The following is a 49,349-nucleotide window of genomic DNA, read 5'->3' on the forward strand; positions in this document are numbered from 1 at the left end:
CCGGCAGGGTGACGTGGTCAGCTCGGCAGTGACCTGGCAGGCCCGGGGTGCAGACAAGACGTGTACGCCTGTCCTCCCCTAACGTCCACCAGTGAAGGGTCAGACCAGGCGGCGGTCGGAGGCCCAGCGGGAAAGCTCGGTCGTTCTCGTCGCCTGCGAGGCGCGAGTGGACCGTTCGTAGCTGCCCTCGTCGAGACGGGTGGGGTGGCACAAGCGGACCGCTCCCGACGGCTGACAGCGCGAACAGCCCCTTCGCAACAGGCACGGCAGCGCGAGCGAACTGTTCGGCCGCTCTCAGACCAGGCGACGGTCGGAGGCCCAGCGGGAGAGCTCGGTCGTTCTCGTCGCCTGCGGGGCGCGAATGGACCCGTTCGCGACCGGCCCCCGTCGAGGCGGGCAGGGGTTGCACAAGCGGACGCTCGCGACGGCTGGCACCGCGAACAGCCCCTTCGCAACAGGCACGGCAGCGCGAGCGAACTGTTCGCCCGCTCTCAGACCAGGCGGCGGTCGGAGGCCCAGCGGGAAAGCTCGTAGCGGTTCGAGAGCTGGGTCTTCCGCAGCACGCTCGACACGTGCGTCTCGACGGTCTTCACCGAGATGAACAGCTCCGACGCGATCTCCTTGTACGCGTACCCGCGCGCCAGCAAGCGCAGGACGTCGCGCTCGCGGGGGGTCAGGAGGTCCAGCTCGGGGTCGTTGATCGGGGCCGAGCCCGGGCGGTCGGCGAACGCGTCCAGGACGAAGCCCGCCAGGCGCGGGGAAAACACCGCGTCGCCGTCCGAGACGCGGACCACCGCGCGGACCAGCTCCTTCGACGAGATCGTCTTCGTGACGTACCCGCGGGCGCCCGCGCGGATGACCACGATGACGTCCTCCGCCGCGTCGGACACCGACAGCGCCAGGAACACCACGTCCGGCAGCTCCGGGCGGACGCGGCGCAGCACCTCGGCGCCGCCGCCGTCGGGCATGTGGACGTCGAGCAGCACCACCTGGGGCTTCGTGCGGGCGATGCCTGCCACCGCCTCGGCCACCGAACCGGCCTCGCCGACGACGCGGACTTCGTCCGTGATCGAGTCGAGCTCGGTGCGGACGCCCGCGCGGAACAGCGCGTGGTCGTCGACCAGGAACACCTTCACCGGTTCACGCTGGCTGTCAGTCACGAGTTCGAGCATAGCCGCCTCACGCTGCCCCCTTGGCCGCTTTCACCGGCATGGCGAGCTGCACTTCGGTGCCCTCCCCCGGCGCGGTGCGGACCTTGCACGTGCCGCCGTGCCGGGTCATCCGGCCGCGGATCGAGTCGGCGAGCCCGTGGCGGTCGTCGGGGACCAGGTCCGGGTCGAAGCCCTTGCCGCGGTCGCGGACGAACACCGTCACCGCCGTCGGCTCGACCTCGGCGAAGACGCTGACCTCTTCGACGCCGGCGTGCTTCGCGGCGTTGACGATCGCTTCGCGCGCGGCCTGGACCAGCGCCACCAGCGAGTCGTCCAGCTCGGCGTCGCCGACGACGACCTGGCCGACGGAGATCGCGAACGTGTCCTCGACCTCGCCGCACGCCGTGGCGAGCGCTTCGGACAGCTGCCCGGTGGTCGGGGTTTCCTCGCCCATCTCGGCCGGCTTGCCGTAGCCGTTCGGGCCGTAGAGCCAGCCGCGCAGCTCGCGTTCCTGGCTGCGGGCGAGCCGCGCGACCTCGCGCGGCTGCTCGCTCTGCTTCTGGATCAGCGCGAGGGTCTGCAGGACGGAATCGTGCAGGTGCGCGGCGATCTCGGCGCGTTCGTCGGTGCGGATGCGGGCCTTGCGCTCGTCGGAGAGGTCGCGGACCAGCCGCAGCCAGAACGGGATGGTCAGCACGGCGACGCCGATGAGCGTCGCGATGACGGCGATCAGGGCGAACTGGACCTGGTCGAGGCTGCCGCTGCGGAGCACGACGACGCCGATGCCGGTGATCACCAGCGCGACGCCGGCGACGATCCGGATCGCGGCCGACCAGCCGCCCCCGCCGAGGAAGGCGCCCGCGAAGCCGTCCTTCGCGCCGACGCGCCAACGGCGGCGCTGCGACTCGTCGGCCTCGCGCCAGACGACGGCGAGACCGATCATCGCGACGGCGAGCGGCACGGCGACCCAGCCGCTGATGAACCCGGTGAGCGTCCCGCTGGCGACGGCGAGGCCGACGCCGAGCGCGATCAGGCCGAACGCCTGCTGGCGCTCCTTCGAAGTGGGTGCCTTGGCGGTTTCTTCGGTCTGCTGCTGGACGAAGACCCAGAGGAGCCCGTAGGCGAGCAGGCCGGCGCCGTTCAGGGCGGCGAGCAGCGCGAAGGCCGTCCGCACCCAGACGACGGGCACCCCGAGGTGATCGGCGAGCCCCCCGGCGACCCCGGCGATCGCCCGCCCGGACCGGCGCCGGAACATCTTGGGCTTCTCCGGGACGGCCACCTGGTCGGGGGTTACGTGGTCGAGGGCATCCTGCACGAGGTCCATGGTCACACGTGGTCGTGCGCGGGTGCATCGGGGAAAATCCCGGACCGCCACGATCAGTGCCAGGGAGCCGGACCGGTCCGGCTCGCCCAGGCGGCGAGAGCGTGCACGTCGACCAGGCGGATGCCGTGGTGAGCGGCGTACTGCCGGGCTTGTTTCGTGAACGTCGAGGTGGTGACCACGGCGGCGACGCGGGCGCCGTGCACGGTGTAGCAGGTGCCGCCGAACCGCTGCAGGTCCGGCCCGCCGACCTTGTGGGTTCCGCTGAACCGCTTCGCCTGGAGCGCGATCTTGCGGCCGTCGGGCGCATAGGCGACGACGTCCGCGCCGAGGTCGCCGGCTCGGCCGGTGACCTCGGCCCGGGAGCACCCGTCCCGCGCGCACAGGAACGCGAGCGCACGCTCGAACTCGTTCGGCGCCATCGCGTGGTAGCGCGCGATCTCCTGCGACCGGGCGACGTCGAGCTCCCACGCCTGCCGGGTTTCCCGCGCCCGTCGCTGCTGCCACAGCACGAGCCCGTAGACCGTCACCCCGAGCGCAGCGGCGCCACCGACGAGCGAGAGGGCCGGAACTCGCTCGTTGCACCTGGCCCCGAGACGCTCTCCGGGAAACCTCAGGGACCATCCCGGATGTCCGCCCGCCGCCCGTGGCGCATGCTCTTCGGTATGAGTGGTGCGAGTGAGACACGGGCACCGAAGCCGAGTCCGTTGAACGGCTTCGAGGAGACCGTGAAGGACTTCTGGGTGAGCCGGCCGAGGCGGCCGCACGCCGGGCGGAAGGTGGCCGGGGTGGCCGCCGCCATCGGGTACCGGTACGGGATCGATCCCGTCGTCGTGCGGATCGCCCTGGTGGTCGCGACGATCTTCGGCGGCTTCGGCGTTCCCTTCTACCTGCTGGGGTGGCTCTTCCTGCCCGGCGAAAGCGACGAGGTCTCCGGCTTCGAAGCCCTGATCGGACGCGGCCGGTCGTCGGTGTCGCCGGCCTTCGCCGTCGTGCTCGGCGTGCTCACCGTCGTCAGCGTCGGGGGCAGCTTCAGCGGTTCGTGGTTCGACGGCGGCGCTCTCATCAGCTTCGCGCTCATCACCATCGCGCTCTACCTGCTGCACCGCAACCGCGGCCAGGAGAACCGGCCCGCTCCGGTCGTCCCGCGGACACAAGCCTTCACCGGGAACGGAGCCTTCACCATGACCGACACCGCGACCGCGGCCGCCGAAGCGGAGGCGAAGCCGGGGTGGGACCCGCTCGCCGCCGACCCGGCCGGCTGGGACCTGCCCGACCCGCCGTCGACGCAGCCGCCGCCTCCGCCCTCGCCGCGGGCCTATCAGCGGCCCGAGCGGCGCCGCAACTCCAAGGTCGGCTCGGTGACCTTCGCGCTCGCCGTGCTGACCGCCGGTGGTGGCGTGCTGGCGAACCTCAACGGCGCGAGCTGGTTCTCCGCGCAGCACGTCATCGGCCTGGTGCTCGGTGTGGTCGGGATCGGCCTGGTCACCGGCGCGTTCGCCCGCGGCGGGCGCGGCCTGATCGGCCTCGCGGTTCCGCTCGCGATCGCCGGGATGGTGCTGACGACCGTGCCGTTCGAGAACTTCGACTTCCGCGGCGGCGCGGGCGACCTCAGCCTGACCCCGCATTCCATGGCCGACGTGAAGCCGCTCTACCAGCACGCGGCGGGCGACCTCGACGTCGACCTGACCGAGCTGCCGGCCGGCTCCCCCGCGATCACCACCAACGTGGTCAACGGCGCGGGCGACACCACCGTCATCGTGCCGGACACGGCGGACGTCACCTACGACTGCCACACCGGCGCCGGCTCGACGGAGTGCTTCGACCGCTCCACCGACGGCATCAGCCAGGACGCGCTGACCGGCATCGACTACGGCAAGGACGGCCCCGGCGGCCAGCAGATCACCCTGCACGTGAAGAACAGCGTGGGCAACGTGGAGGTGCGCCGTGGCTGACCAGAACCCCTACGCCTACGACAACCCGGCGGAAACCCAGCCGCCCGCGAAACGCGGCGGGCTGGACGTCTTCACCCTGATCGTCGGGATCGCGACGCTGCTCGTGTCCGCCTACGTCCTTTCGGACGGCGCGAGCTGGCTGCCGCAGTTCGACTTCCGCTGGGTGATCGCCGGCGGCGCGGTGTTCGTGGGGCTGCTGCTCCTCGGCGCGTCGTTCGGCAGCAAACGCCGACGCTGAACCGATAACCGCCACTCACTCTCGAGGCCCTGGATCCCACGCCAGGGCCTCGAGTCCTGTCTAGGGGCTTACTCCCACTCGATGGTGCCCGGCGGCTTGGACGTCACGTCCAGGACCACCCGGTTGACCTCCGCCACCTCGTTGGTGATGCGGGTCGAGATGCGCTCCAGGACTTCGTAGGGCAGCCGGGTCCAGTCCGCGGTCATCGCGTCCTCGGACGACACCGGCCGCAGGACGATCGGGTGCCCGTAGGTCCGGCCGTCGCCCTGGACGCCGACGCTGCGGACGTCGGCGAGCAGCACCACCGGGCACTGCCAGATGCTGCGGTCCAGCCCGGCCGCCGTCAGCTCCTCACGCGCGATCAGGTCGGCCGTCCTGAGGATGTCGAGACGGTGTTGATCGACCGCGCCGATGATGCGGATGCCCAGGCCGGGGCCGGGGAACGGCTGGCGCTGGACGATCGTCTCGGGCAGGCCCAGCTCCAGGCCGACGCGGCGGACCTCGTCCTTGAACAGCAGCCGCAGCGGCTCGACCAGCTCAAACTGCAGGTCGTCCGGCAGGCCGCCGACGTTGTGGTGGCTCTTGATGTTGGCGGTGCCCTCGCCGCCGCCGGACTCGACGACGTCCGGGTAGAGCGTGCCCTGGACCAGGAACTTGTAGTCGCCCTGGGCCTTCAGGTCGCGCTCGGCCTGCTCGAAGACGCGGATGAACTCGCGGCCGATGATCTTGCGCTTCTGCTCCGGGTCGGTGACGCCGGCGAGCGCGTCGAGGAAGCGTTCCCGCGCGTCGATGGTGACGAGGTTGACCCCGGTGGCGGAGACGAAGTCCTGCTCCACCTGGGTGCGCTCGCCCGCGCGCAGCAGGCCGTGGTCGACGAACACGCAGGTCAGCCGGTCACCGATGGCACGCTGCACCAAAGCGGCCGCGACGGCGGAGTCGACGCCGCCGGACAGGCCGCAGATCGCGCGGCCGTCGCCGATCTGGTCGCTGATCCGCTTGACCTGCTCCTCGACGATCGACGACGTCGTCCACTGCGGCTCGATGCCGGCGATGTCGCGCAGGAACCGGCGCAGTACTTCCTGGCCGTGCGGCGAGTGCGCGACTTCCGGGTGGTACTGGACGCCGGCGAAGCGGCGCTTGACGTCCTCGAAGCCGGCGACTTCAGCGCCGTCCGAAGACGCCGTGACGACCGAGCCCTCCGGGGCCTTGGTGACGCTGTCGTTGTGGCTCATCCAGGCGGGCTGGTGCGCGGGCAGACCGGCGTGCAGGACGCCGCCGTCCCCGGTCACGCGGACCTCGGTGCGGCCGAACTCGCGGACGCCGGTCGGCTCGACGACCCCGCCGAGCGCGCTGGCCAGCAGCTGGTGGCCGTAGCAGATGCCGAACATCGGGACGCCGGCTTCGGTGAGCTTCGGGTCCATGCCCGGGGCGCCTTCGGCGTACACGCTCGAGGGGCCGCCGGAAAGGATGATGGCCGCGGGGTTCTTCGCGAGGATCTCTTCGGTGGACGCGCTGTGCGGCACGACCTCCGAGTAGATCTGCGCCTCGCGGACGCGCCGGGCGATCAGCTGCGCGTACTGCGCCCCGAAGTCCACGACGAGAACCGGACCGGTGGGGTTGGGCACCTGAGGACCTCCTGGCAGCGGCGGGTTTCCCCTCCATCGTCCCAGGTGGGCTGGGTCACCCGGGATTCAGGGCCGCCGCTGTCCTCGATCGGGCCTACGGTGCCCGCTATGGCTGTGAACTGGACGAAGGAACTGACCGACCAGCTCGACTTCCACTGGAACGTCCTGGTGCGCCCGAAGCTCGAAGGGCTCACCGACGACGAGTACTTCTGGGAGCCGGTGAAGGGCTGCTGGACCGTGCGGGCGCGCGAGTCCGACGACGAACCGGGCACGGGTCCGTTCACGATCGACTTCGCCTTCCCGGAGCCCACGCCGCCGCCGGTCACGACGATCGCGTGGCGGCTCGGCCACATCCTCGTCGGCGTCCTGGGAATGCGGATCGCGTCGCACTTCGGCGGCCCCGCCATGACCTACGACGACTACCCGTACCCGGGCACCGCGGCCGAGGCGATCGCGCTGCTGGACGAGTACTACGCCCGGTGGCTCGAAGGGGTGAAATCCCTCGACGACGACGCGCTCGCGAGGCCGTGCGGCCCCGCGGAGGGCCCGTACGCCGAGTACCCGATGGCCACGCTGGTGCTGCACATCCACCGCGAGATGATCCACCACTGCGCCGAAGTCCTGCTGCTGCGCGATCTCCGCCGCGGCCGGTGATCTGTAACGCCGAGTCACCATCGGCCCGATTCACCGGGTATCGAGGGCGGCTCCGGCCGGAGCCGCCGCGCCGAGGGGACGCGCATGCTCTACCGACTCCGCCCGCCCGACCGTCTGACTTGGTGTGACGTGCCCGGGTACGCGGTCTGCCGCGCCGACGACCAGCCCCAACCCGACTGGGAACGGCTGTCGTGGGTGCCCGCCGAAACGCGCGCGTTCAGCAACGACCTCTTGCGGATCGCCGTCCGGTGCGGCGTGCGCTCGGGAGGCGGGATCGTCCTCGACGCCCGGCACACCGAGGACCTGGGCCGCGCCGATGAGCTGCGGTGCGACCGGATCGCCGCCGCCCAGGCCCGGGCGGAGCAGCTGGTCGGGGCGCTGGGTTCGAACGCCCGGCGGGAAGAGCAGGAGTGGGACCACACCGAGGAAGCGGCTCGCCGGGCCGAAGCGGACCTCGCCGAAATCCTCGCGCTGCCGGTGCAGCCGCACCTGGTCGCGCACTGGTGCCGGCTCGGCGGCCACTACCCGGGCTGAGGGAGACGGACGAGCCGGAGCCACCCCCACGAGGGCTCCGGCCCGTCCGCGGTCAACGGGTCCGCCGCGGCAGCAGCAGGAAGCCGAGGGCCATCCCCAGCAGGCACGGGAGACCGTGGTTGTCGTGGACGACCGTGTCGGCCACGGCCAGCACCGGCACCGCGAACGCCATGACCCGGAACTGCATCGGCAGCACCACGCCGTAGCGCCGTGACGCCACGATGACGACCACCGCGAGTGCGCCGATCAGACCGGTCACGCACATCGAGTTGCCCGCGCCGACCGGGTTGAGCCAGACGTAGCTCATGAACTGCCCGAACAGGCCGCAGCCGAAGTAGAGGACCAGCCAGCGACCGCGGCCGAACACGCGCTCGGCGAGCGTGCCGAACACGGCCAGCCAGAGCAGGTTCGAGACCAGCCCGAACGCCCAGCCGTCCTGGAAGAACATCCCGGTGACCAGGCGGTACCACTCGCCGTCGTCGATGCGCGCCGCGTCGCGGACCACCGCGTCGTACAGCGGGCGGTGCGCGAGCTGCGCGATCCCGCACGCCAGCGTCACCAGGAACACCGCGGCGGTGAGGTACGGGCGGCGGGCCCCGGTGGCCAGTGCCCCGAATGGGGTGCGAGATGCGCTGCGCGTGGTCATGGCCGAAAATCTAGGCGCGACAGCGCCACCGCACCCCCGACGTTTGTCACGAACCTCCACGGGAAAGGCCCCGGCATGCGAGCGACAGTCATCTACGGCGCCGGCGACGTCCGGGTCGAGACCGTTCCCGACCCGAAGCTGGTGGAGCCGACCGACGTCGTCCTGCGGGTCGTCCGGTCCTGCATCTGCGGCAGCGACCTCTGGCCGTACGCCGGCATGAAGCCGAGCGAGCACGGCCGCCGGATCGGCCACGAGTTCCTCGGGATCGTCGAGGAGACCGGCGCCGACGTCCGAAGCGTCAAGAAGGGCGACCTCGCCGTCGCGCCGTTCGTCTGGTCCGACAACACCTGCGAGTTCTGCCGCGAAGGCCTGCAGACGTCGTGCCTGCACGGCGGCGGCTGGGGCGCGAAGGGTGTCGACGGCGGCCAGGGCGAGGCCGTGCGCGTCCCGCAGGCCGACGGCACGCTCGTCAAGCTCCCGCACACCGAGGACGACGACCTGCTCGCCTCGATGCTGACCCTGTCCGACGTCTTCTCCACCGGCCACCACGCCGCGGTGAAGGCGCGCGTGAGCGAGGGCCGGAACGTCACCGTCATCGGTGACGGCGCCGTCGGGCTCTCCGCCGTCCTCGCGGCGAAGCGCCTCGGCGCCGGCCGGATCGTCCTCATGGGCCGCCACCGGGCGCGAACCGACCTCGGCCGCGAGTTCGGCGCGACCGACGTCGTCGCCGAGCGCGGCGAGGAAGGCATCGAAAAGGTGCGTGAGCTGACGAACGGCCAGGGCACGCACGCCGTGCTCGAATGCGTCGGCACCAAGGGCGCCTTCGAAATGGGCGTCGGGGTCGTGCGCGCGGGCGGCGCGGTCAGCCGGGTCGGCCTGCCGCAGTACGAGGACGGGCCGATCGGCGTGGGCGTGTTCCGCCGCAACGTCACCGTCACCGGCGGGGTCGCCCCGGCGCGGCACTACATCCCCGAACTGCTGCCGGACGTCCTGGACGGCAAGTACCAGCCGGGTCGCGTGTTCGACCGCACGATCGACGTCGAAGGCGTGCCGGACGGCTACCGCGCCATGGCCGACCGCGAGGCGCTCAAGGTGCTCATCAAGCCGTGACCCGTCCGGGTGGGGGTTCGGCAGCGTGCCACCCACCCGGATTACGTTGGTACGCATGGACATGATCACCCCCGAGCCGCGCCCCGCCTGGATCGCCGGCCGCCCGGAGCCGGGCGCCACCACTCTCGTCGTGCACCACCCGTACGACGGCAGCGAGGTCGCCACGGTCGCCGTGCCCGGGCCGGAACAGGTCGAGCGCGCGGTCGCCGCCGCGGTGTCGGTCGCGAAGGAGCTGCGCAGCATCCCCGCGCACGTCCGCGCCGGCGCGCTCGAGCACGTGTCCCGGGTGCTCGCCGCCCGCGCCGAAGAGATCGCCGAAGTGATCACGGCCGAGAACGGCAAGCCGCTCAAGTGGGCCGAGGCCGAGGTCAAGCGGGCGGTGTCGGTGTTCCGCATCGCCGCCGAGGAGGCCCGCCGGTTCACCGGCGACGTCCAGCGCCTCGACACCGACCCGGCGGGCGAGGCGCGGCTGGCGCTGACCCGCCGCGTGCCGCGCGGGCCGGTGCTCGGCATCGCGCCGTTCAACTTCCCGCTGAACCTGGTGGCGCACAAGGTGGCGCCGGCGCTGGCGATCGGCGCGCCGATCATCGTCAAGCCGGCGCCGCGCACCCCGCTCTCGGCGTTGATCCTCGGCGAGATCCTGGCTGAGACGGACCTTCCCGAGGGGTCGTTTTCCGTGCTGCCGTTGGGGAACGAAGAGACGAAGGCGCTCGTCGCCGACCCGCGGCTGCCCGTCGTGTCGTTCACCGGCTCGGGCCCGGTCGGCTGGTCGCTCAAGGACGCCGCGCCGCGCAAGCACGTCGTGCTGGAGCTCGGCGGCAACGCGGCGGCCGTCGTGCTGCGCGACTGGCCGGACCCCGAAGGCGCCGCGCACCGCATCGCCACCTTCGGCAACTACCAGGCCGGGCAGTCCTGCATCGCCGTGCAGCGGGTGATCGTGGACGCGGCCGTCGCGGAGGAGTTCGTGCCCGCGCTGGTGGAGGCCGTCGAGTCGCAGCGGACCGGCGACCCGTACGACCGCGCCACCGACGTCGGCCCGGTAGTCGACGGAGCCGCCGCCGAGCGGATCGTCGCGTGGGTCGAGGACGCTGTCGCCGCGGGCGCGAAGCTGCTCACCGGCGGCACCCGCGACGGCGCGACCGTGGCTCCGACCCTGCTCACCGACGTCCCGCCGGACGCCAAGGCGTGGGCCGAGGAGATCTTCGGCCCGGTGCTCGCGGTGTCCGTTGTGGACGGTGTGGACGAGGCCTTCCGCTCGGTCAACGCCTCCGCGTACGGCCTGCAGGCCGGCGTCTTCACCACCGACGTACAGCTGGCGTTCCACGCGTCGGCGGAGCTCGAGGTCGGCGGCGTGATCATCGGCGACGTCCCGTCCTACCGCGCCGACCAGATGCCCTACGGCGGCGTCAAGGGCTCCGGCGTCGGGCGTGAAGGCGTCCTCGCGGCCATGCACGACCTGACGGAGGAGCGCGTCACGGTCTTCACCGGCATCGACCTCTAAGCGACGACGCTCTGCCCGAACCGGAAGACGTTGTAGGGGTCGTACTTCTTCGAGACGTCCTCGAGCCGTCTCGCGTTGTCGCCGTAGTAGGCGGCCTTCCAGTCGGGCAGGGCCGGGTCGATGTAGTTGACGTACCCGCCGCCCGCGCCGGCCGCCGCGAGACCCGTGACGACGTCGCCGACCGACTGCGCGACCTTCGCCCGGTTCTTCGTCGTCGCGGGCGCATAGATCTGCACGCTGGCCAGCGCGTCGCGGTGCCAGAAGGCCGTCGCGTCCTTCGCCGGCTCGCCGACCTTCCCGCCGAGGCCGTCGATGAGCAGGTCCATGCCCGTCCGGCCGTCGGCGAGGGCGACGACCTTCGCCGGATCGACCGGGCTGGTGATGATCCGCGACGACGCGACGAACGACTGCCGGGCCGAGCTGCCGGAGAAGTAGTTCATGGCGCCGAGGTAGTCGAGGCTCTTCACGGTGCGCTGGGTCGGCCGCGCGCCGGCGTTCGTGACCAGGTTGTTCAGCAGCGTGTTCAACCCCGGCGGGTTGCCGACGTAGCAGCCGCCGACCCGGCACTGGACCGGCGAGCCACCGGAGAGCACGATGTTCGCCCACAGCTCCGGCGGCGTCGCGGCGATCCACTGCTGCCACACGCCGAGCACGTCGGCCGCGGATCCGGACGGGAAGTGCAGCGAGAACACCGTCAGGTTCGGCGCCGGATCGGTGTCGAAGGTGAACTCGGTGACGATGCCGAAGTTGCCGCCGCCCCCGCCGCGCAGCGCCCAGAACAGGTCCGGCTCGGAGCTCGCGGACGCCGTCACCAGCCTGCCGTCGGCCGTGACGACCTGCGCGGAGCTCAGGTGGTCGCAGGTCAGGCCGTACTTGCGGGAGAGCACGCCGATGCCGCCGCCGAGGGTCAGCCCGGCGATCCCGACCGTCGGGCAGGAGCCGGCGGGCAGCGCGCGGCCGGCCTGGGCCAGTCCGGCGTAGACGTCCTTCAGCTTCGCGCCGGCGCCGATGACGGCCTGGGTGCCCCGGATCTCCACTTTGTTCAGCGCGGCCACGTCGATGACGAGCCCGCTCTCGGGGACCGAGTAGCCGGCGTAGCAGTGGCCGCCGCTGCGCGCGGCGAGCGTCACGCGCCCGGCGGCGGCGCGGACGCAGTCCTGCACGTCCTCGGCGTTCCTCGCGCTCGCCACCGCGATCGGGTTGTTGCCGTCGAAGAGCGGGTTGAAAGCGCGCTTGGCGGTGCCGTAGCCGTCGCCGCCCGGGCGCACCAGGCCACCGGCCAGCTTGGTGCGCAGCTCGTCCCAGTTGGGCGGGCCGGTGGGCAGCTGCGTGGCGGGCGGCCCGGACGTCGTCACCGGCGGCGCGCTCGTCGAAGCGGCGGGAGCCGAAGGAGTGCCCGGCCCGCACGCGGCGGCGAGGGCACCGGCCGCCGACACGCCGGCGACCCGGAGGAACGCCCTTCTGTCCAGGTGGTCGGAGACGGGCGGCCGTCCGCCGGGTCGGGCCGGCCTGCTCACGCTGTCCACATCGGACTCCTCGCTGCCGGGGATGCCCAGCTTAGGGGCGGATCCCGGTATCCGCGCCCCTGATCGGTACACGGAGGACGGTCGCGGTCAGTTCACGACCAGGCGGGGATCCGCGGCACGTCGCCGTCGAGGTCTTCGCCGCCGGAACGCCCGCTCAGCCAGGCCAGGAGCTGCCCGCTCGTGCCGGTGACGGTCGCGCCGGGGGCGGCGCCCATCGTCCACTCCCCGATGCCCTCGGCGACCAGGCGAAGCGCGGGCAGGTGCGCGCCCCGGGAGGTGATCGCGTGCTGGACGACCTCCCCGGCGAGCGGGCCGAGCAGGCCCAGGACGCGGTCGAGGTCGTAACCCCGGCCGAGGTCGGCGAGGTGGATGGTCAGCTCGGACACCCGCATCCGCGCGACGACGGCCCCGCTGACGGGCGCGCCCTGCCGGTTGCGGGCCTCCCGCGCCCAGGCGTCGTCCGGCATCCCGGCGGCGTACTGCTCGAAGCGCGCGGCCGAAGCGACGAAGTCGGCGAGGATGTCGGCGGCCCCGCGCTGGGCCCCGGCTTCGATGTCCGCTTCGCGAGCCTCGGGGCTGGCGTACATCGGCGTCTCGACGCCGGTGTTCGCCCAGGTGAGGAGATTCTTGAGGCCGTCGGCGTTGCGCGCGACGTGCGCGAGGACGTGGGCGCGCGACCAGCCGGGCAACGCGCTGGGCGCGCGCAGTTCGGGCTCGCCGAGGCCCCCGATGGCCCGCGCCCATTCGTCATCGAGCTTCCGTACCCCGTCGAGCAGCGCGTGCGCTTTTTCGGATGCCGTCGTCACGGCCCCGAGTCTAGGACCGCCGCAGTGCCGCCGGGGCGTCCGCCGGGACCGCGGGGTTCTTCGGCGCCACCGGCTCCAGGCGGACGTACGACGCGTCCTGCGGAGGCCGCTGGTCCGCCTCGCCCTTGTTCGGCCAGAACGAGAACGCGCGCTCGGCCTGGGCCGTGATCGTCAGCGACGGGTTCACGCCCAGGTTGGCCGTGATCGCCGCGCCGTCGACCACCGACAGGCCCGGGTAGCCGAACACCCGGTGGTACGGGTCGATCACACCCTCCTCGGCGGACGCGCCGATGGGGACGCCGCCGATGAAGTGCGCGGTCAGCGGGATGTCGAAGATCTCGCCCCACGTGCCGCCCGCGATGCCGCCGATGCGCTCGGCTGTGCGCTGGTTGGCTTCGTGCCCGGCCGGGATGAAGCTCGGGTTCGGCTCGCCGTGCCCCTGCTTCGACGTGTACTTGCGCCGGCCGAACAGCCCGCGCTTCGTGTACGTCGTGATCGAGTTGTCCAGGCTCTGCATCACCAGCAGGATCACCGTGCGCTCGCTCCAGCGGTAGCCGTTGAGCATCCGCGCCGACTGGACCGGGTGCTTCAGCAGGAACCGCACCAGCTGCTGCCAGCGCGGCACCGGCGACGCGCCGTCGGTCGCGATCGTCTGCAGCAGGCTCATCGCGTTGCTGCCCTTGCCGTAGCGCACCGGCTCGATGTGGGTGTTCTCGTCCGGGTGGATCGACGACGTGATCGCGACCCCGCGGCTGAAGTTCCGGCTTTCGTCGACCTCGGTGCGGGCCGCGCCGATGATCGCCTCGGAGTTCGTCCGGGTCAGCTCCCCCAGCCGCCGCGACAGCTTGGGCAGCGCGCCCGTGTCCTTCATCTTGTGCAGCAGGTTCTGCGTGCCCCAGGTGCCGGCGGCGAAGACGACCTTTTCGGCCGTGATCGTCGTCCGGAAGCGCTTGGACGTCGTCCCGGTCTTCTTCAGGTCGATCTCGTAGCCGCCGCCGACCGGGCGCACGGACGTCACCGTCGTCAGCGGGATGACCTTCGCGCCGTCCTGCTCCGCGAGGTAGAGGTAGTTCTTGACCAGCGTGTTCTTCGCGCCGACGCGGCAGCCGGTCATGCAGGAGCCGCACTCGGTGCAGCCGGTGCGCGCGGGCCCGGCACCCCCGAAGTACGGGTCCTTCGCCCGCTCCCCCGGCTTGCCGAAGTAGACGCCGACGGGTGTCGCGTGGAAGGAATCGGCGACGCCCATGTCCTTCGCGACGTCGCGCATCACGACGTCCGACGGGGTGATCGTCGGGTTCGTGACCACGCCGAGCATGCGGCTGGCCTGGTCGTAGTGCGGCGCGAGCTCGGACTCCCAGTCCGTGATGTGCGACCACTGCCGATCCGCGTAGAACGGCTTCAGCGGCCGGTACAGCGTGTTCGCGTAGACGAGCGACCCGCCGCCGACCCCGGCGCCGGCCAGCACCATGACGTCGTTGAGCATGTGGATGCGCTGGATCCCGTAGCAGCCGACCTGCGGTGCCCACAGGTAGCGCTTGAGATCCCACGACGTCTTCGCGAACTCGTCGTCGGCGAACCTCCGGCCCGCCTCGACGACGGCTACCCGGTAGCCCTTTTCGGTGAGCCGCAGCGCCGCGACGCTGCCGCCGAACCCCGACCCCACCACGACGACGTCGTAGTCGGGGCCACCCGCACTGGTGGTGGTGTTACTGGCAGTCACACCTTGAGCCTAACCCGGGGTGCTCTTCCTGACCAGAGGTAAGTTACTGACGAGTCACCCGTTTTGGCGCATCCATCGTGACGTTTGTGGGTAATTATCAAAGTGCTCGATGTCCACGAACGGCGAGACCCGCCGGCGGGACACGATTTCCGGGAGGGACCACGATGATCCCCCACCAGCTCACCGGTTGGCGCAAGTCGAGCCACAGCCACTTCGAAGAGAACGCCTGCGTGGAGATCGGTTCCGCGCCCGGCGCCGTCGGGGTGCGGGACACCAAACAGCCGGCGCCCCGCCCGATCCTCGTCTACTCCGAAGAGGCCTTCGCCGCGTTCCTCGCCCACGTCACCGGCGGACGGTGAGCCCCACCCGCTGGAACTCCTTGAGGTCCGAGTAGCCCGTCTTCGCCATCGCACGACGCAGCGCCCCGAAAAGGTTCACCACGCCTTCCGCGTCGGACGACGGCCCGAACAGCAGGGTTTTGAGGTCGACGGCGTAGTCCGGCCCGGCCGCCACGCGCGAGCGCGGCAGCGACGGGTGCGCGGCCGCCGCCGTCCAGTAGAGGCCCTGCCCGGGCGCGTCCGACGCGGCGGCCAGCGGTGAGCCCAGCATGACGGCGTCCGCACCGCACGCGATGGCCTTCGCGATGTCGCCGGAGACCGTCATGCCGCCGTCCGCCAGGACGTGCACGTAGCGGCCGCCGGTCTCGTCGAGGTAGTCGCGGCGGGCGGCCGCGGCGTCGATGATAGCCGTCGCCATCGGGACGCCGATGCCGAGGACGCGGTCGGTGCTCGTCACGCCCGGGGTGTAGCCGTGGCCGACGATGACGCCGGCGGCGCCGGTGCGCATGAGGTGCATCGCCGTGCGGTAGTCGCTGACGCCGCCGGCGATCACCGGCACGTCGAGGCGGCCGATGAAGTCCTTGAGGTTCAGCGGCTCGGCCTCGCGCACCACGTGCTCGGCGGAGATGATCGTGCCCTGCACGACGAGGATCTCGACGCCGGCCGCGATCAGGTCCGGGGTCAGCTCGGCGGCGTGCTGCGGGCTGACGCGCGCGGCGACCGTGACGCCGGACTCGCGGACGGTCTTGATCGCCTCGGTCAGCAGGTCGAGCCGGATCGGCGCGGCGTGCAGCTCCTGCAGCACGCGGCCGACCGCGGTCGGGTCTTCGAGGTCCTCGGCCGCGCGGACCAGCTGGAAGATGGCGTCCTCGACGTTCGCGTGCCGCGCCCAGAGCCCTTCGGCGTTGAGCACGCCCAGGCCGCCCAGCTCGCCGACGGCGACCGCGGTGCCGGGCGAGACGATCGCGTCCGTCGGGTGCGTGACGAGCGGCAGGTCGAAGCGGTAGGCGTCGATCTGCCAGGAGGTGGACACCACCGAAGACGACCGGGTCCGCCGCGACGGCACGATCTCGACGTCGTCGAGGTCATAAGCCCGCCGCGCGGTGCGGCCCATCCCGATCTCGACCAGGTCCCGCACGTGAAGCCTCCTCCGACGACGACAATCTGCCGTGCCCCATTGTCGCTAGTCCGCGTGGGTGACTCGCGCACGGGGGTTGGAACAGCGGCAGTACCGGCGGGACAGCCCTCTCGAAGCGCTCGCCGGACGCCGTGCGGAGGACGAGGTCGTCCCGTGGCCGGTCGACTCGTCCACGTGCCGGCCCCGCGTCTCGACAGGGGCTGCTTCCCGCCCGGTCGGCTACACCCGCACGAACACGGCGACCGGCGCGAGCAGTGCCCCCAGCGCCAGGGCCAGCCAGGTCGCCACCGGTGGATAGACGTTCAGCCGGACCGCGCCGAAGTAGATCGCGCCCAGGGCGAGCAGGGCCGCGCAGATCAGCAGCACCGGCCGCACCACGCCCGGGCGCAGGTCGATGACGCCACCGCCCGCGCGGAGGTAGGCGATGCTGCCGTCCGCCGTCGAGACGTCGAGCGCGACCGGCTGCCCGGCGGGCAGGTCGAGGTCGGGCCCGACGGCCGTGACGCGGTAGAGGCGGTTCCCGGCGTCGACCGCGATGGTGTGGCTGACCGCGTCTTCGTCGCCGCCGACGGGGAGCGCTCCCTGCTCGTGGGACACGATGTGCCCGTCGACGCGGAAGGTGGGCGCGTCGCGGCCGGCCAGCACCTGGCACATCAGGCAGACGATCCCGCCCAGGAACAGCGACACGAGTGCGACGGCCGTGAAGAACACCGTGCGCAGCACGCGCGTGAAGCGGCTGATCGTCATGCCGTTCAGTGCACACCACGACGGCCACGCAAGGCGATAGGCCGATTACCGTAAGCACTGTGGGTCACGGTGACTCAGCGGGAAACCCGCACTTCGGACCGGTCCGAGGTGCGGGTTCCGCTGCTTCCGGTAGTCGGCGACTTACCTCGTCGTGTAGTTGGGGGCCTCGACGGTCATCGTGATGTCGTGCGGGTGGCTCTCCTTGAGGCCGGCCGCGGTGATCCGGACCAGCTGGGCCTCCTGCAGCTCGGCGATCGTGTTCGCGCCCGCGTAGCCCATGCCCGAGCGCAGGCCGCCGACGAGCTGGTGCACGACGTTGGCCAGCGGCCCGCGGAACGGGATGCGGCCTTCGATGCCTTCAGGGACCAGCTTGTCCTCGCTCAGCACGTCGTCCTGGGCGTAGCGGTCCTTGGAGTACGACTTCGCCTGGCCACGCGACTGCATCGCACCGAGCGAACCCATGCCGCGGTAGACCTTGAACTGCTTGCCGTTGACCAGGATCAGGTCACCGGGCGACTCGGCGGTACCCGCCAGCAGGCTGCCCAGCATGACCGTCGACGCGCCGGACGCGATCGCCTTCGCGATGTCGCCGGAGTACTGGATGCCGCCGTCGCCGATCACCGGGACGCCCGCCGGGCGGCACGCCTGGTCGGCCTCGTAGATCGCGGAGATCTGCGGGACGCCGACGCCCGCCACGATCCGGGTGGTGCAGATGGAGCCCGGGCCGACGCCGACCTTGACGCCGTCCGCGCCCGCGTCGACCAGCGCCTGCGCACCCGCCCGGGTCGCGACGTTGCCGCCGACGATGTCGACCGCGTCGCCGAGCTCCTTCTTCAGCAGCGAGACGGTGTCGACGACCGCGCGGGAGTGCCCGTGCGCCGTGTCGACCATCAGGACGTCGACGCCCGCGTCGGCCAGCGCCATCGCGCGCTTGTGGCCGTCCGGGCCGACGCCGACCGCGGCGCCGACGATCAGGCGGCCGTCCGGGTCCTTCGTCGCCTTCGGGTACTGCTCGGTCTTCACGAAGTCCTTGACCGTGATCAGCCCGCGCAGCTTGCCCGCGCCGTCGACGATCGGCAGCTTCTCGATCTTGTGCCGGCGCAGCAGGCCGAGTGCGGCGTCCGCGGACACGCCGACCTGGGCGGTGACCAGCGGCGCCTTCGTCATGACCTCGGACACCGGGCGGCTGTGGTCGACCTCGAACCGCATGTCGCGGTTGGTGATGATGCCCACCAGCGTGCCGGACGCGTCGGCCACCGGGACCCCGGAGATGCGGAACTTCGCGCACAGCGCGTCGACCTCGGCCAGCGTCGCGTCGGGCGAGCAGGTGACCGGGTCGGTGACCATGCCCGCCTCGGACCGCTTCACGACCTCGACGGCGGCGGCCTGTTCGTCGATCGGCAGGTTGCGCTGGAGCACGCCGATGCCGCCCTGGCGGGCCATGGCGATGGCCATCCGCGCCTCGGTGACGGTGTCCATCGCGGCGGAGACCAGCGGGATGCCGAGGGTGATGTTCCGGGTCAGCCGCGTGCCGGTGTCCACCGCGCTGGGCACGACGTCCGATTCCGCCGGCAGCAGCAGCACGTCGTCGAAGGTCAGGCCGAGCATGGCGAACTTGGCCGGCATGGGGGCGGTGATGCCGTCGCTGGTCATAGCGGGTGAAGGGCCTTCCTGGCGCGGGATGAGCGGGGTCGCTGTGGCGACTCGGAGCCTTCCCCTCATGATATCCGCCGCGTGGGCCCGGCCCGGGCGGTGGGCGAGCCGCGGGGGCCGCCCGGTACCGTGCAGGCCGTGGCGCATGATGTCCTGCCTCCAGACCCGTTCGCGGACGATCCGGACGACCCGGCCCGGGCGTTCCTCGTCGACGAGGACCGGCTGGACGAGCCGATCAGCGACCAGGAACGCACGGAGCTGCTGGCCGACCTCTCCGATCTGGCCGTCTACCAGGCACTCCTCGAGCCTCGCGGAGTCCGCGGGATCGTCGTCGACTGCGGTGAGTGCGACGAACCGCACTACCACGACTGGCACCTCCTGCGGGCCAGCCTGGAGCAGCTGCTGGCCGACGGGCGCATGCGCCCGCACGAGCCGGCCTACGACCCGAACCCCGGCGACTACGTGAGCTGGGACTACTGCCGGGGCTTCGCCGACGGCGTGACGGCCAACGAAAGCGCCTACTGAACCTGCGAAAAGGCCCTGGTGAGCTTGCTCACCAGGGCCTTTTCGTGTGTTGAGGTCTTCTACTGGCCTTCGCCGACGCTCTGCCCGCCGACGGAGGACTCGCTGCGGCCCGTGTTCGTGCCGGGGTCGTTGCCGCTCGCGGCCGTGCTGCTCGGCGGCGGCTCGGTGGTCGGCGGCGGCGGTTCGGTGGTCGGCGGCGGGGGCGTCGGGGTCGGCGTCCCGGTGCCCGGCAGGCTGGTGGTGCCGCTGCCGCTGCCCGGGATGGACGTCGCCGAGCCGCCGGCCGGCGGCACCTGCGTCGACGAGGCTCCGCCGGGCGGGACCTGCGGCGAGCTGGTCTGGATCGGGCCCTGGACCGGCGCGTCCGGGTGCTGGAGCTGCGCGGCGAGCTGCCGGTGCTGTTCCATCAGCTGGTCACGGTTGTCTTCGTCGCTGACCTGCGACAACGCGGCCTGGGCGGCGTCGAGGGCTTCGCGGGCGGCGTCGAGGTTGCCGCCGGCGATGGCCAGGTTCGCCTTCTCGAGGTCGAGCTTCGCGTTCGCGGCGGCCTCGACCGAGCGGGTGTGATCGGAGTACAGGACCTTCGCCAGGCCCCACAGGGTGTCGCCGGGTTGTGCGGAGCGCGCGGCCAGCCCGGTGCCGGTGAACGCGATCGCCAGCACGGCGGCGGCGACGGCGACCGGGACGAGCAGCCTGCGGCGGCGTCCGCTCGAAGCGTGCCGCTTCGCGAGACTCGCGGTGGCGACGGTCCGCACGGCGGTGTCGACGTCGACCAGTTCGGCCAGGGGCTCACTGTCGATGTCTCTTCGCCACGCCACCAGCAACGCGTTGAGCTCCTGGTCGCCGAGACCGTCGGCGAGCGCCGGGTCGGACCCGCCGAGCGCGTCGAGCAGCGCGTCGTCCGCTTGGACCGCCGACAGATCGGCGGCGAACTCCGCCTCCGACGACGACAAGCCATTGCCGAACACGTCTTCGGGCTCGTAGCCCTTCTCGTGACCGGTCACTCAGATCACCTCCTCCGCGGCCAGGACCTTTCTCAGCCGCGCGAGGGCGCGGTGCTGGGCGACGCGGACGGCACCGGGGGTCGAGCCCACGGCGTCCGCGGTCTCCTCCGCCGACAGGCCGACGACCACGCGCAACACCACGATCTCCCGCTGCTTGTCCGGCAGCACCTTCAACAACTGGGACATCCGCTCGTTCAGCTCACCTTGCAGCGCCCGCTGCTCGGGACCGACCCCGACTTCGATCTCGTCGGGGATTTCGGCCACCGGCTCGGCACGGTTCCGTGCCGCCGCGCGGTGCGCGTCGGCCACCTTGTGCTGGGCGATCCCGTAGACGAAGGCCAGGAACGGACGGCCTTGGTCGCGGTACGAGGGCAATGCCGTTAGCACCGCGAGACACACCTCCTGCGCAACGTCGTCCGCCGAAGCGAAGGATCGCTCCTGCCTGCCAACCCGGGCGCGGCAATACCGCACTACCAGTGGACGGATAGCAGCCAGCAACCGCTCCACTGCCTGGGGATCTCCCTCGACAGCAGCGGCGACCGGTTCATCCAGTCCATCCCCCACATTGGCCATCGCAGACAACAGTCCCAGTGTTACGCGTAGGTGTGCAAAGAACCCGGCCCGTGGTCGCCTCCGCCTCGAACCGGTGACCGCTACCGTACCTTCGGCCCGCCGCGGACCGGCGCGCGCGGTGCTCCCCGGCGCGCCGCACCGCCTGGAGGCGCGGAAATACGGATCATCGTGCGAACCCGCGGTCGATGTCGCCGGCTCAACGAACGAGCCGCGTCACGGGTTACGAATTCCGTCGGAGGGACGGGTGCCGGGACGGGATTTCGTCCCGGGGGCTGCCCGAGTGGGCGCCGGAGTGTGATGGGGACCACACAGGTACGGGCCAGGGCGGGTGCGCCCTGGCCCGTCGTCACCTGTATTCCGGCCGTGTCAGGATCGGGGAGAAGCCGCGAGAACGGGTCAGCTGACCAGGCCGCGACGGAAGCCGTGCGCCACGGCCTGCGCGCGGTCGCGCACGCCGAGCTTGCGGAACAGCCGCCGGGCGTGGGTTTTGACCGTGTCCTCGGACAGGTAGAGCTCGCGGCCGATCTGGCCGTTGCTCTTGCCCTGGCTCATCCCGCGGAGCACCTGAAGCTCGCGCTCGGTCAGCTGGACGCCCGGGTCGGACGGCTGACGGGGCGCGGGCACCGAGGTGCTCGCCAGGGTGTGGGCCAGTGCGGCGACCAGCTCCGGCCGGGACGCGTCCCAGCGGAGGTAGCCACGGGCACCGCCGGCGATCGCGGCGGCGATGCTGCCCGCGTCGTCGGGGGCACCGAAGACGATGACGTTCGCCTGGGGGTTCGCGGAGACGAGCCGTCGAGTGGCTTCGACACCTGTCGGAACCGCGCGTTGCGTTCCGACCAGCACGACGTCGACGGGCTGACGGGAGTACCGGGCCAGCAGCTCGTCACCGTGCGCTACGCAGTCGATGCGACTGACCCCAGGGACCGCGGACATCACTCGGGTGAGCCCTTCACGGACACTGCGTCGGTCGTCGCAGATCAAGACCGTCGTCACGGGGTTTCCTTCCTGCAGCCGGGTGACATTCCACTTCCCCTATCGGACGCTTTAGCCCGAACCTTGACACGATCCGGTGGCTTTTTTTGAAGTTTCTTAGCCCGGATGCCGGAACACCCCATTCCGACGGCTCAACCACCCCGGGCGGGGACCCATGGTGATTCCTCCGCGATCCTCCTCCCGCAAGGATCTGCGCTTCGTAACACTGCGTGCAACACCTCTGCCACTCTGAATCGATACTCCTCGGCGTGTCCTGGGCGCAGGTCGGCCATGACGAGGGCAGCCGGCCACAAAAGTGAAAGCAGTTCGCATTCCTCGGCGGCCGCCATTGCCTTTCCGACAAGACCGTCCGAAATGTTCTGGTGATCGGGAGCCCCGGCGGCCCGCAGGGCCACGGCCAGCACAATCCCGGATTTCACCGCGTGCCGCCGCGCACCGCGGGCCTGGGCGGTTTCGAAAGCGCGCTCGGCGTGCGGCACGGCGTCGGCGCCCTGACCTGCGGCGAGCTCGATCTCGGCCCCGACCCAGCCCCCGCGGACCCGGGTTCGCCACCCGGCGTCTTCGGCCGTTGCACGCTCGGCGAGCCTCCGCGCGGCCCGGAGCCGCCCCAGGGCGAGGTTGTCGGCGGCCAGGCCGAGGAGGGCATCGGCTCGGGCGCCGGCCGCGTCGAGACCGTCGGGGTCCGGGTCGCTTTCCAGGCCGGTCGCTTTCGCGAGGGCCTCGCCGTCGAGGGCGCGGGCTTGCCGGTGTCCGCCCAGCTGCCGCCGGTGCGCGGCGAGGGTGCTGGCGGCGAGAGAGGCGAGGAGGGGGTCTCTTTCCCGCCTGAGGACGTCCAGGAGAGCCGCGGCGGCGGCGTAGCGGCCCTGGGCGCCGAGCACGATCGCGGCCAGCAGCCGCGCCCTGGGGGTACCGGCACCGCGCGTGACGGCGGGATCGGGCAGCGGATGGCTCCCGAAGGCGGCGGCGCGGAGGGCGGGTTCGTGCACCCGTCCTTTCTAGCGGTTACCACCGACAAGATCAGGATCTTGGCCGAAGTGGGCCTCACGGAGGGCTGGGTCGGCGGGCCGGGCCCAGGTGGCGCGGTGTCTTGAATGACTCATTCACCTCGTCTGGCGACATGAATGAGTCATTCAAGACGTTCGAGCCGCAGCCGACCGCGCGAGCCGGCGGCGCCGCCCCGAGGCCGGGAGCGAGCTATTCGCAACGTTCGTCCGCAGGTGCCCGCCCGCCGACCAGGACGTGCTCGATCCTGTCCGCCGCTCCCGGCAAGTCGGTCAGCAGCTCCACCTTGTCCGGCAGACCCGCCGGATCCCATCCCGGACCGCACGCGAACAGCCGGCTGCGCTGCCTCCCCCGCGTCACCCGCGCGAACAGCCGCGTGTCCGCCACTCCGCGCCGGTGCGCCCACAGCACCACCGCCGCCGGGGCGCTGCGGCGGACCGCCACCGCCAGTACCTCCGCCGGCAGCGGTACCCCGAACAGCTGGGCGCCGATGCCGCGGCCGGCCAGCGAAGCCGCCAGTGCGTACATCGGCATCGAGTCGCGCTCTTCCGGGACGCAGCCCAGCAGCACCGGGCGCGTGTTGCGTGGCTCGTCGAGCACCGGGGTCGCGCGGACCAGCGCCGCGAACACGCACTCCGCCAGCAGGTACTCGACCTCCGCACCCGCGCTCGCGCCGCGCCAGCGGGCCCCCAGTGCCGACAGCACCGGCTCGATCACGCCCGTCCACGCCGGGAGGACGCCGAGGTCGGTGATCGTGTCCGCGAGCATGCGCTGGACCGCGCCCACGTCCATCGCGAGCGCCGCCGTGCTCAGGCGGCGGGCCAGGCGGGAGCGGACCTCGAGGCCGTCGTCGGCACCGGAAACCTCCGGGGGTTCGCCGGGTTCCTCCGGCTGGGGCGGGCCGGACCGCGGCATCTGCTCGAGGGCGTAGCGCGCGGCTTCAGCCGTCGACGCGCCGCTCAGCAACGCCCGCTGCATCAGTTCGAGCCGGCCGATGTCGGAGCTGCCGTAGCGGCGGTGCCGGCCGTCGGTGTGCCGGCTGGGGCCGAGCCCGTAGCGGCGGTCCCACGTTCGGAGGGTGGACGGGGCGACCCCGAGCCGGCGTGCGACCGATGCCACCGGCAGGGTGGGTTCTTCGGTACCCGACCCAGCTCCCACGAGCCTCAATATCCAGGCACCCAGCGCAGTCGGCAACCGGAGGCGAAACCCCTGCTCACACATCCGGGGGATGCCTAACGGCTGAATCGAGCCGGATCGCTTGAACAACTATTGGCGCGCTTCTAACGTTACCGCCGTTGCACCGAATGGAGTATCGGCACCACAGCAGAGCAGCTAGCGGCATCGACCGAATGACGGAGGCGGTCAGGATGGCAGACACGCGCAGGCTCCCAGGACCCAACGCCGACATGTGGGACTGGCAGCTCGAAGGGTCGTGCCGGGGGATGGACAGCGCGTCCTTCTTTCACCCGGACGGCGAGCGCGGCCCGGCGCGGGCACGGCGAGAGGCCAGAGCGAAGGCGGTCTGCCTGAGCTGCCCCGTCCTGGAGATGTGCCGCAGCCACGCGTTGGCGGTGCACGAGCCCTACGGCATCTGGGGCGGGCTCTCGGAGTCCGAGCGCGAGCACCTCATCAAGTCCGACAAACGCGCGCTCAGCATGTCCGGCGGCTGAGCGCCCCACAGACAACGGAGGGCGGCACCGGGTGGGGTGCCGCCCTCCGTGCTGTCCGGAGCCGCCCGGGCCCCGACGCGAAGCGGGGCGGCACTCCCGAGGGAGTACCGCCCCGCTTCCGTCGAAATCAGTGCGAGTGGCCGTGGCCCGCCGCGGCGGGCTCTTCCTCGGCCGGCTTCTCGACGATCGACGACTCCGTCGTCAGCACGAGACGCGCGATCGAGGCGGCGTTCGCCACCGCGGACCGGGTCACCTTGACCGGGTCGACGATGCCGGCGGCCAGCAGGTCGGTCAGCTCGCCGGTGGCGGCGTTGAAGCCGTGCCCCCAGCTCTGCTCGCGCACCTTGTTGACGATGACCGCGCCCTCGTGGCCCGCGTTGGTCGCGATCCAGAACAGCGGGGCGGACAGCGCGTCCTTCACGATGCGCACGCCGGTGGCCTCGTCGCCTTCGAGGCCGAGGCCGCCCTCGAGCTCCTTGACCGCGTGCACCAGCGCCGAGCCACCGCCGGGCAGGATGCCCTCTTCGACGGCCGCCTTGGTCGCCGCCACGGCGTCCTCGATGCGGTGCTTGCGCTCGTTGAGCTCGGTCTCGGTGGCCGCGCCGACCTTGATCACCGCGACACCGCCGCCCAGCTTGGCGAGCCGCTCCTGCAGCTTCTCGCGGTCCCAGTCGGAGTCGGTGCTCTCGATCTCCTTGCGGATCTGAGCGATCCGCGCCTGGGTGGCGTCCTTGGTGCCGGCGCCGTCCACGATGGTGGTGTCGTCCTTGGTGACGACGATGCGCCGCGCACTGCCGAGCGAGCCGAGGTCCGCGTCGGCCAGCTTCATGCCGATCTCGGTGGAGATGACCTCGCCGCCGGTGACGACCGCGAGGTCGTCCAGGAACGCCTTGCGGCGGTCGCCGAAGAACGGCGCCTTGACCGCGACGGCGGTGATCGTCTTGCGCAGCGAGTTCACCACGAGGGTGGACAGCGCTTCGCCGTCGACGTCCTCGGCGATGATGAGCAGCGGCTTCTTGGCCTCGACGACCTTCTCGAGCACCGGCAGCAGCTCGGCGAGCGACGAGACCTTCTCGCGGACGAGCAGGATGTAGGCGTCCTCGAGGATCGCCTTCTGCTCCTCCGGGTTGGTCGCGAAGTGCGCCGAGAGGAAGCCCTTGTCGAACTGGACGCCCTCGGTGATCACCAGCTCGGTCGCCAGGGTCGACGACTCCTCGATGGTGATGACGCCGTCCTCGCCGACCTTCTCGACGGCTTCGCCGAGCAGGGCGCCGATGTTGGCGTCGCGGGACGTGACGGTGCCGACCTGGGCGATGTTCTCGCGGCCCTTGACCGGGGTGGCCTTGGCCTTGAGGACCTCGATGACCTTCTCCGCGGCGGCCTCGATGCCACGGCCGATCGAGGTCGGGTTGGCGCCGGCCGCGACGTTGCGCAGGCCGACCTTCACCAGCGACTGCGCGAGCACGGTGGCGGTCGTGGTGCCGTCGCCGGCGACGTCGTTGGTCTTGGTGGCGACGCTCTTGGCGAGCTGCGCGCCGAGGTTCTCGAACGGGTCGTCGAGCTCGATCTCACGGGCGACGGTCACGCCGTCGAGGGTGATGGTCGGGCCGCCGAACTTCTTGTCGAGCACGACGTGGCGACCGCGCGGGCCGAGGGTCACCTTGACCGCGTCGGCGAGCTTGTTCACCCCGCGCTCGAGCGCGCGACGAGCGTCCTCGTCGAAACTGATCTGCTTGGGCATAGCGTGTTCCGCTTACCTTTCGGTGGGTCCAGAACGCACGAACGCCCCGCTCCCCGGCGTTGTGCGGGGCCCGGGGCGTCATGCGCTGCGAGCGGACGTCAGTTGATGACGGCCAGCACGTCGCGGGCGGACAGGATGAGGTAGTCCTCACCGTTGTACTTGACCTCGGTGCCGCCGTACTTGGAGTAGATGACGACGTCGCCGACGTTCACGTCCAGCGGGACGCGGTTGCCCTTGTCGTCGATCCGGCCCGGGCCCACGGCCAGAACCTTGCCCTCCTGGGGCTTCTCCTTGGCGGTGTCGGGGATGACGAGGCCGGAAGCGGTCGTCTCCTCGGCCTCGCTCGTCTGGACAACGATCTTGTCCTCGAGCGGCTTGATGTTCACGCTCACCGGGTTGACCTCCACGGTCGTCGAAAGCGTTGGCAGGATGTGGTTACGGCTCTACCACCCCCGCCGTCGCGGGTGCCGGGGCTGTCGGGCCGTGCGATTAGCACTCTAGCCACGTGAGTGCCAGTCGTGCAAGGAGGGTGCACCCAACGTGCGGAAAAGCCCCGGCCGACGAGCTGACCGGCAGTTTTGTTCCGCGAACCCGGCACGCAAGGACAGACGCCCCCAGACGGCCTGGACCTCCCCCACCCCTCGTCCCAGCCGCAGTCAGCACCGGAGAGCCGGGGTCAAGGGTGAGCGAAGCACGAAGCGACGCCGAAGGCGCCCTTGAGGCCGGCTCTCCGGTGCTGAACAATCGAAGACGAGGAGCGGTCACCACTCTTACCCCTGGCATGAGTTTCTGGTTAGGTTCTCACGTCTGGCACCTGAACCCTGGGGGTTTATGCCCATGTCCGCCCGTTCCCTCCCGAGAGCCGCGGCGCTCCTCGCCGCCGTCACGCTCCTCACCGGCCTCGCCACTCCCGCCCAGGCCGACACCACCAGTCAGCGGCAACGCGACTTCGCCGCCGCCGCGGCCGAGTTCGGGGTTCCGCAGGACGTCCTGCTCGGCGTCTCCTTCCTGGAGTCGCGGTGGGACTTCAACGGCGGGACGCCCAGCACGTCCGCCGGCTACGGCCCGATGCACCTCACCGACCTGCGTGAGGCCGGCGTCGCCTCCTCTCACCACGACGAAGGCACCGAAGACCCGCGTGGCGACGACGCTCGCCCGGCACTGCACCCGAAGGCCGGGCCCGCCACGCCGCCGCAGGGGCTGCAGACCATCGACGAGGCCGCGCAGCTCATCGGGCAAAAAACCGAGACCCTCCGCACCGACGCCACCCAGAACATCCGGGGCGGGGCCGCGCTGCTCGCGAAGTACCACGCCGGGCAGACCGGCTGGTACGACGCCGTCGCGCGGTACAGCGGGTCCACCGGAGACGCCGCGCGGACCTTCGCCGACGAGGTCTTCGACACCATCAAGAGCGGCATGAGCCGCACCACCGACGACGGCCAGCAGGTCAGCCTGGCGGCGGCCCCCGAGCTGAAGACCCCGCAGCACGCCGGGAACCCGGCGAACGTCGAGTGCCCGCGGACCGTCACCTGCGAGTCCGTTCCCGCTCCCTACCAGGAGCTGCCGAACGACGACTACGGCAACCACGACCTCGCCAACCGGCCGGTCAGCCAGAAGATCGACCACATCGTCATCCACGACACCGAGGGCTACTGGGACAACGTCCTCGAGATGGCCCAGGACCCGACGTACGTGAGCTGGCACTACACCATCCGCTCCAACGACGGCCTGATCGCGCAGCACGTGCCGACCAAGGACGTCGCCTGGCACGCCGGCAACTGGTACGTCAACGCGAAGTCCATCGGCATCGAGCACGAGGGCTTCGCCGCGAAGGGCACCTGGTACACCGAAGCGATGTACCGCTCGAGCGCGAAGCTCGTCGGCTACCTCGCGCACAAGTACAGCATCCCGCTCGACCGGGCGCACATCATCGGCCACGACAACGTGCCGGGCACGGTCCCGTCGACCATCGCGGGCATGCACTGGGACCCGGGCCCCTACTGGGACTGGTCGCACTACTTCGACCTGCTGGGCGCGCCGCTCGGCGGGTTCGGCCTGCCCGGCTCGTCGCTGGTCACCATCGACCCGGACTTCGCGAAGAACCAGCCGGTGTTCACCGGGTGCGACGGGCCCGGCACGGCGTGCGCGCCGCGGGGGTCCGAGGCCGTCGTGCTGCACTCGCAGCCCAGTGAGACGTCGCCGCTGCTCGTCGACATCGGCCTGCACCCGGCCGGCACGCCGTCCACCACGGACGTCTCCGACGTCGGCAGCCGGGCCGCGACCGGGCAGCAGTACGCCGTCGCCGAAGTCCGCGGTGACTGGACGGCGATCTGGTACCTCGGGCAGAAGGGCTGGTTCCACAACCCGCGCAACGCCCGCGTCGCGAAACCCGCGATCGGCTGGGTCGTGACGCCGAAGCCCGGGCTGGCGACGGTGCCGGTCTACGGCCGCGCCTACCCCGAGCCCGAGGCCTACCCGGCGAACGTGACCGTGCAGGCCATCACGCCGCTGCCGTACACCCTGTCCGCCGGGCAGAAGTACTCCTCGGCCGGGACGGTCGGCTCGGAGTACTACTCGGCGACCACGTTCGACCCGGCCGACCACGTGGTCGTGAAGGGCAAGCTGAAGTACGTCCAGATCCAGTTCGGGCACCGGATCGCGTTCGTCAAGGCGGACGACGTCCGGATCCAGCCCGCGTTCTAGCCGAAGGCGGAGGTCGCGCTCATGCGTCGAGCGCGACCTTCGCCCCGGCCGCATGTTCGGTGTTGCGGCGCGTCTTCGCCCAGCCGTTGCGGCGGCGGATCAGCCGGAACAACGCGCGCCACGACGTCACGTAGAACGTGTAGATGTAGGCCGCGTACGCGAAGCCCATCCCGATCCCGCGCAGGATGTTCTTGCTGCGCAAGCACTTCAGCTGGTAGACCGGGCCCCAGACGAGGAACGGCAGCAGACCGAACGAGCCGTAGATGGCGAAGAGGATCCACGCGCCGCCGGTGAACCACGTCCACATCTGCGCCGGGTCGCCCGCGGTGCTCGCCACCAGCAGGATGAACGGGATCGGGTACAGCAGCGAGCCGAGCAGCTGCAGCCACGGCTGGGCCAGGTAGTACATCATCTCCGCGGCGCCGAGCGTGCTGACGTGCGGTGAATCCCAGATCCGGCGCAGGTAGCGGGCGCACTGCATGGTGCCCTGTCCCCACCTCGTGCGCTGCACCAGGAACCGTCGCAGGCTGTACAGACCCTCCTGCGCCACATGGGAATCCGGCGTGAACCCGGTGCGCCAGCCCGCCGTCAGCAGGTGGACGCCGAGCTCGAAGTCCTCCAGCAGCGAGCCGCGCCACGGCTCTTCGGCCGGGCCGGCGATCGAGTCGAGCGCGGTGAGCCGGGTGAACTGGCCGTTGCCGCCCATCGAGATCGTGCCGGTGAAGCCGCGGGACGTCTGGATCGCCGCGATCGCCGTGCGGAACTCGAGGTCCTGCAGCTGCGCGAGCTTCAGGCCGAACCAGCGCCCCACCGGGTTGCGCGACGGCGGCGGCGTTTCGACGTTGCTCATCCACACGTCGAGCTGGACCGCGCCGATCCCCTCGTCGCCGAAGAGGTGGTCCGCCGCGCAGACCTCCAGGCAGTTCGGGGCCGGCCGTCCGTCGGCGTCGACCACCACGACCACGACGTCGTCGCGGGCCGCCTCCGGCCCCATCCAGTCGTTCAGGGCCCGGTAGGCCGCGTTGAGCGCGTCACCCTTGCCGGTCCGGGCCTCGGGCCGTACGCGCGGCACGAGGTGCAGGTACGGGTCGTAGCCGCCGTGGCGCCGCCACAGCATCCGGACGACGCGCGCGGTGCGGTCGTCGGAGTCGTCGTCGACGACCCAGACGTGCGCCTTGCGGAACGTCGTGCGCAGGTAGCGCACGGTCTCGCGGATGACGGTCTGCTCGTCGCGGCAGGGCACGAAGAAGTGCCAGGTGAAGTCCGCCGGATCGCCCACCGGCGCGGGCTTGCGGCGCAGGTACGGCACGACGATCACGACGACGTACACCAGGAACGCCACGCTCATCGTCAGCGCGAACGCCTGCGTGATCGCCAGCAGGACCTTGACGCTCATGCGTTCTTCTTCCGCGTCGCGAGCCAAACGAACAGGACGAGCGAGACGGCGCCGCCGAGCACGCTGACCATCGAGCCGAGCAGCGTGTGGCCCCAGTAGTAGCCCTCGTCGGTGCCGTACTCGTGCACCAGCCCGACGATCGTGAGAATGCGCAGCTGATTCACCAGCACGACGACGAGCGCGGAAATGCCGAGGGAAAAGAAGAGCCGCTTCGCATTGGCCGGCCGAAAGTACACCATGGCCATGGTCACAACGAGCAGCGGAAGCAAAAGGAACGCCGACGAACATTCCGGCGTCATTCTCAACCCGAATGGAGTAGCACTGCTCAACCCAAAGTAAACAGACTCCCGATCAGGCGCGACATAAACACCCGATGTAGTGATGAGATCGAGGATCGCGCCGGCGAGGCGTACTTCGAGTTCACGGTAGAACCGCTCGGCCAGCACCACGGCGGCTCCCGCCGCGGCCAGCGCGCCGAGCGCGATGACCAGCGGAAACCTTGCCATGCCTGAGTTCGGAGCGCTCGCTACGGCCACGACGTTCCTCTCGGTGTCGATTCTTCGTTCAAGCTGCGGACCCCGGGCGAGCGTAAGTCATGAACACCTCGCGGTTCCACCCGGAGGGGTGGTTTGGCCGGCCATTCGGCAGTATCGATGGCGAACTTGCTACGCCGATCGGGTGATGTCCCCGGCGACCAGCGAAAACGACGACGTGGAATACCCGATCCGGTGATTCGGGAAATTATGTGTGCTATTCGGGCTGCTCTTCGCGATAGTCGATTCGCGTGCCGAGCCAAGGCAAGCCGGTCGATCCGCGCCGCCGTCACGCGAACTCCAGGGAAACTCAGCGAAATTCGGAGGACCAGTTGATGAAAAGCTCCCTCGTGCGCCGCGGCGGCCTGCTCGCCGCGGTGGTGGCGAGCTTCGTGCTCGCCGGCGCGGCGCCCGCTTCGGCCGCGCCCGGCGACGGGTCCGCGTACGGCGTCAAGGTCGACGTGACGCTCCTCGGCCAGCCCGCAGTGCACGTGGGGCCGCTCGCGGCCGCCAGCACCGCCGGACCGACGACGAGCACCTTGGCGAACGCCACCGTGCCCGGCATCCTCACCGCGGGGGTGATCGCCACCGAAGCCAAGCGTGACGAGAACTCCGGCGCGGTGACGGCGAAGGCGACCACCGCCGACGTCGGCCTGCCGCTGCTTCAAGCCGCGCTCGGCACCGTCGGCGTCAAGGCCGTCGAAGCCGTGTGCACCGCCACCCAGGAAGGCGTCAAGGGCAGCAGCACGCTGGCCGACGCGAAGCTCGGCAGCGTCGGTGCGGTCGACGCCAACCCGGCGCCGAACACCCAGATCAAGGTCGGGGTAGCCGGGATCAACATCGCGACGGTCATCCTCAACGAGCAGATCAAGAACAAGGACGGCAGCCTCACGGTCAACGCCCTCCACGTGAAGCTGCTCGGCGGGGTCGTCGGCACGCTCGGCGCCGGTGACGTCATCGTGTCGTCGGCGACCTGCGGCCCGGCCGCGCCGCCGATGCCGCTGGCGTCCGGCGCGGGGCTGTGGATCGGGCTCGGCCTGCTGGGCGCGGTCGCGCTGCCGGTCGGGACGCGCATCCACCGCCGCCGTTCCGCCCAGGTCTGAGCGAGGCCCGCATGTACAAGATGCCGGGCGCGGGCGTCGGCGTGGCCGGCGGCGGGGTGGGCACCCTCGCCGTCACCGGGGCCGACGTCGGGTGGTGGCTGGCCGTCGGCGTGCTCCTGGTCCTGCTCGGGACCGTCGCGCTGATCGCCGTCCACCGCCGCAACCGCCGCCTCTCCCGGGCGCGGGATTGAGAGGAGGGCCGTCGGCGTGCGCCCCTCGCACGCCGGCGGCCCGTCGTCGGGGGAAATTTCCGGGACACTGGACTACGTGGAGAAGGAGCGCCGCGGCGTGGATGTGATGTTGCTGGCCGGGACCCGCCCGGAAGCGCTCAAACTCGCGCCGCTGGCACTGGCGCTGGACGCGCACCCGGCCTTGCGGCCGGTCCTGGTCCACAGCGGGCAGCACGCGGGCATGGTCGAGCAGGCCCTGTCCCCGTTCGGCCTGGTCGTCGACGCGTGGCTGGACGTGCCGCCGCGGGTGACCGGCGGTCAGGCGGAGCTCGTCGCGGGCCTGCTGCCCGCACTCGACGACGTGCTGCGCCGGTTCGCCCCGGCCGCGCTCGTCGTGCAGGGCGACACCACGACGACGCTCGCCGGCGCGCTGGCCGCGTTCTGGCTGGGCATCCCGGTGGTGCACCTCGAAGCCGGGCTGCGCACGCACGACCTCACCGCGCCGTTCCCGGAGGAGGGCGCGCGGCAGATGGTGTCCCGCCTGGCGGCGCTGCACCTGGCGCCGACCCTCGGTGCGGCGGCGGCGTTGCGCGGTGAAGGCGTTGCGCGGCAACGGATCGCGGTCACGGGCAACACGGTCGTCGACGCGGTGCTGGAGATCGCCGCGCGCGACCTCCCGGCGCGCGACACGGCGCTGGCGTTGCTGGAGATGGAGATCGCGGAGGCGGGCGAGCGGCTGGTGCTCGTGACGTCGCACCGCCGCGAGTCGTGGGGCGAGCCGCTGGAGCGGACGCTGGCCGCGGTGCAGCTGATCGTGGCCGAGCACCCGGACGTGCAGGTGCTGTTCCCGGCGCACCCGAACCCGCAGGTCCGCGGCCAGGTGGAGGCCGCGTTGGAGGGCCTGCCGCGCGTGACGGTGACCGACCCGCTGGAGTACCCGGACCTCGTGCGCGCGCTACGGCTGGCGTCGCTGGTGCTGACGGATTCCGGTGGCATCCAGGAGGAGGCGCCGACGTTCGGCACGCCGGTGCTGGTCCTGCGCGACGTCACCGAGCGGGTGGAAGTCGTGGAAGCGGGCTGCGCGTGGCTGGTGGGCACGGACACCGAGCGGATCGCGGACACGGCGGCGCGGCTGCTGAGCGGCGAGCTGCGGCCGGCACAGGTCGGGAACCCTTACGGCGAAGGCGATGCGGCGGTGCTGGCGGTGGCGGCGATCGAGGAGATGCTCGGGGTGGCCACCACGGCCCACCGGCACGCCGCGGCTTCCTGAGACCCCTGCGGCAATGCAGTGAATGACTCATTCCTTGCACTGGGCGCCAGGAATGAGTCATTCACTGCGTTCGAGCGGGGGGCTAGAGCGAGACCACGCTGACCGGGAGGGCCGGGTTCGCGCTGAAGTCCAGCGGCGCAGTCGGGCGCTTCGCCGCCACCACGTGCGCTCCCAGGGCCGCGATCATCGCGCCGTTGTCCGTGCACAGGCGCGGCCGCGGCACGCGCAGCTCGATGCCCGCCGCCTCGCAGCGTTCGGCCGCCAGGGACGACAGCCGCGAGTTCGCCGCCACGCCACCCGAGATCACGATGGTGCCGATCCCCTGTTCCTTGGCCGCGCGGATCGCCTTCATGGTCAGCACGTCCGCGACGGCCTCCTGGAACGACGCCGCGACGTCGTCCACCGGGATTTCCTCGCCGCGCCGCGCGGCACCCTCGACCCAGCGCGCCACCGACGTCTTCAAGCCGGAGAACGAAAAGTCGTTCTTGGCGTCGCGCGGGCCGGTCATGCCCCGCGGGAAGGCGATCGCGGACGGATTTCCGTTCTTCGCCGCCTTGTCGATCGGCGGGCCGCCCGGGTAGGGCAGGCCGAGGACGCGCGCCACCTTGTCGTACGCCTCGCCCGCCGCGTCGTCCACAGTGGACCCCAGCTCGGTGATCGACGACGCGATGTCGTCGACGCGCAGCAGCTGCGTGTGCCCACCGGAAACCAGCAGCGCGAGACACGGCGCCGGCAACGGCCCGTGCTGCAACGTGTCCACGGCGATGTGCCCGGCCAGGTGGTTGACGCCGTACAGCGGCACGTCCAGCGCCGTCGCGTACGCCTTCGCCGCGGAGACGCCGACGAGCAGCGCGCCGGCCAGGCCCGGCCCGGCCGTCACCGCGATGGCGTCCACATCGGACAGAGTGAGCCCGGCTTTCTCGAAGGCGCGTGTGGTCGTCGGGACCATCGCCTCGAGGTGCGCGCGGCTGGCGACCTCGGGCACCACGCCGCCGAAGCGCGCGTGCTGCTCGACGCTGGAGGCGACCTCGTCGGCGAGCAGCTCGACCGCGCCGTCGTCGTGCAGGCGGACCAGGCCGACGCCGGTCTCGTCGCACGAGCTCTCGATGCCCATGATGATGCGTGACATCAGCCCGCCACCTCGTCTCGCGTCCGCGCCGGGCGGACCATCGTGTACGCGTCGGCACCGGAAGGCTGGTAGTAGCGCTTCCGGATGCCGAGCCGTTCGAAGCCGTGGCTCTCGTACAGCGCGAGGGCCGCGTCGTTGTCCGTGCGGACCTCGAGGAACACCGGCGCTTCGAACTCGTCGGCCCGCTCCAGCAGCGCTTGCAGCAGCGCCTTGCCGATGCCCTGGCGCTGGTACTCGGGCGCGACGCCGATCGTGTGCACGGTCGCCTCGTACTCGCCGCGGCGCCGCCCGACGACGGCCAGCCCGGCGTACCCGAGCAGCTCGTCGGTGTCGTCCGGACGCGCGGCGAGGTAGAAGTTGCCCGCGTCGAGCTCGGAGTGGAAGGCGCGGGAGCTCCACGGGTCGTCACCGGGGAAGAGGATCTGCTCGATCTCGACGCACCGGGCGATGTCCCGGCGGCGCAGCGGCTCGAGTCTCACGGCGCGGTCACCCGTTTCGGCGCGGCGGGCTCGGCGGCGTCGGGACGACGCAGGTACAGGGGCGTCAGCGGCGCGGGCGTTTCCTTCGCCAGCAACGCGCTCCGAGCGGCCTTCACCAGCCCGGCGGGCGACGGGAAGCGCGGCTCGATCGGCCGGACGTCGAGCGCGTCGGCGTACAGCAGGGCACCGTCGCCGGCGGCGACCTTGACGTCGGTTTCCAGGTCGGCCGGACGCTGGACGTGCGGGCCGTCGGTGCGGTTCCCGGCGGCGTCGTAGGCCGCCCAATAGACCTCGCGGCGACGGGCGTCGGTGAGGACGAGGAACGCGCTGTCGCCCGCGGGGACGTCGGCGGCCAGCGCGTCGAGGCTGCAGACCGGGTACACGGGGAGGCCGAGGGCGTGCCCGAGCGCGGCGGCGGTGGCCATCCCGGCGCGCAGGCCGGTGAAGGGGCCGGGACCGACGCCGACGACGATCGCGTCGAGGTCCTTGAGGGACGCTCCGGCGGCCTCGGCGGCGGCGAGCGCGTGCGGCATGATCAGTTCGCCGTGGGCCCGGGGGTCCACGGTGACACGCTCTCCGCGCGTCTCGACGCCGTCAGCGTCCACCGTGACCACACCCGCGGTGACCGCCGGGGTCGAGGTATCGATCGCCAGTACCAACACGGTGAGCAAGCGTACGACCAGGGTCTTCGGCCGCTTGCTGCAGGGGACTGATCCGCACGGTAACGTGCCAAGCGCGTCCGACACTGGGAGGTCCCCGCGGTGCCCGACCCGTTGTTCCCCACCCTCACGTCAGCTTCGGGCAAGGAAGCCCTCCGGTTCGGCGAACAGGCCCTGACCCACGAAGAGCTCGCGGCGGTCGCCGGCGGCCTCGCCGCCGGGCTGCCACGCGGCCGCGTCGCGGTCTGGGCGACCCCGACCCTGCACACGAGCGTCGCCGTCGTCGCGGCGCTGCTGGCCGGCGTCCCGGCCGTGCCGCTCAACCCGAAGATCGGCGAGCGCGAACTGGCGCACATCCTCGCCGACAGCGAGCCGCAGCTGGTGCTGGCCGAACCGGGCGTCGAGCTGCCCGAAGGCCTGGCGGCACTGCCCCGCCGGGACATCCCGCTGACCGGGGAAAAGACGCCCCTGGCCGAGGAGCCGGACCCCGAGACGCCCGCGTTGATCGTCTACACCTCGGGCACCACCGGGCCGCCGAAGGGCGTCGTCCTCCCCCGCCGCTCGATCGCGACGACGCTCGACGCGCTCGAGGACGCCTGGGGCTGGACCGGCGAAGACGTCCTCGTGCACGCACTCCCGCTGTTCCACGTGCACGGCCTGATCCTCGGCATCCTCGGCCCGCTGCGCCGCGGCGGCTCGGTGCGCCACCTCGGCCGGTTCTCGACCGAGGGCGTCGCGCGCGAGCTGTCGGCCGGCGCGACCATGCTGTTCGGCGTCCCGACGATGTACCACCGGATCGCGGGCGAGGTCGGCGCGGACAGCGCTCTCGCGGACGCGCTGCGCGGCGCGCGGCTGCTCGTCTCCGGGTCCGCGGCACTGCCGGTGCACGACCACCAGCGGATCACCGCGGCGACCGGCCAGCAGGTCGTCGAGCGCTACGGGATGACCGAGACACTGATGAACACGAGCGTCCGCGCGGACGGCGAGCGCAAGCCCGGCACCGTCGGCGTCCCGCTGCGGGGCGTCGAGCTCAGGCTGGTCGGCGAAGCCGGCGAGACGATCGACGACGTGGAGACGGTCGGCGAGATCCAGGTGCGCGGGCCCAACCTGTTCACCGAGTACCTCAACCGCCCGGACGCGACGGCGGCCGCGTTCGACGGCGGCTGGTTCCGCACCGGCGACATGGCCACGCGCGACACCGACGGGTACGTGAAGATCGTCGGCCGCAAGGCGACGGACCTGATCAAGAGCGGCGGTTACAAGATCGGCGCCGGCGAGATCGAGAACGCGCTGCTCGAACACCCCGGCGTCGCGGAGGCGGCCGTCACCGGCGAGCCGGACGACGACCTCGGCGAGCGGATCGTCGCGTGGATCGTGCCGGACGGCCCGCCGCCCAGCGCGGAGGAACTCGCCGACCACGTCGCGAAGCTGCTCGCGCCGCACAAGCGCCCGCGGGTCGTCCGGTACCTGGACGCATTGCCGCGCAACGACATGGGCAAGGTCATGAAACGGGCGCTCGGTGCCTAGGCAGCCGGCGCGCGAGATCGTCGGCGCGATCGCCACCGGCTTCGTGGAGTTCCCCACGCCGTTGCGCGAGGAGCCGGCCGACGGGCCGATCGACTGGCCCGGCTACCGCGAAGCGCGCTCCGCCGCCGAAGAGCGCACCGGCGAGAAGGAGTCCGTCGTCTGCGGGACGGCGAAGGTCGGCGACGTCGAGGCCGTGCTGGTCGCGTTCGAGTTCGGGTTCCTCGGCGGCTCGCTCGGGCAGCGCACCGGCGACCGGATCGAGGCGGCGTTCGCGCACGCCCGTGACGCCCGCCTGCCGGTGGTGTCGCTGATTTCGACCGGCGGCAGCCGCATGCAGCAGGGCATGCGCGCGTTGATGCAGCTGCAGCGGGTGGCGCGGGCGTCGGCGTTGACGCGGGCCTCGGGCATCCCGCAGATCTCGGTGCTGCGCGACCCGACGACCGGCGGCGGCTGGGCGACGCTCGGCGCGGGCGCCGACGTCATCCTCGCGCTGCCGGAGGCTCAGGTCGGCTTCGCCGGCTCGCGGGTCCGGCCGTCCGGTTCGCCGGAGGCGTACACCGCCGAGGCCAAGTACGAGTGGGGTCAGGTCGACGCGATCGTCTCCCCCGACGAACTCGGCTCCGCTTTGGAACGGTGGCTGCGGCTGCTGACGGCCCGGTCGTCGGCGGCGGCTCCCCCGCCTTCCGCGCTGCGAGCGGCTTCGCCGCCTTCGACGGGCTGGGAAGCGGTGCAGGCGGCCCGATCCCCGCGCCGGCCGCGGGCCGTCGAGTACCTCGACGCGTACTTCGACTGGCGCTCGGACGTCAGCGGCGACCGGGCCGGCGGCGTCGACCCGGGGGTGTCGTGCGGCTTCGGCTGGCGCGACGGCCGGACGATCGCGTACGCGGCCCAGTGCGGCACGCCGACGTCGCCCTCGGGCTTCCGGACGGCGGCACGGCTGGTGAAACTGGCGTCGCGGCTGGGCATCCCGGTCCTGACCCTGGTCGACACCCCGGGCGCGGCGAACGACGCGGCGGCGGAGCAGGCGGGCGCGGGCGGCGCGATCGCGGCGATGTTCGAAGCGGTCGCGACGGCGTCGATCCCGGTGACGACGCTGGTGATCGGCGAGGGCGGCTCGGGCGGAGCGCTGGCGTTCGCGGCGGCGGGGTCGACGTGGGTGACACCGGACGCGTACTTCTCGGTGACGTCCCCCGAGGCCGCGGCGGCGATCCTCAAGCGGCCGGCTTCGGAGGTCCCGGACCTCGCGAACCAGCTGCGGCTGCGGCCGCAGGACCTGGTCGACCTGGGCGTCGCCAGAGCGGTCGTGAGTCCGGCTCGATGATCGACGTCCGATCAGGACTGCGGCCACTCGGAGAAATACGGCACCCATCCGTGGTTGGATCTCGTGATGGGGTATCGACTGAACAGGCGAGCGGCGTTCGGTTTGGGGACCGCTGTCGCCGCTGGAAGCATTCTGACCGGCTCTCCCGCGTTCGCGCAGGAAGCAGACATCGAGGCCAGCCCGGCCACACCGGACCGGGCCAGGCAGAAAGTGAAGCGCGTCTACGACGACGCGGCCGCTGAGGCAGGCGGCATCTGGAACTCCTGCATCAGCGTGGCCGACCAGGTGGCCGTCGACGTGGCGTCCGACGAGATCGTCGAGGCGTACAGCGTCAACAAGGTCGCCGTCGCGGTCACCTTGATGGACAAGATCGACCGTGGCCTGCTCACGCTGGACCAGCAGGTCCAGGTGCCGGAGAGCATCGTCGTGCCGGGTGGCGACGGCATCATCATCCTGGACAAGGCGTACCCGAGCGCGTTCACGCTGGGTCACGTTCTGTCGCTGTTCCTCACTGTTTCGGATGACACGTGCGTCCGGCTGGTGGGGCTCGTGGTTCCGGCGGCCGAGATCAACGAGATCCTGGTGACCAAGGGCTTCCCCAAGACCCAGGTCACGCCGGTGGCCAACCCGAACCGCTACTTCCTCGGCCAGACCACTCCGCGCGAGACCCACGACCTGCTGAAGGCACTGGTGGCGGGCACATTGCTGAGCCCGGCGTCGACGGAGTACCTGCTGTCGATCCTGCGGTCGCAGGTGGCGTTCACCGACGGTATCCGCCGTGAGATGTCGTCCATCGATCGGGCGAGGATCGCCACGAAGGCGGGCTGGCTGAACGACGGCCGCAACGAGGCGGGGATCATGTTCGACGCCGCGGGCAAGCCGGTGCTGATCTACTCGATGTTCGCGCACGGCCAGGCGAACCCGGAGGACTTCGGGGCCACGCACCCGGTCCGGCAGGCCAGCGCGAAGATGGGGCCGAAGTTCCTGCGCGCGGTCGACAAGATCGCGGGCGCGGGCGCCAAGGCCTTCCGGGCACCGGTCTACCAGCAGTACAACGGCGGCTGAGAGCAGCTACCGAGGGCAGCGACCACCGTGGACACCGGGCGGTCGCTGCCCTCCGGCAGTGCGGGAATCCCCTGTCCTGTACGGACTTACGCCCGCGCCAGCTCCGGGACGCGGTCGGTCCAGGTGCCGTGCGGTTCGAGGGTGACCTCACGGACGTCGTCCTCGCGGCGGTCCAGCCGGACCACCAGGTAATCCGACGACAGCCGCTCCGCCGAGCCCTCGCCCCACTCGACCACGATCGCCGAGCGTTCCAGGTCCGTGTCCAGGTCGAGGTCGTCCAGCTGGGACAGGTCGCCGCCCAGGCGGTACGCGTCCACGTGCACCAGCGGCACCCCCGCCGGGCCGGCCGGGTGGACGCGGGCCAGCACGAACGTCGGTGAGCTGACGCGGCCGCCGACGCCGAGGCCGTCCGCGATGCCGCGCGTCAGCGTCGTCTTGCCCGCGCCGAGCGGTCCGGCGAGCAGCACCAGGTCACCCGCGCGCAGGGAACGGCCCAGGGACCGCCCGAACTCCATCGTGTCGTCGGGCGTGGGAAACACGAACGTCAACGCTGCCACCACCAGTTTCGCTGAGCCGAAGCCACGCCGTCCGCACCGGAACAGCGTTGCAGGAGATCGATCAGATGACTGTTCACCAGCTCGGGCTGTTCGAGCAGCACCATGTGCCCGGCGCCGCGGACGCGCACCAGCTCCGCGTCGGGCAGCTCGGCCGCGATCCGCTCGGCGTGCGAGAACGGCGTGAACCGGTCCGAATCACCGCCGATGACCAGCACTTCCGCGTGCTTCAGCCCGGCCAGCGCGGCGTACCGGTTGTGGCTGCCGAGCGTGTCGACGAAGTTGACGAGCCCGCGGACCGGCGTCACCTCGAGCATTTCGAGCATGAAGTCGACGAGTCTCGGCGCGACGTCGCGGCTGCCGAACGCCAGCCGCCGCACGGCCTGGCGCGTCAGCTGCCCGCCCGCGGCCCGGACGAACTCCACCAGCCCCGGCTGCCAGCCGGCGAGACCGCCCGCGGCGCGCGTCAACGGGTTGTACTTCGAGAGCAGTGAACGCGGCAACCCGCGTGCGCCCACTTCGCCCGCCGCGGTCGCGATGAAGGCCACGCCTTCGATGCGATCCTCGAACAGCTCGGGGAACTCGGCGGCCAGCTCCATGATCACCATGCCGCCCATCGAGTGCCCCAGCAGCACGATGGGCCCCTCCGGCACCACGGACCGCAGCACGCAGTCCAGGTCGCGCGCCAGCTGCTCGATCGTCGAGTTCTCCGCGGACGCCGCGCCGGACAGGCCGTGGCCGCGGTGGTCGTAGTAGACCTGACGCACGCGCGGCAGCCGGAGCGTTGCGAGGTCGCGACGCTGGAAGTGCCAGCAGCGCCGGGAAAGCGCGAAGCCGTGTACCCCCACGACAGTCAGTTCGGGTTTGCCGCCGTCTTCCGGGTCGATCTCCTCGACCGAAAGCGGCGTGCCGTCCTCGGCCGCGACCGTGGAAGTACGGTCCGGCTTCAGCTCCCCCAGCGGTTCGTCCACGTACGGATCCTCACTGTGCCGCCGCTGCTGCGCGGCGACGATAGCGGCGGCGGCGGTCCCGGTGGCGATGGCCCCGACCCCGCCGGCGATGGCCAGCAGTCGACGTGAAGGTGTCACTGGCGCGCCTCCAGATACCGGCGCCGCACCCGCGGGCGGTACATCGAGGTGACGATCTCGTAGTCGATGGTGCCCAGCTTGTCGGCCCACTCACGGGCCGTCGGCTCACCGCGCGTCCCCGGCCCGAACAGGACGACCTCGTCACCGACGGCGGGTTCGTAGTCGCCGCAGTCGACGATCAGCTGGTCCATGCAGACGCGCCCGGCGACCGGCCGCCGCTGCCCGCCGAGGAGGACGTCCATCCGCCCGGACAGTGACCGCGGGACGCCGTCGGCGTACCCGGCCGGCACGAGCGCCAGGTTCGTGTCGCGCTCCGCCGTCCAGGTGTGCCCGTAGGACACCGATTCGCCGGCTTCGACGCGCTTGACCAGGGCGACCGCGGACCGGAACGTCATGGCCGGGCGCAGGTCTTCGGCCTGCGGCACCGGGTTGAGCCCGTACATCGCGATGCCGGGCCGGACGACGTCGAAGTGCAGGTCCGGCCGGGTCAGCAGGGCCGCGGAGTTCGCCAGGTGCCGCTTCGGGTCGAGCCCGGCGGCGCGGGCGACGTCGTAGGCCTCGGCGAACCGCTTGGCCTGCAGATCGGTCGCCGGGTGGTCCGGCTCGTCCGCGCACGCGAGGTGGGACCAGATCGCGACGACTTCGACCCGCGGTTCGGCGGCCGCCGCTTCGACCAGCTCGGCCCAGCGGGCGGGCGGGCAGCCGTTGCGCGAGAGCCCGGTGTCGATTTTGAGGTGCACACGGGCCCGGGTACCCGCGGGGACCGCAGCGGCGATGCGAGCTAGCTCACCGGTGGAGCTCGCCGCGAGGTCGACGTCCGCCTCGATGCCCGGCGCGAAGTCGACGTCGGGCGTGTCCAGCCAGCTGAACAGGCGGGTCGTGATCCCGGCCGCGCGAAGACTCAGGGCTTCGCCGAGTGAGCAGGTGCCGAGCCAGCGCGCGCCGGCCTCGACCGCGGCGCGCGCCACCGGCAGCGCGCCGTGGCCGTAGGCATCGGCCTTCACCACGGCCATCACTTCGGAGCCGGGCGCGCGGGCGCCCAGCAAGGTGAGGTTGTGGCGGATCGCGTCGAGGTCGATGTCGACCTGCGCCCTGGGGAAACTGGAGGTCATGGCGCCCTCCAGTTTCCCATGACCCGAGGTCAGGGCAGGCGCGCCCCGGACGTGGCGGAGAACACGTGCAGCTCGTCGGGGCGAATCCGCAGGTGCAGCGTGTCACCCATGGCCGGCGGCGTGCGCGGGTCGACCCGGACGACGACGTTGGGCCGGGTGTCGTCGGCGTCGGTCTGGGCGAGCTTGCCGTAGACGAACGCGTCCGAGCCGAGCTCCTCGACCAGGTCCACCTTGATCGGCAGGGTGCCGTCTTCGCCGTTGGCGACCTCGAGGGCCTCCGGCCGGAAGCCGAGGGTCACGGTGTCCCCGTCGGCCGCGGCGATGGTCTCGCGGGTCAGCGGCACGCGCGCGCCACCCACCTCGGCGCCGTCGGCCGTGAGCTTCGCGGTGGCGAGGTTCATCGCCGGCGAGCCGATGAACCCGGCGACGAAAGCGTTGGCGGGCCGGTCGTAGAGAGCGCGCGGGGTGTCGCACTGCTGCAGCAGGCCGTCGGACAGCACCGCGACGCGGTCACCCATCGTCATGGCTTCGACCTGGTCGTGCGTGACGTACACGGTCGTGACGCCGAGGCGGCGCTGGAGCGCGGCGATCTGCGTACGCGTCGAGACACGCAGCTTCGCGTCGAGGTTCGACAGCGGCTCGTCCATCAGGAAGACCTGCGGCTCGCGGACGATCGCGCGGCCCATCGCGACGCGCTGGCGCTGACCACCGGAGAGCGCCTTCGGCTTGCGGTCGAGGTAGTCCACGATGTCGAGCAGCTTCGCGGCCTCGAGGACCTTCTGCTTGATCTCGGACGCGGGGCGGCCGGCGATCTTCAGCGCGAAGCCCATGTTCTGGGCGACCGTCATGTGCGGGTACAGCGCGTAGTTCTGGAACACCATCGCGATGTCGCGCGAGCGCGGCGGCAGCTGCGTGACGTCGCGGTCGCCGATCCAGACGGCGCCGTCGTCGATGTCCTCGAGCCCGGCGAGCATGCGCAGGCTGGTCGACTTGCCGCAGCCGGACGGGCCGACCAGCACCAGGAACTCGCCGTCGGCGATCTCCAGGTCCAGCGCGTCGACCGCGGGGCGCTCCGAACCGGCGTAGCGCCGGGTCGCCTTGTCGTAGGTGATGGAAGCCATCGGTCAGTCCTCTCCGAGATTCCGCCGGACCCCGTACGCCGCTTCGCGGGCTTCGAGGTGGCGCTGCTGGATCCGGTGGCCCTCGGCGCGCTGCGCCTCGGTCGGCTCGTCCAGCTCGAGCCTGGTCTTGTTCCCTTGCCAGGACGGGGGTTCCGCACTGGAAGCCAACGCCCACGCCGCCTGCCGCGCCGCGCCGATGGCGACGTACTCGGCGACTTCGGGCAGCTGCACGGGCACGCCGAACACCAGCGGCGCGACCGCGCGGACGGCGGCCGACTGCGCGCCCCCGCCGATCAGCAGCACGCGGCGGACGTCGAGGCCGTGCGCGCGCACCGCGTCGAGGCCGGCGGCCAAGCCGCAGAGCATGCCTTCGACGGCACTGCGCGCGAGGTTCTCCGGGGTCATGTTCGCCCGGGTCAGGCCGGCCAGGGAGCCGGTGGCGCCGGGCAGGTTCGGGGTGCGCTCGCCGTCGAGGTAGGGCAGGAAGGTCAGGCCGCCGGCGCCGGGCTCGGCCCGCAGCGCGAGCCGGTCGAACTCGCTCAGCGTCGCGCCGAGCATCGACGCCGTCGCCGTGAGCACACGGGCGGCGTTGAGCGTGCAGGCGAGCGGCAGGAACCGGCCGGTGGCGTCGGCGAACCCGGCCACGTCGCCGGACGCGTCGGCCGCGCCGGTCTCGGCAACGCCGAACACGGTGCCGCTGGTGCCGAGCGAGACGACGACGTCACCGGGCTGCAGTTCGAGCCCCAGCGCGGCGGCCATGTTGTCACCGGTGCCGGCGGAGACGAGCATTCCGCCGGGGGTGTGGCCGGCGGTGTCAGCCGGGCCGAGCACGGTCGGCAGCTCCGGCGTCCGGCCGCCGAAGGCGTGGGCCAGGACGTCGAGGCGGTAGGCGTTGTCGGACGGCGAGAAGTAGCCGGTGCCGGACGCGTCGCCGCGGTCGGTGACCGGGGCGCCGCCGGTGAGCTTCCAGGTCAGCCAGTCGTGCGGGAGCAGCACGCGGGCGACGCGGTCGGCGAGCTCGGGCTCGTTGTCGGCCAGCCAGCGCAGCTTCGTGACGGTGAAGCTGGCGACCGGCACCGAGCCGACCGACTTCGCCCAGACCGAGGGCCCGCCGAGCTCGTCGACGAGGTCGAGCGCCGACTGCGCCGAGCGGGTGTCGTTCCACAGCAGCGCGGGCCGGACCACCTCGTCGTGCTCGTCGAGGGTGACCATGCCGTGCTGCTGACCGCCGACGCCGATGGCCTTGACGTCGTCGAGCAGGCCCTTCGTGGCTTCTCCGAACGCGTCCCACCAGGCGGCGGGGTCGACCTCGGTGCCGTCGGGGTGCGGCGCGCGGCCGGTGCGGACGATCTCACCGGTTTCGGCGTCGCACACGACGACCTTGGTCGACTGGGTGGACGAATCGACGCCGGCGACCAGCTCAGCTGTCATAGGGCTGCCCCTCTGTGACGTGTTCGACGATCTCGATCGCGGTACCGGCGTTGAGCGCGGCCTCGATCTCCTCGGTGGGCGTGGCTTGGCCGGTGATCAGCAGGTCGTAGTCGCCGACGTCACCGTGCGCGTAGGTGGCGGTGCGGCCGAACTTCGAGTGGTCGACGACCAGGACCGTCCGGTTGGCGACCCGGAGGGCCGCCTTCTTGAGCTCGGCGTAGTCGCGGTCGGGGTGGAAGAGCCGCCCGACGGCGACGGCGGTGACCGAGACGAACGAGACGTCGGCGCGGAGGGAGTCGAGCAGGCCGAGGACCTCGGGGCCGGCGCAGGAGTCGTACTCGGGCGAGTACCGGCCGCCCGCCAGCACGACGTCGACCTTCGGGCCGAGCAGCCGGGCGGCGTGCAGCGAGTTGGTGACGACGGTGAGGGCGTCGATCTCGGCCAGGCGCTTGACCAGCGGGAGGAGCGTGGTGGAGTCGTCGACGAAGACGGTCTGGCCGGGCTGCACGTGGTTCGCGGCGGCCTCGCCGAGGGCTTCCTTTTCGCCGTGGTGGAGCGTGTCGCGGAAGCGGGCGGCGGTCTCGATGGTGAGCGCCGGGTAGGCCTCGACCTTGCCGCGGAGCTTGCGCAGGAGGCGGCGCTCGGCGAGGTCGTCGAGGTCGCGGTGCATGGTCATGAGGCTGACCCGGAACCTCGTCGTCAGATCGTCGATGCGGGCTTCGCCCTGCTCGATGACGTGGTCGAGGATGTCCTGCCGCCGCTGTTCGACGACGGCGTCGGACGGCCGGGTCTTCCGGTCTCCAGATGCTGTGCCGCCGCTCACACGGCATTCTTACCAGATTTACCGCCCAGAGTTAACAGAGAACTCGATAACTCTTCTCAGGACCAGCCACTACTTTCACCCGAAAGTGCGTCCGGAGCGGGAACTCCGGATCACTTTCGTAGAGAAAGTGACGTTCAGGGCGTCAGGGAGCGGATCGCGCGGATTGCCTCCGGGATCGCGTGGACCAGGCCGGATGCCGAGGTCGGGGCGTTCTGGGCCGCGATCGCTCCGGCCAGGGAGTGGACGTGCGCCGCGGCGGCCGCGGCCAGCCACGGGTCCAGGCCCGCCGCCAGTAGCGAGCCGACCAGGCCGGACAGCACGTCGCCTGAGCCCGCCGTCGCCAGCCAGGCGCCGCGCGGGGTGTTCACGGCGACGCGGCCGTCCGGGGCCGCCACCACCGTCACGTGCCCCTTCAGCAGCACCACCGCGTCGTACTTCTTCGCCGCTTCGCGCGCCGCCGTCACGCGGTCCGCGCCCGGTTTGCGGCCCATCAGGCGCTCGTACTCGCCCGCGTGCGGGGTCAGCACCAGCGGCGTATCCGGGTCGCGCGCGTCCAGGACCTCCGGGGACTTCGCGATGATCGTCGTCGCGTCGGCGTCCGCGCAGACCGGGACGCCCTGGCCGAGCACGTACCGCAGCACGTCGCGGCCCTCGGAACCCGTGCCGATGCCCGGCCCGACCGCCCACGCCTGGACGCGGCCGGCGTCCGCGACCGTGCCCGTCGCGATGATCTCCGGCCACTGCGACCGGACGACGTCGGCCGCGTGACCCGCGTAGCGCACCATGCCGGCCGTCGCGCGGACCGCCGAGCCCGCCGCCAGCACCGCCGCGCCCGGGTACGTCGCCGAGCCCGCCGCGATGCCGACCACGCCCTGGCTGTACTTATCGTCCTCCGGCCTGGGCACCGGCCAGGCCGCGGCGACGTCGACGATGTCGAGCCGGCGCAGGTCCGGGTCCGCCAGCTCGAGGCCGATGTCCACCAGCACGACCTCGCCGCACCACGACGGCGCCAGCGCGTGCACCGGCTTGAGCGCGCCGAACGTCACCGTGCGGGTCGCCTTCACCGCCGGGCCGTCGACGGCGCCGGTGTCCGGGTCGACGCCGCTGGGCAGGTCGACCGCCACGATCGGCGCCTCGACCAGCTCGACGAGCCGCGCGGCGTCGGGCCTCAAAGAGCCACTGGCGGAGATGCCGACGATCCCGTCGACCACGACGTCGGCCCGCGCGATCCACTGTGGACCGTCCTCGGCGGACACCACCCGGCCACCGGCCCGCTTCAACGCCTTGAGGCCGGCGGGGTGCGCCTTCTCAGGTTTCAGCAGGATCGCCGTGACGGCTACTCCGCGTCGCCGGAGGAAGGCTCCCGCCCAGAGCGCGTCGCCGCCGTTGTCACCCGAGCCGACCAGCAGCACCACCCGGCGGCCGGAAACGCCGCCGGTGTGGTCTTCGAGGAAGTCCGCGATCTGCACCGAGAGCCCGAACGACGCTCGCCGCATCAGCTCGCCGTCGGGCGTGACGGCGAACGCCCGCCCCTCCGCCTCGCGAATCCGTTTCGTAGTCCAGATTCCCTGCACGGCGAAGGCCTCCCTCTTTACGCTGTGTTATTCCACGGTGACGGACTTCGCCAGGTTACGCGGCTTGTCGACGTCGTACCCGCGGGCGCGGGCGATCTCCGCGGCGAGCACCTGCAGCGGCACCGTGGAGACCAGCGGCTGCAGCAGCGTCGGCACCGCGGGGACCTCGATGAGCTCGTCGGCGAACGGCCGGACGGTCTCGTCTCCCTCTTCGGCGATCACGATCGTGCGGGCCCCGCGCGCCTGGATCTCGCTGATGTTCGACACGAGCTTCGAGTGCAGCACCGCGCGGCCCTTGGGCGACGGCATCACGACGACGACCGGCAGGCCCTCTTCGATCAGCGCGATCGGGCCGTGCTTGAGCTCGCCGGCGGCGAAACCCTCGGCGTGCATGTACGCGAGTTCCTTGAGCTTCAGCGCGCCTTCGAGGGCGACCGGGAACCCGACGTGGCGGCCGAGGAACAGGATCGCCTTCGAGTCCGCGATCCGGCGGCCGAGGTCGCGCACCTGGTCCACAGTGGACAGTACCTTCTGGACGGCCGCGGGCATGGCCTCCAGCTCGGCGAACTCGCGCGCGACCTCGTCCGGGTACTTGGTGCCGCGGGCCTGTGCCAGCGCCAGGCCGACCAGGTAGTTGGCCGCGATCTGGGCGAGGAACGCCTTGGTCGACGCGACACCGATCTCGGGACCGGCGTGGGTGTAGAGGACGGCGTCGGACTCGCGCGGGATCTGCGCGCCGTTGGTGTTGCAGACGGCCAGCACGCGCGCCTTCTGCTCCCGCGCGTGCCGGACGGCTTCGAGCGTGTCCGCCGTCTCGCCGGACTGGGAGACAGCGACGACCAGCGTGTCGCGGTCGAGGACGGGGTCGCGGTAGCGGAACTCCGACGCCAGCTCGACCTCGACCGGCAGCCGCGTCCAGTGCTCGATCGCGTACTTCGCGACCAGGCCGGAGTGGTAGGCCGAACCGCAGGCGACGACGAAGACCTTGTCGACGTCGCGCAGGTCCTGGTCGGAGATGCGCTGCTCGTCGAGGATGATCCGGCCGGATTCGAAGTGCCCGCGCAGCGTGTTGGCCAGCGCTTCGGGCTGCTCCTCGATCTCCTTGAGCATGAAGTACTCGTGGCCGCCCTTTTCGGCGGCGGACAGGTCCCAGTCGACGGTGAACGGCTTGGCCTGGGCGGCGTCGCCGTGGAAGTCGGTGACCTCGTAGCCCTCGCGGGTGATGACGACGAGCTGGTCCTGGCCGAGTTCGACGGCCTCGCGGGTGTGCTCGATGAAGGCGGCGACGTCGGAGGCGACGAAGTGCTCACCGTCCCCGACCCCGACGACCAGCGGCGACGACCGGCGCGCGGCCACGATGGTGTCCGGCTGGTCGGCGTGGGTCACGACGAGGGTGAAGGCGCCTTCGAGGCGGCGGCAGACGGCGGCGACGCTGGCCGCGAGGTCACCCTTGGTATCGCCTTCGACGTAGGCGCGGGCGACGAGGTGCGCGGCGGTCTCACTGTCGGTGTCACTGGCCATCTCGACGCCGTCGGCCTCGAGCTCGGCGCGCAGGGCGGCGAAGTTCTCGATGATGCCGTTGTGCACGACGGCGACGCGCTGCGAGGCGTCGCGGTGCGGGTGCGAGTTGCGGTCGATCGGCGCGCCGTGGGTCGCCCAGCGGGTGTGGCCCATGCCGGCGGTGCCGGTGATGCGGTCGCGGCCGACCTTGTCGAGCTCGGCTTCCAGGTTGGCGAGGCGCCCGGCCTTGCGCTCGACGGTCAGCGCACCGGCGCCGTCGAGGACCGCCACACCGGCCGAGTCGTAACCGCGGTACTCCATGCGCCGGAGCCCGCCGAGGACGACGTCCAGTGCCGGGCGGTGCCCGACATATCCCACGATTCCACACACGCGCACCAGCCTAACGAGGGACATTCAGCGGGTTGACGGGGTCCGGAAACCGGGGTTGACCTGCGTAAACGTGAGTGGACATGGTCCGGACCAATGCACCTTGGGGCGCACGTGGGTGAGTGCCCGGGTCCGGGCTTCCAGCGCCCCAATGTGGCCTTGGTTGCGTCTGACGCACCCAAGGCGGCCGTGGGGGGGTCGCCCGCACCGCCGGGGGTCGGGATACGACCACG

At 71.6% G+C, this 49,349-nt stretch carries 47 protein-coding genes; 16 read left to right on the forward strand and 31 right to left on the reverse strand.

Annotated features, from left to right (window positions below; translation table 11 throughout):
• Window positions 1–491: 491 nt before the first annotated feature.
• Genes AB0M83_RS34265 through AB0M83_RS34275 form a run of 3 tightly spaced genes read right to left on the reverse strand, consistent with a single transcriptional unit; the run spans window position 492 to window position 3,002 of the window.
• Entirely contained in the window at window positions 492–1,172 is a 681-nt protein-coding gene (locus AB0M83_RS34265; RefSeq protein WP_364523434.1) for a response regulator transcription factor, read from the reverse strand.
• A gap of 7 nt (window positions 1,173–1,179) precedes the next feature.
• Window positions 1,180–2,475 carry a PspC domain-containing protein gene (locus AB0M83_RS34270; RefSeq protein ID WP_364523436.1) on the reverse strand — a complete coding sequence of 432 codons (1,296 nt, stop codon included), beginning with the start codon at window positions 2,473–2,475 and terminating at the stop codon, window positions 1,180–1,182.
• 53 nt (window positions 2,476–2,528) lie between these two features.
• Window positions 2,529–3,002: a restriction endonuclease gene (locus AB0M83_RS34275; RefSeq protein WP_364523438.1), complete on the reverse strand. Its 474-nt coding sequence runs from the start codon at window positions 3,000–3,002 to the stop codon at window positions 2,529–2,531.
• Window positions 3,003–3,137: 135 nt separating this feature from the next.
• Between AB0M83_RS34275 and AB0M83_RS34280 the strand changes: the two genes are divergently transcribed.
• Together AB0M83_RS34280 and AB0M83_RS34285 are read left to right on the forward strand one after the other, a co-directional pair.
• On the forward strand, window positions 3,138–4,427 hold the full coding sequence (locus AB0M83_RS34280; RefSeq protein ID WP_364523440.1) for a PspC domain-containing protein: 1,290 nt from the start codon (window positions 3,138–3,140) through the stop codon (window positions 4,425–4,427).
• Window positions 4,420–4,665 carry a hypothetical protein gene (locus AB0M83_RS34285; RefSeq protein WP_364523442.1) on the forward strand — a complete coding sequence of 82 codons (246 nt, stop codon included), beginning with the start codon at window positions 4,420–4,422 and terminating at the stop codon, window positions 4,663–4,665. Before AB0M83_RS34280 ends, AB0M83_RS34285 begins: the two co-directional genes overlap by 8 nt.
• A 68-nt stretch (window positions 4,666–4,733) precedes the next feature.
• Here AB0M83_RS34285 and guaA read toward each other — a convergent pair whose 3' ends face one another.
• On the reverse strand, window positions 4,734–6,290 hold the full coding sequence (gene guaA, locus AB0M83_RS34290; protein WP_364523444.1) for a glutamine-hydrolyzing GMP synthase: 1,557 nt from the start codon (window positions 6,288–6,290) through the stop codon (window positions 4,734–4,736).
• Between the two features lie 108 nt (window positions 6,291–6,398).
• On the opposite strand from guaA, the gene AB0M83_RS34295 reads away from it, so the two are divergent.
• Together AB0M83_RS34295 and AB0M83_RS34300 are read left to right on the forward strand one after the other, a co-directional pair.
• Window positions 6,399–6,944 (forward strand): DinB family protein, encoded by a 546-nt coding sequence (locus tag AB0M83_RS34295; RefSeq protein ID WP_364523447.1) that lies wholly within the window; start codon window positions 6,399–6,401, stop codon window positions 6,942–6,944.
• Window positions 6,945–7,073: 129 nt separating this feature from the next.
• Window positions 7,074–7,478: a hypothetical protein gene (locus tag AB0M83_RS34300; protein ID WP_364523449.1), complete on the forward strand. Its 405-nt coding sequence runs from the start codon at window positions 7,074–7,076 to the stop codon at window positions 7,476–7,478.
• Window positions 7,479–7,530: 52 nt separating this feature from the next.
• Here AB0M83_RS34300 and AB0M83_RS34305 read toward each other — a convergent pair whose 3' ends face one another.
• Window positions 7,531–8,124, reverse strand: a complete 594-nt coding sequence (locus AB0M83_RS34305) for a rhomboid family intramembrane serine protease (protein WP_364523451.1) — start codon at window positions 8,122–8,124, stop codon at window positions 7,531–7,533.
• A gap of 75 nt (window positions 8,125–8,199) precedes the next feature.
• Between AB0M83_RS34305 and AB0M83_RS34310 the strand changes: the two genes are divergently transcribed.
• Both AB0M83_RS34310 and AB0M83_RS34315 read left to right on the forward strand, forming a co-directional pair.
• The gene (locus tag AB0M83_RS34310; RefSeq protein WP_364523453.1) at window positions 8,200–9,234 is read left to right on the forward strand and encodes a zinc-dependent alcohol dehydrogenase family protein; all 1,035 of its coding nucleotides are present in this window, start codon (window positions 8,200–8,202) and stop codon (window positions 9,232–9,234) included.
• A 55-nt stretch (window positions 9,235–9,289) separates the two neighbouring features.
• Entirely contained in the window at window positions 9,290–10,735 is a 1,446-nt protein-coding gene (locus AB0M83_RS34315) for an aldehyde dehydrogenase family protein (protein ID WP_364523455.1), read from the forward strand.
• Here the strand turns inward: AB0M83_RS34315 and AB0M83_RS34320 are convergent.
• From AB0M83_RS34320 to AB0M83_RS34330, 3 genes are all read right to left on the reverse strand, one after another.
• Entirely contained in the window at window positions 10,732–12,252 is a 1,521-nt protein-coding gene (locus tag AB0M83_RS34320; protein ID WP_364523457.1) for an FAD-dependent oxidoreductase, read from the reverse strand. The genes AB0M83_RS34315 and AB0M83_RS34320 overlap by 4 nt on opposite strands.
• Before the next feature lie 101 nt (window positions 12,253–12,353).
• A complete protein-coding gene (locus AB0M83_RS34325; RefSeq protein WP_364523459.1) occupies window positions 12,354–13,067 on the reverse strand; it encodes a maleylpyruvate isomerase N-terminal domain-containing protein in 714 nt (237 codons plus the stop codon).
• 10 nt (window positions 13,068–13,077) lie between these two features.
• Window positions 13,078–14,787, reverse strand: coding sequence for a GMC family oxidoreductase (locus AB0M83_RS34330; RefSeq protein ID WP_364523461.1), 1,710 nt, complete (start codon window positions 14,785–14,787; stop codon window positions 13,078–13,080).
• A gap of 164 nt (window positions 14,788–14,951) precedes the next feature.
• On the opposite strand from AB0M83_RS34330, the gene AB0M83_RS34335 reads away from it, so the two are divergent.
• A complete protein-coding gene (locus tag AB0M83_RS34335; RefSeq protein ID WP_364523463.1) occupies window positions 14,952–15,146 on the forward strand; it encodes a DUF397 domain-containing protein in 195 nt (64 codons plus the stop codon).
• Here the strand turns inward: AB0M83_RS34335 and AB0M83_RS34340 are convergent.
• From AB0M83_RS34340 to guaB, 3 genes are all read right to left on the reverse strand, one after another.
• Window positions 15,130–16,263 (reverse strand): GuaB3 family IMP dehydrogenase-related protein, encoded by a 1,134-nt coding sequence (locus AB0M83_RS34340; RefSeq protein ID WP_364523465.1) that lies wholly within the window; start codon window positions 16,261–16,263, stop codon window positions 15,130–15,132. The genes AB0M83_RS34335 and AB0M83_RS34340 overlap by 17 nt on opposite strands.
• A 219-nt stretch (window positions 16,264–16,482) precedes the next feature.
• Entirely contained in the window at window positions 16,483–17,010 is a 528-nt protein-coding gene (locus AB0M83_RS34345) for a hypothetical protein (RefSeq protein WP_364523467.1), read from the reverse strand.
• Between the two features lie 141 nt (window positions 17,011–17,151).
• Window positions 17,152–18,663: an IMP dehydrogenase gene (gene guaB, locus AB0M83_RS34350; protein WP_364523469.1), complete on the reverse strand. Its 1,512-nt coding sequence runs from the start codon at window positions 18,661–18,663 to the stop codon at window positions 17,152–17,154.
• Window positions 18,664–18,792: 129 nt separating this feature from the next.
• Here guaB and AB0M83_RS34355 point away from each other — a divergent pair, with 129 nt between their 5' ends.
• Window positions 18,793–19,188 (forward strand): DUF5319 domain-containing protein, encoded by a 396-nt coding sequence (locus AB0M83_RS34355; protein ID WP_285459698.1) that lies wholly within the window; start codon window positions 18,793–18,795, stop codon window positions 19,186–19,188.
• Window positions 19,189–19,247: 59 nt separating this feature from the next.
• Here the strand turns inward: AB0M83_RS34355 and AB0M83_RS34360 are convergent, their stop codons facing one another.
• The 5 genes from AB0M83_RS34360 to AB0M83_RS34380 all read right to left on the reverse strand — a co-directional run bounded on the left by AB0M83_RS34360 (window position 19,248) and on the right by AB0M83_RS34380 (window position 23,918).
• Entirely contained in the window at window positions 19,248–20,192 is a 945-nt protein-coding gene (locus tag AB0M83_RS34360) for an anti-sigma-D factor RsdA (RefSeq protein WP_364523471.1), read from the reverse strand.
• Window positions 20,193–20,765, reverse strand: a complete 573-nt coding sequence (locus AB0M83_RS34365) for a sigma-70 family RNA polymerase sigma factor (protein WP_364523513.1) — start codon at window positions 20,763–20,765, stop codon at window positions 20,193–20,195. It lies immediately after the preceding gene.
• A gap of 396 nt (window positions 20,766–21,161) precedes the next feature.
• Window positions 21,162–21,758, reverse strand: coding sequence for a response regulator transcription factor (locus AB0M83_RS34370; RefSeq protein ID WP_003073605.1), 597 nt, complete (start codon window positions 21,756–21,758; stop codon window positions 21,162–21,164).
• A gap of 131 nt (window positions 21,759–21,889) precedes the next feature.
• Window positions 21,890–22,744 (reverse strand): hypothetical protein, encoded by an 855-nt coding sequence (locus tag AB0M83_RS34375; RefSeq protein ID WP_364523472.1) that lies wholly within the window; start codon window positions 22,742–22,744, stop codon window positions 21,890–21,892.
• A 208-nt stretch (window positions 22,745–22,952) separates the two neighbouring features.
• Complete coding sequence (locus AB0M83_RS34380) at window positions 22,953–23,918, reverse strand: MerR family transcriptional regulator (RefSeq protein WP_364523474.1); 966 nt, start codon at window positions 23,916–23,918, stop codon at window positions 22,953–22,955.
• A 191-nt stretch (window positions 23,919–24,109) separates the two neighbouring features.
• Here AB0M83_RS34380 and AB0M83_RS34385 point away from each other — a divergent pair, with 191 nt between their 5' ends.
• Window positions 24,110–24,430, forward strand: coding sequence for a WhiB family transcriptional regulator (locus AB0M83_RS34385; RefSeq protein ID WP_026468909.1), 321 nt, complete (start codon window positions 24,110–24,112; stop codon window positions 24,428–24,430).
• Between the two features lie 127 nt (window positions 24,431–24,557).
• On the opposite strand, the gene groL is transcribed toward AB0M83_RS34385, so the two are convergent.
• On the reverse strand, window positions 24,558–26,171 hold the full coding sequence (gene groL / locus AB0M83_RS34390; protein WP_364523476.1) for a chaperonin GroEL: 1,614 nt from the start codon (window positions 26,169–26,171) through the stop codon (window positions 24,558–24,560).
• Window positions 26,172–26,269: 98 nt separating this feature from the next.
• A complete protein-coding gene (gene groES, locus AB0M83_RS34395) occupies window positions 26,270–26,563 on the reverse strand; it encodes a co-chaperone GroES (RefSeq protein WP_004559922.1) in 294 nt (97 codons plus the stop codon).
• Between the two features lie 439 nt (window positions 26,564–27,002).
• Between groES and AB0M83_RS34400 the strand changes: the two genes are divergently transcribed.
• Entirely contained in the window at window positions 27,003–28,874 is a 1,872-nt protein-coding gene (locus tag AB0M83_RS34400) for a peptidoglycan recognition family protein (protein WP_364523478.1), read from the forward strand.
• A gap of 19 nt (window positions 28,875–28,893) precedes the next feature.
• Here AB0M83_RS34400 and AB0M83_RS34405 read toward each other — a convergent pair whose 3' ends face one another.
• Window positions 28,894–30,270, reverse strand: coding sequence for a glycosyltransferase (locus AB0M83_RS34405; RefSeq protein ID WP_364523480.1), 1,377 nt, complete (start codon window positions 30,268–30,270; stop codon window positions 28,894–28,896).
• On the reverse strand, window positions 30,267–30,776 hold the full coding sequence (xrtP, locus tag AB0M83_RS34410) for an exosortase P (RefSeq protein ID WP_364523515.1): 510 nt from the start codon (window positions 30,774–30,776) through the stop codon (window positions 30,267–30,269). Before xrtP ends, AB0M83_RS34405 begins: the two co-directional genes overlap by 4 nt.
• A 362-nt stretch (window positions 30,777–31,138) precedes the next feature.
• Here xrtP and AB0M83_RS34415 point away from each other — a divergent pair, with 362 nt between their 5' ends.
• From AB0M83_RS34415 to wecB, 3 genes are all read left to right on the forward strand, one after another.
• Window positions 31,139–31,906 carry a choice-of-anchor P family protein gene (locus AB0M83_RS34415; protein WP_364523482.1) on the forward strand — a complete coding sequence of 256 codons (768 nt, stop codon included), beginning with the start codon at window positions 31,139–31,141 and terminating at the stop codon, window positions 31,904–31,906.
• 11 nt (window positions 31,907–31,917) lie between these two features.
• The gene (locus tag AB0M83_RS34420; protein ID WP_364523484.1) at window positions 31,918–32,097 is read left to right on the forward strand and encodes an LPXTG cell wall anchor domain-containing protein; all 180 of its coding nucleotides are present in this window, start codon (window positions 31,918–31,920) and stop codon (window positions 32,095–32,097) included.
• 97 nt (window positions 32,098–32,194) lie between these two features.
• Window positions 32,195–33,346, forward strand: coding sequence for a UDP-N-acetylglucosamine 2-epimerase (non-hydrolyzing) (gene wecB, locus AB0M83_RS34425; RefSeq protein ID WP_364523517.1), 1,152 nt, complete (start codon window positions 32,195–32,197; stop codon window positions 33,344–33,346).
• An 82-nt stretch (window positions 33,347–33,428) separates the two neighbouring features.
• On the opposite strand, the gene tsaD is transcribed toward wecB, so the two are convergent.
• From tsaD to tsaB, 3 genes are read right to left on the reverse strand one after another with little or no spacing between them, the layout of a single operon-like run.
• Entirely contained in the window at window positions 33,429–34,475 is a 1,047-nt protein-coding gene (gene tsaD, locus AB0M83_RS34430; protein WP_364523486.1) for a tRNA (adenosine(37)-N6)-threonylcarbamoyltransferase complex transferase subunit TsaD, read from the reverse strand.
• Window positions 34,475–34,954, reverse strand: coding sequence for a ribosomal protein S18-alanine N-acetyltransferase (gene rimI, locus AB0M83_RS34435; protein WP_364523488.1), 480 nt, complete (start codon window positions 34,952–34,954; stop codon window positions 34,475–34,477). The genes tsaD and rimI overlap by 1 nt, the downstream gene beginning before the upstream one ends.
• Window positions 34,951–35,616 carry a tRNA (adenosine(37)-N6)-threonylcarbamoyltransferase complex dimerization subunit type 1 TsaB gene (tsaB, locus tag AB0M83_RS34440; RefSeq protein ID WP_364523490.1) on the reverse strand — a complete coding sequence of 222 codons (666 nt, stop codon included), beginning with the start codon at window positions 35,614–35,616 and terminating at the stop codon, window positions 34,951–34,953. The genes rimI and tsaB overlap by 4 nt, the downstream gene beginning before the upstream one ends.
• Before the next feature lie 99 nt (window positions 35,617–35,715).
• On the opposite strand from tsaB, the gene AB0M83_RS34445 reads away from it, so the two are divergent.
• The 3 genes from AB0M83_RS34445 to AB0M83_RS34455 all read left to right on the forward strand — a co-directional run bounded on the left by AB0M83_RS34445 (window position 35,716) and on the right by AB0M83_RS34455 (window position 39,526).
• Window positions 35,716–37,140, forward strand: a complete 1,425-nt coding sequence (locus AB0M83_RS34445) for an acyl-CoA synthetase (RefSeq protein ID WP_364523492.1) — start codon at window positions 35,716–35,718, stop codon at window positions 37,138–37,140.
• A complete protein-coding gene (locus AB0M83_RS34450) occupies window positions 37,133–38,461 on the forward strand; it encodes a carboxyl transferase domain-containing protein (protein ID WP_364523494.1) in 1,329 nt (442 codons plus the stop codon). Before AB0M83_RS34445 ends, AB0M83_RS34450 begins: the two co-directional genes overlap by 8 nt.
• Window positions 38,462–38,671: 210 nt before the next feature.
• The gene (locus AB0M83_RS34455; protein WP_364523496.1) at window positions 38,672–39,526 is read left to right on the forward strand and encodes a serine hydrolase; all 855 of its coding nucleotides are present in this window, start codon (window positions 38,672–38,674) and stop codon (window positions 39,524–39,526) included.
• A gap of 86 nt (window positions 39,527–39,612) precedes the next feature.
• Here AB0M83_RS34455 and tsaE read toward each other — a convergent pair whose 3' ends face one another.
• From tsaE to glmS, 8 genes are all read right to left on the reverse strand, one after another.
• The gene (gene tsaE / locus AB0M83_RS34460; protein WP_364523498.1) at window positions 39,613–40,074 is read right to left on the reverse strand and encodes a tRNA (adenosine(37)-N6)-threonylcarbamoyltransferase complex ATPase subunit type 1 TsaE; all 462 of its coding nucleotides are present in this window, start codon (window positions 40,072–40,074) and stop codon (window positions 39,613–39,615) included.
• Complete coding sequence (locus tag AB0M83_RS34465) at window positions 40,071–41,168, reverse strand: alpha/beta hydrolase (protein WP_364523500.1); 1,098 nt, start codon at window positions 41,166–41,168, stop codon at window positions 40,071–40,073. The genes tsaE and AB0M83_RS34465 overlap by 4 nt, the downstream gene beginning before the upstream one ends.
• Complete coding sequence (gene alr / locus AB0M83_RS34470; protein WP_364523502.1) at window positions 41,165–42,280, reverse strand: alanine racemase; 1,116 nt, start codon at window positions 42,278–42,280, stop codon at window positions 41,165–41,167. The genes AB0M83_RS34465 and alr overlap by 4 nt, the downstream gene beginning before the upstream one ends.
• A 29-nt stretch (window positions 42,281–42,309) precedes the next feature.
• Entirely contained in the window at window positions 42,310–43,401 is a 1,092-nt protein-coding gene (ugpC, locus tag AB0M83_RS34475; RefSeq protein ID WP_364523504.1) for a sn-glycerol-3-phosphate ABC transporter ATP-binding protein UgpC, read from the reverse strand.
• A 3-nt stretch (window positions 43,402–43,404) separates the two neighbouring features.
• Window positions 43,405–44,832: a xylulokinase gene (xylB, locus tag AB0M83_RS34480; protein WP_364523506.1), complete on the reverse strand. Its 1,428-nt coding sequence runs from the start codon at window positions 44,830–44,832 to the stop codon at window positions 43,405–43,407.
• Entirely contained in the window at window positions 44,822–45,655 is an 834-nt protein-coding gene (locus AB0M83_RS34485) for a DeoR/GlpR family DNA-binding transcription regulator (RefSeq protein ID WP_364523507.1), read from the reverse strand. The genes xylB and AB0M83_RS34485 overlap by 11 nt, the downstream gene beginning before the upstream one ends.
• Before the next feature lie 134 nt (window positions 45,656–45,789).
• On the reverse strand, window positions 45,790–47,229 hold the full coding sequence (locus tag AB0M83_RS34490) for an NAD(P)H-hydrate dehydratase (RefSeq protein WP_364523509.1): 1,440 nt from the start codon (window positions 47,227–47,229) through the stop codon (window positions 45,790–45,792).
• A 27-nt stretch (window positions 47,230–47,256) separates the two neighbouring features.
• Window positions 47,257–49,119: a glutamine--fructose-6-phosphate transaminase (isomerizing) gene (gene glmS, locus AB0M83_RS34495; RefSeq protein WP_364523511.1), complete on the reverse strand. Its 1,863-nt coding sequence runs from the start codon at window positions 49,117–49,119 to the stop codon at window positions 47,257–47,259.
• Window positions 49,120–49,349: the final 230 nt, after the last annotated feature.

This window comes from Amycolatopsis sp. NPDC051106, assembly GCF_040682775.1.
Lineage (GTDB): Bacteria > Actinomycetota > Actinomycetes > Mycobacteriales > Pseudonocardiaceae > Amycolatopsis.

Excerpts from the sequence above, each read along its gene's own strand:
- AB0M83_RS34400 (WP_364523478.1), top strand. The coding sequence starts at position 27,003 with ATGCCCATGTCCGCCCGTTCCCTCCCGAGAGCCGCGGCGCTCCTCGCC.
- AB0M83_RS34420 (WP_364523484.1), top strand. The coding sequence starts at position 31,918 with ATGTACAAGATGCCGGGCGCGGGCGTCGGCGTGGCCGGCGGCGGGGTG.
- AB0M83_RS34295 (WP_364523447.1), top strand. The coding sequence starts at position 6,399 with ATGGCTGTGAACTGGACGAAGGAACTGACCGACCAGCTCGACTTCCAC.
- tsaD (WP_364523486.1), bottom strand. The coding sequence starts at position 34,475 with ATGTCACGCATCATCATGGGCATCGAGAGCTCGTGCGACGAGACCGGC.
- AB0M83_RS34415 (WP_364523482.1), top strand. The coding sequence starts at position 31,139 with ATGAAAAGCTCCCTCGTGCGCCGCGGCGGCCTGCTCGCCGCGGTGGTG.
- xrtP (WP_364523515.1), bottom strand. The coding sequence starts at position 30,776 with ATGGCAAGGTTTCCGCTGGTCATCGCGCTCGGCGCGCTGGCCGCGGCG.
- AB0M83_RS34345 (WP_364523467.1), bottom strand. The coding sequence starts at position 17,010 with ATGACGATCAGCCGCTTCACGCGCGTGCTGCGCACGGTGTTCTTCACG.
- AB0M83_RS34305 (WP_364523451.1), bottom strand. The coding sequence starts at position 8,124 with ATGACCACGCGCAGCGCATCTCGCACCCCATTCGGGGCACTGGCCACC.
- AB0M83_RS34405 (WP_364523480.1), bottom strand. The coding sequence starts at position 30,270 with ATGAGCGTCAAGGTCCTGCTGGCGATCACGCAGGCGTTCGCGCTGACG.
- alr (WP_364523502.1), bottom strand. The coding sequence starts at position 42,280 with ATGACCTCCAGTTTCCCCAGGGCGCAGGTCGACATCGACCTCGACGCG.
- guaB (WP_364523469.1), bottom strand. The coding sequence starts at position 18,663 with ATGACCAGCGACGGCATCACCGCCCCCATGCCGGCCAAGTTCGCCATG.
- AB0M83_RS34270 (WP_364523436.1), bottom strand. The coding sequence starts at position 2,475 with ATGGACCTCGTGCAGGATGCCCTCGACCACGTAACCCCCGACCAGGTG.
- AB0M83_RS34365 (WP_364523513.1), bottom strand. The coding sequence starts at position 20,765 with ATGGCCAATGTGGGGGATGGACTGGATGAACCGGTCGCCGCTGCTGTC.
- AB0M83_RS34310 (WP_364523453.1), top strand. The coding sequence starts at position 8,200 with ATGCGAGCGACAGTCATCTACGGCGCCGGCGACGTCCGGGTCGAGACC.
- AB0M83_RS34315 (WP_364523455.1), top strand. The coding sequence starts at position 9,290 with ATGGACATGATCACCCCCGAGCCGCGCCCCGCCTGGATCGCCGGCCGC.
- AB0M83_RS34265 (WP_364523434.1), bottom strand. The coding sequence starts at position 1,172 with ATGCTCGAACTCGTGACTGACAGCCAGCGTGAACCGGTGAAGGTGTTC.
- ugpC (WP_364523504.1), bottom strand. The coding sequence starts at position 43,401 with ATGGCTTCCATCACCTACGACAAGGCGACCCGGCGCTACGCCGGTTCG.
- AB0M83_RS34335 (WP_364523463.1), top strand. The coding sequence starts at position 14,952 with ATGATCCCCCACCAGCTCACCGGTTGGCGCAAGTCGAGCCACAGCCAC.
- AB0M83_RS34385 (WP_026468909.1), top strand. The coding sequence starts at position 24,110 with ATGACGGAGGCGGTCAGGATGGCAGACACGCGCAGGCTCCCAGGACCC.
- AB0M83_RS34280 (WP_364523440.1), top strand. The coding sequence starts at position 3,138 with ATGAGTGGTGCGAGTGAGACACGGGCACCGAAGCCGAGTCCGTTGAAC.
- xylB (WP_364523506.1), bottom strand. The coding sequence starts at position 44,832 with ATGACAGCTGAGCTGGTCGCCGGCGTCGATTCGTCCACCCAGTCGACC.
- groL (WP_364523476.1), bottom strand. The coding sequence starts at position 26,171 with ATGCCCAAGCAGATCAGTTTCGACGAGGACGCTCGTCGCGCGCTCGAG.